Below are 57446 nucleotides of genomic sequence, written 5' to 3' on the forward strand. Positions count from 1 at the left end.
CTAGGCCTCCCGGATGGTGCTCGAGGCAATAGACGAGATCGTGTGCGTCCTTTCGAGCGTTGCGATGATCGAAGGCGAATGCCTTAAGACAGGTGAAGCTGACGATATTTGCGTACCGGACCGTCTCGGTTGCGAGCCCTTCTCCATCGAGCAACTCGGCCGTCAGTTCGGTCTCATCGTGCAGGTCGAACACCATCGAGGCGTGCGGGATATTGAGCGCGGAGACGTTGCCGTCGGTGGGTAGTACCTTGACCTGCCCTCCCCCGAGTTCGGGATGCTCGGCCAGGAATTCGAGGATCATCGTCGCGCCCGTCTCGAGCCGCGCTTCCCAGCGCCATGAGACTTTCACTCCCTTCTCGTTAGTGCCGCGCTCGAACCCCATCGCTTTGAGGTTCTCCTCCAGCGTACTGTAGGCTTCGGTGTCGGTGAGGATCGCCACATCGACGACGACATCCACGTCTCCCGTGCCCGCATGCCGAGGCACTTCCGGCGGGCGTGCCGCGACGAGATAGCGAGGCGTCAGCCCGCCAACGAGAAAGACCGACTCTTTCCATGGTCCGAACCCGCGAAGGAGAGTGACGAGTACGCGCTCGCACGCCTCGGTGACACCGCCGTCATAGGCGGACATGGTCTTTGGTTTGGTCATTATCCTGACAGTCGTTCTGAACGGAAATGATCGGCCATTTCGCTGGCGCGACCCGAACCCTGGAGGAGATCGAGGTATATCTGGACAATAGGCGCGTAGGCGATCCCATTGAGCCGCTCGCCCACAGCAACGTCATGCTTGCCCACCTCAGCGATCACGCCGAAATTCCAACCCTCCGACACGGATCGCGCATCGAGGCGCGAGAGCACATCATGCTGAACCCGCCCCGCCTGGAGGCGGCATTTCAGCTGCGAGATCGACGAAAGATAAGGCGCATAGACCTGCGCCGCAGCCTCAGCCGTAATGGCATATTGCGCGCCCGCGTCGCGACAGGCGTCCTCGAGCCGACGCGCAATCTCGCCCGCGTCGTTCGCAGGAACATAGTATCGCTCTATCTGTGGTGGCTTTTGGGCCGCAATCAGACGCGCCCACTCGTCCAGAACCAGGGCGCGCTCGCGCAGGCGGCGGGTCTTGGCGGGCCCAGCACCATCGACCTCCAGCCAGTCACGACGCTCCATCTCGGTGAGCGTTTCAGACGTCGTAGCCGCCGAGACGCCCGTGGCTTCCGCCAAATCCTTCACGCTCACCCAGTTCGGAGCCGCCTCGATCACCGCTTGGACGACACGTGCGCGCTGTCCTTGGAAGATCGCCCCGAACATGCGCACCGCCTTCTTCGGTGGAGGGCGATCGATCAAGACATAAGCGCTTGTCGAAGGGATGAAGAGTGAGCCACCCGGATCGAAATAGCCGATCTTCTCTTGCTGGAGGATCTCGCGGGCACCCCTCGAGACTGCGCCGGCGACGAGCATCGCCACCTTCTCAGCCGGCCCATCCATGCCGTCGAGATAGTCCCGTAATAGCCAAATCTGCTGACGCACGTCCCTGGGGAAAAGCTCGCGCTTGGCTTCAACGACGATGGCAAGGTCGCTTTGATTGATGTGAACATCGAGCAGACCATCAGGCTCATATCGGCTGCCCGATCGAGGCTGGTTCATGCGCGGATGCGCGGAAGCCCCCGGCAACGCCGCTATGGCGCTACAGAGTTCCTCGACCAGCTCCTGTTCATCGTACCCAAAATCACGCATATTCGGCCACCAGTGAATAAGGCCATTATGCCGAATATTCGACCGATTGGCAATATTCACTGTGCAGCAAATCTAATTTAAGCGATTTGGACGTTTCACTCGCTCGTTGAAGAGCGGAACTCGAGTGAACGGCACCCAAGTGTCAGACATACCTCAACCGGCTGACGCAGAAGTGGCCCGGCTCGTCTGAACAGCCTTTGACGTTTGATAAGTGGATCGTCTGCGGGTTGGTTGTTCAAGCTGCCGCCTGCGGGGCGTCATGGAGGTCGGGCGTAGCCCGGCCGGAGTGACGCCCCGCAAGTCGCGGCCAATTCACGCTGCCACGGCCTGTGGCAGATTGTCAAAGTAGGTTTGATCGGGCGGACGCCCACCGAGGCTCGAGTGAGGTCTCCGGGCGTTATAGAAGCCCAGATATCAGCCGATTGACCGGCCCCCACCGAGTGGTCCGGGTTGTTTGTTAGTGTAAGATTGCCTCCGGCGCCATGGCTGGCCGTAGGTGCAGCGTAGCGGAACCGGAGGGCAGCCATGGCGCCGTTGCCGTCTCCGGGGCCGGCGGTCGATACCCCAGCGAACTATGAGGCCTGACGGTGTTGTAGTGTCTGCGCCAGCCCTCGATCAGGATCCGAGCTTCGGCCAGGGTGTAGAAGATCTCCCCGTTCAAGAGCTCGTCGCGCATCGAGCCGTTGAAGGACTCACAGTAGCCATTTTCCCATGGGCTGCCGGGTGTAATGTAGAGCGTCTTCAAGCCGATCTTCGCCAGCCATTGCTGCACGGCATTGGCGATAAATTCAGGGCCATTGTCTGACCGTATGTGCGCCGGCGGCCCCCGTATGACGAACAACTCGGCGAGAGCCGCCAGCACGTCCTCGCTGCGCAGCCGTCGCGCGATGGGTAGGGCGAGGCACTCGCGGCTGGCCTCGTCGATGATCGACAGGATGCGGAACTTGCGGCCATCATGTGTGCGTCCCTCGACGAAGTCGTAAGACCACACATGGCCCGGATATTCCGGCCGCAGGCGGATACATGATCCGTCGTTCAGCCAGAGCCTTCCACGCTTCGGTTGCTTCTGCGGCACCTTGAGCCCTTCACGGCGCCAGATGCGCTCCACCCGTTTGCGGTTCACATGCCAACCCGCATCACGCAGCAAGGCCGTCACCCGGCGATAGCCATAGCGGCCATACTGCCGGGCAAGCGCGATGATGTCCTCGGTCAGGGCTGCTTCGTCATCCGCCCCACGCGGCGTTTTGCGCTGCGTCGATCGATGTTGCCCGAGCACGCGGCAGACCCGCCGCTCGGACACCGGCGTTATGCCCCGGATATGATCGATACAGCGCCTGCGGCGCGCGGGGCTCAGAAGATTCCCCGCGAGGCCTCCTGCAGGATCAACTTGTCCAGCGTCAGATCTGACACCGCCCGCCGCAACCGAGCGTTTTCCTTCTCAAGCTCTTTCATGCGCCGAGCCTGGTCCATCTTCAGGCCGCCATACTCCTTGCGCCAGCGGTAGTAGCTCTGCTCGGTGACGCCGATCCGGCGACACGCATCCACCACCGTTCCGCCCTGCGCCAGCACGATCTCCGCTTCACGCAGCTTCCCGATGATCTCTTCCGGCTTGTGCTTCCTCGCCATTCCAGTCCTCCTTCGTGGCCAAATCTAAAACAGATTTTGGGCCACTCAGAAGGGGGCAGATCAGTTGGCATGACATTGATGGGCGTCGCCTTGCAGCATGAGAGCAGTTAACGTTGACGGCTGATTTTATGCCTGAGGCGTGACGCGGGCATTGGCAGTTAATCGGAACCGGGTTCTACAGCGGAGGAATTCGGCCCCCGCAACCAACGTGAGTATAACTCACTCAAAATCCCGATTTAAACTGTGATCCAAACAGGGCATTGCCCTGCCGATCTCGGTTGTCCGCGCTCGGAACAGCGCCTCATCGAAAATCGGGAAGCTGGCCATTATGAGTCTCGGCGGAGATCGTGGCGCTGGACATAGCCGATGAGGGCCACCGCAACATTTGTGGCATTGAGATAAGCCCCAACCCGCGATAGGCGCGCGCTATGATGAACATTCCCTGGGATCAGCCCGCGACGCTGATCGATCTGGACGGCAAGACGCCGGTAATCGGATCGATGCTCGAATGCGTGATGCACTTTTCGATCTTCAAGCCATTTGCCAAAGAGCAGGCGCGCATCCTGCTGACGCGCCCCGTGTTCCGCGAAGGCCGCAAGACTCGAACCTGGATTCTCAATCCCGACGAGATCCAGCAGCTCGCCGAGCGGCTCAATGCCGAGAGGGCCGGAGCCCAGTAACCAACCTCGAGCTATCACGCGGCATCACGCACACTTATGGTCGCGAAAAGGGCGAGGATCGTGCGCGCGTGCCGCAAGGCCACGGCTTCGCGGTCCGTGCCGTAACCACCGCCCAGTGTGCTCGCCAAAGGAATGCCGCGCCGCTTCGCCTCCGTCGCCACAAAGCGATCGCGGTCCGCGAGGCCTTTGTCCGTCAAGGACAGGCGCCCAAGCTTGTCGTCCGTATGGGCATCGACGCCGGCCTGCAGCAAGATCAGTTCCGGTCCGAAATAATCGAGGACCATGGGCAGCGATCCCGACAGCGCGTCCAGATAGCCCGCATCGCCCGTTGCATCGGGAAGTCCGATATCGAGTGAAGAGCGCGCCTTGCGTGTGGGGAAGTTTTTCTCGGCATGAATGGAGAGCGTGAAGATGTCGCTGCGCCCTGCGGTGAGGGCCGCAGTGCCATCGCCCTGATGCACATCAAGATCGAGGATCAGGATGCGCGAGACGTCACCTTCCTCGATCAGCCGGTTGGCGGCGAGTACCAAGTCATTGAACACGCAATAGCCCGCGCCGGTATCGACCAGGGCATGGTGACTGCCGCCAGCGGAATTTCCAGCATACCCGTGCTCCAGCGCCAGCTTCGCCGCGAGCCACGTTCCACCGGGGGAGAGCTGCGATCGCCGGGAAATCCGCTCGTCGATCGTAAAGCCAATCCGGCGCTGCTTGGCCGCTGGCACCGCGCAATCGATGACTTCCTCAACATAAGCCGGGTCGTGGACAGCCTCGAGCCATTCCCGCGGCATGACTTCGGGCGCATGGACCGTCATTGCTACTCCGCTTCCCCCCAGCGCCCGCATGACCAGCGCATACTTGTCATGCGGGAAAGTACCCGTGCGCTCGGTTTCGACAGCGTAACCGGGGTGATGGACAACATGCAGCATAGGCCCTGCAGGTAGAACGCCCAGGCGTGCAGGTCGAGCAGCATTACCTATCCGCGGGTGGGCCTGCGGACCTTGCGAAAGGAGGCGAACCTGTGGCTTGATATTCCGATCGATGTGCTGACCAAAGACAGCAATGGCGACGGTGTTTCCGATCTCGTTGCTGCGCACCTTGGCATAGACGTGCACGCCGATGAGGCACCCTTCGTGGTAGGCTCGGATGCGACCACCTGCAACCAGAGTGCTACCGATCCGGTGACAACCGTACGCCGAAAGGTACTACTGATGCTTACCGGCATCGATGAGGCGGCGATCCGCGAGCCTATCGATCGCGCTCCCAACGCCCCGTTGTTTTCCGGAATCTCGCGCGTTTCCAGCGGCGAGAAGTGGCCGCTGTTCGTCAAGGGGCGTCCTGCAGACCTCGCGTGCATGGTGCAATTGCCGATGCCGGTACTGGTCTACGGTGCGAAAGGCGAAGAGGCCCTGCAACGCCGTTCGCCCGATTTCCGTCTCATCGAACTGCCCGCACTGGTCATGAACCGGGAAAAGTCGCGCGGCTACGCGATCTGTTCGAGCGGTTGGGCCGGTGGCACAATCCTGTTCTGGCTGGAAGATGGCGCGTGGCGCTTTGAGACCATTTCAAGCTGGATCACGTGATGATGCACGGATCCTGCTCCGTCAGATATTGTGGGTACAAAAAGGTGCTCTTGCAGGGGGATGGCAACTGTTGATCTCAGAGTACCGCGCCGTGGCTTCGCAGATGCCCTGTGCGGCTCCAGTTATCGCGGCGCTGCACGCCGGTGGGAGGATCGTGCGGCCAGAGCGGCGGAAAGGCACATCATCGTTAGCCCCCCAAGGGCGAGACTGGCTCCGACCGGTCCGGTAGAGGCCCAGCCAAGGCCTGCGGCAATGGCAACGCCGCCCGTCCAAGCCCCGATCGCGTTGGAAAGGTTGAAGGCGGAATGGTTCATCGCGGCGGCGAGCGACTGGGCCTTGGGGGCGACTTCCATCAATCGCGATTGCAGCGCGGGGACGAGTGCGAAGCCGATCCCGATGAGGAACAGCGAAGCCCCGGTCATCAGCGGGCTGGAGACCGCGAACCAGAAAAGCGCGAGAGTGATGGCATTCCAGACCATGATCGCGAAGATGGCCGGGATCAGCGCGCGGTCTGCCATCCAGCCACCCGCGACGTTGCCCAGGCACATGCCAAGACCCCAGAGGGCGAGGAACAGTGGCACACTGCCCTCCGCGATGCCTGTCGCTTCGGTAAGCGTGGGCGAGATATAGCTGTAGACCGCGAACATGCCGCCAAATCCGATGGTGGCCGTCGCCAGCGTCAGCCAGACCTGCACGCTCGTGAAAGCCGAGAGTTCACCTAGCGGGCTGGCGCCATCCTGTGCCGGGATGTGGGGGAGTGCCACGCGGAGGAGACCCACGAGGGCCAGGCCACCGAGCGCAACGAGCGCGAAAGTCGATTGCCAGCCAAAAGCCTGCCCCAGCCAGGTCGTGAGCGGTACGCCGATCAGGTTCGCAGCTGCCAGCCCCAGCATGACCCGTCCGATGGCTTGAGCGCGTTGTTCCCTGGGGACGAGCGCAGCTGCGACGATCGAGGCGGTGCCGTAGTAGGCGCCATGGGGCAGACCCGCGGCGAAGCGCGCGGCGGCCAGCCCCCAGAAGCTGGAGGCACAGGCGCTGAGGGCATTGCCGGCCAGGACGATGAGTCCGAGCAGCATCAAAAGTGACCGCTTCTCCATCCGGGCCGTTACCACGGCCAGCGCGGGCGATCCTATGACGACGCCCAGCGCATAGGCACTGATGAAGTGTCCGGCCTCGGGGATCGAGACCTGTGCGGTGTTGGCCATGCCGGGAAGCAGGCCCATCGCGGCAAATTCGCCGGTGCCGATGAAAAGGCCTCCGAAGCCCAATGCGATCTGGGCGAGGGCAGGGCCATGAGGAGTGGATGGTCTGGAGGATTGGCTCATGGGTTTTCACGACAGGAATTGCGATCGGAGAGCGCCCGGAAGAGCAGCTCTTCCAGGTGCGGGGCGGGGCCGGCGGCTTGGCTTGTCTGAGCCTCTCTAACGGGCTGGCAGGGCCAGGGATGCCCTGAAAGAGTTCAACGCAGCGTTCGATTTTGCTCATATTCAGCGATGACCGGCGCCTGCCGGCTCGTGTCCGGGAGTTTGCATTGATAAACTTGTCGCGATCCGATCTGGGCGATCTCAAGGTATTCATGGAGCTTGCGCGCCATGGTGGCTTCCGCAAGGCCGCGCTTGAGATGGACGTGTCCGCCTCGGCGCTCAGCCACGCTTTGCGTGGCCTGGAAACGCGACTTGGCGTGCGCCTCATCAATCGCAATGCGCGCAGCGTGACGCTGACACAGGCGGGTGAGGAACTTCTTGTTCAGCTGGAAACCGGCTTCGCAGCGATCGGCGCAGGCGTCGAAGCGCTCAATCGCTATCGTGCGAGCCCGGCCGGACGTCTGCGGATCAATGCCTTGAGCGATGCGGCAAGGCTACTGCTCGGGCCGGTCGTCGCACGATACAACGCAGAGCATCCCGATGTGGACCTTCAAATCGTGGTGCAGGACGCCATGGTCGATATCGTCGGCGAAGGATTCGACGCCGGGATCCGGTTTGGCGACCGCGTTCCCGAGGACATGATCGCCATGCCGCTCGGATCCCCGCTGCTATGGATCATGGTCGCCTCACCCGACTATCTCGAAGCGGCCGGGGAACCGGAAAGCCCTGATGACCTGCACAATCACCGCTGCATCGGCATGCGAACCGGAACAGGGGCCATGTACCATTGGGAACTCGGCACCGGAAAGACGGCCCGCACGCTCAACCTCGCCTGGTCCGTGGTCGTCGATGAAAGCGCACTGGCGATAGACGTCGCGCGCAATCACGGCGGCATCGCCTATTGCTTGCGCGAACGGGTGGCCGGACTGGTCGAGGCCGGACAGTTGCGGGAAGTTCTCCCGCACTGGTCATCGCCGGGCGAGGCGTTTCACATCTATTATCCAAGCCGGCGCCAGCAACCTGAGGCCCTGCGCCGGTTCATCGCGATGATACGGGAAGAGGCCCGCGGCAGAGGACTGTCTTGGTTACACCAGCGCTAAGGCGTTTCGCCGTTACTGCCGCCAACTCCAATCTGGCGATTCAGCCCCCCATTCTTCCTTCCAGATTGCGGCCCGTATGGTTTCCTCGTCTCTCCGGCCGGATGATCTGCCGCGCGCGGCGACAGTCCATCCGGCGTTTGAGATCGACGATCAGATCTGCACCTGACCGCCATCGACAAAGAGTTCCACGCCGTTGACGAAGCTGGCGTCTTCCGAGGCGAGGAACAGCACGGCCTTGGCGATCTCCTCGGGCTGGCCGACGCGGCCTGCCGGGATGAGGCTGGCGAGATAGTCCTTTGTCCCCTGCGCCTGCTCGCCGCCGCCGAAAAGATGATCGAGGCCGGCGGTGTCCGTGACGCCGGGGCTGATGGCGTTTACGCGGATGTGCCTATTCTTGAGGTCGAGAATCCAGTTGCGGGCGAAGTTGCGTACCGCCGCCTTGGTCGCGGAATAGACGCTGAAGGCAGGCGTGCCCGATATGCTGGTGGTCGAACTTGTCAGGATGATCGAGGCCCCGTCCTTCAAGAGCGGCAACGCCTTCTGGACCGTGAACAGGACGCCCTTCACATTGGTGTCGAAAGTGCTCTGATAATGCTCCTCGGTGATCGAACCCAGGGCAAGCATCTCGCCGCCACCCGCATTGGCGAACACCACGTCGATCTGCGCATGCTTCTGCTGGACGGCATCATAGAGCCGGTCGATGTCAGCGAGCTTGGCCATGTCGCCCTGCACGCCCGTGACGCGGCCACCGATCGCCGTTACGGCAGCATCGAGCGTCTCCTGCCGCCGCCCGGTAATAAAGACCGAGGCGCCCGCTTCCGCGAAAGCCTTTGCCGTCGCCAGCCCGATGCCGCTCGTGCCGCCGGTTACGACCACCACCTTGTTGTTGAACTTGTCCGTCATCGTCTTTCTCCTTCGGGTTTCGGCGAAGCGCCGTTGCCCTTACGAGATGCCTTCAGAACGATGATGCGTGTAGTCAGCATATATGGCACTTAGTGTTCCGCTGGAGGAACGCTGATGCGGATCGATTTGAATGACTATGCCTATTTTGCCGAGGTGGTGGCCCATGGCGGCTTTGCGGCGGCGGGGCGCGCACTGCGGGAGCCCAAGTCCAAGCTGAGCCGCCGCATCGCTGGGCTGGAGGAACGCCTCGGCCTCCGCCTGATCGAGCGATCGAGCCGGCGTTTCCGCGTGACGGATACGGGCCTCGCTTTCTATGAGCGTTGCCGGGCCATATTGGCTGAGGCGGAGCAGGCCGAGGCACTGGTCTTGCAGGCGCAGGCGGAACCTCATGGCCGGATCCGCTTCAGTTGCCCCACCGGCATGGTCGAGCCGATATCGGGGCTGATATCCTCTTTCCTCGCCCGCTATCCCGGGGTGCGGTTGCAGCTCGTGGCAACGGACCGCGCAGTGGACCTGATCGAAGAGCGGATCGACGTGGCCCTGCGGGTGCGCGCGGCACTGACCAGCGATGCTGCCCTCACCATGCGGTCGCTCGGGCGATCGACCCGTATCCTCGTTGCCTGTCCTCAATTGGCAAGCCAGGTTACGGAAGTGGCCCAAGTGGCGAAACTTCCCACATTGGCGACCGATGATGCAGCAGACGATCTCGAATGGCATCTGGAGACCGAGGAAGGCAGCAAACATGTCATCCGGGTCGAGCCCCGAATGGGCTGCACCGACATGGCCGCGGTGCGCAACGCGGCCATTGACGGACTCGGCATCGCGATCCTGCCCGACCATGTCTGCCGTGAAGCACTACTCGCCGGCAAGCTTGTCCATGTGCTGCCTGCCTGGCGCGGGCTTCAGGGAATAGTGCATCTGGTCTTCACGACCCGGCGGGGATTGCCTCCAGCCGTGCGCGCGCTGATCGATCATCTTGCGGCGGGGTTCCCCCGCGAAGTGGTGGCGCCGATATCCTGAGACTTCGCGCGGACGATCCCGCCGCCGATCCGGTGCGATCCGATCCGCCGAAGGACACGGCACCGCGCTGCTTGCAGGTGCCTGAACCGGCGGTTCTCTGGACGTCTGAAGATGCGCTGCTACGATGCGGCGAGGCTGGACATGCCGGAGAAGGGCCTAACCGCCTACAGGATATATCGTCCTGGCGATCCAAAATCGGCTTTCAGTAAAATACGCTTGGTACATTATGGCATGCAGGCGGGAGGTCTCTCCTGCGATACAAAATATTCAAAGATGCCGAAGCATGTCGGCACGAAGGGCTTGCACGTCACAAAGGCGTGTATGGGAGAGTATGGCATGAACGCATCGCAGCGGGCCGCAGCGGCCGGGTGCGCGATCCGGCGGGCCGTTGTCGTGCCGGCTACGGGTGTGATTTTCCGTTCGATAGCGGCTCAGGCCCTCTCGCCGGAGGAGGGCCGGCGTGTTTCGCCAGCGCTAGCATGCCTGCCACGGCAATATCGCATCCTACGCAAGCAAGTTTGGCTGCGATCTGTCCGTCGCGATGAACCCCGGGGCTGCTTCCGTCGATTTCGAGTTTGCCTGCGTCGACGGTTCCCGGCCTGACCTGAGCAAACTTGAACTTCGACCACCTCTTGGCGGGGCCTGGAGAAAAAGCCTCGGGGGTCAGGATGAACATCTTGCTGGAAGCCATTTCAAAGATCTAGTCTGTCGTTGAATATCAAAAACTTATCGTGTTCGGGAGAGAACAACAGGTCATGCTGCGTAAAATCCTCAAGGTCCTGCTTTGGATATTTCTCGCTATCCTCGCCGTGCTCGCCATCGGAGCGTATCGGAACTGGGATACCGTCCAGCGCGTGTTTCTGGGCGGGGTGAAGGTTTATGAAACGACGCCCCCTGCTCTCCCGGCAGAGATCGCGCATCCGGCCATACTCGTCTTCTCCAAAACCAACGGATTCCGGCATGAGGAAGCCATTCCGGCCGCGAACGCGATGTTCCGGAAGCTCGCCCAGGACAATGGCTGGGGCTATTTCCAGACCGAGAACGGCGCCACCTTTTCGCCAGCAATCCTTTCGCGCTTCGATGCGGTGATCTTCAACAACACGAGCGGGGACGTTTTCACGACCGAACAGCGGGCGGCGTTCAAGTCCTTCATCGAAAATGGAGGCGGCTGGGTCGGCATTCACGCGGCAGGGGACGATTCACACAAGGCCTGGGACTGGTACGTCAACGAGATCATCGGCACCCGCTTCATCGGGCATCCCATGGATCCCCAGTTCCAGAAGGCGACGATGCGGATCGAGGACCGTTCGCACCCCGCGACGCGCCACCTTGGCGAGACGCTGGAGCGCACGGACGAATGGTACTCTTTCGACAAGTCGCCCCGTCGGCCGGGAATTCACGTTCTCGCGACGCTTGATGAGAATACCTACGTCCAGAAGGGAATGTTCGGCCAGAAACTCGCCATGGGCAAGGATCATCCGATCGCGTGGTGGCGCTGCGTCGGCAAGGGCCGGGTTCTCTACACGGCAGGCGGTCACACCGCGGCGGCATTCCGCGAGCCGGAATACACCCGGTTGCTCGCCGGCGCTGTTCGCTGGGCGCTCAGGCTTGAGGGCGAAGGCTGCTCGCCCGATCGGAATGCGGGCCGGTGAAGCGCATGGGTGAGGGCAAGATCGTCGGCGCTGTGGGTTACCGCGGCGCCGGGTGGGTTTTCCCGCGCAAGCGAAAGGCCTTGCCGCGATGAAAGTCGGTATCAATCTTCTGCTCTGGACCGGTCACGTTACCAGCGAGCACACTCCGGTCCTGGAAACAATCGGCGAGATCGGTTTCGACGGTGTTGAAGTGCCTGTCTTCGATGTGTCGGATGCCGGGCATTATCGCGGGGTCGCGCAAACGCTCGACGATCTCGGTCTTGAACGCACGGCCGTGGCGATCATGCCGGATGCTTCGCACAATCCGATTTCGGCCGAACGCTCGCACCGGAAGGCGGCGGAGGACCATCTGCTTCGGGTTATCGATTGTACGCACGCGCTTGGCGGCACCGTATTGGCGGGCCCCTGGTTCCAGCCGCTTGGCCTGTTCACGGGGGAACGCCCGAGCGAGATCGAACTCGAACGCTGCGCCGAGGTCCACCGGCGCGTCTTGCCGGTGATGGCGCAAGCGGGAATTACCCCGGCGCTCGAACCGCTCAACCGCTTCGAGGCGCACCTGCTCAACACCTGCGAGCAGGCGATTGCCTACTGCGAGCGCGTGGGTGAGGGGCGGATGGGCATCCTGTTTGACACGTTTCATGCGAATATCGAGGAAACGGATCCGGTTGCCGCGCTGGTTGCCCTTCATGCCTCGGGCCATCTCACGCACGTCCATATATCGGAGAACGACCGCGGCACCCCCGGACAGGGCCACGCGCCGATCCGCGAGACGATCGCGGCCCTGCGCGGCGCCGGATACGATCAGTGGCTGACGATCGAGGCATTCGGGCGGGGCGTCCCCGAACTCGCAGCGGCCACACGGGTCTGGCGCGATTTCTTCGCATCTCCCGAGCAGCTTTGCCGCGATGGCTATAGCTTCATCCAGAATTGCTGGGAGCAGGCCGCGTGACGCCTTCATCCCGTACCATTCCGTCCCGCTCCTTCAGGAGAACACCATGACAGATCCGATGACGCTCGATCGGCGCAGCCTGATCGAGAAGTTGCTGGCACTTGCCGGCGCCAGTACCGTGACCGGGTTCTCCTGGCCGGCGCTTGCCGAGCAAGCGGAAGCGGGCAAGCCTGCCCTCGATCCGGACAGTTTCATGGTGCTGTCGGCGGTTGCCGACACGATAATCCCGCGCACGGACACGCCCGGCGCGGTCGATGTGAAAGTTCCCGCTCTTTTCGACGGCCTGCTGACCAATTGGGCGGCGCCTGAACGGCGGCAGGACCTGATCCGTGCCCTGAAGGAAGTGGATGAATTGGCGAAGACATCGCACGCCAGGCCATTCTCCGCGCTGACACCTGCGCAGCGCCTCGATCTGCTGAAAGTCCATGAGGCCGAAGCGCTCAGGATCGATCCGACCAGGAAGCTCTCCGGCGTAGCGGCCATGATGGGCGGCCCGGCCTACGTCAATCCGGGGTACGGAAAGCTCAGGGACCTCATCATACTGCTGTACTATCTCTCGGAACCCGCGCTGACGCTGGAACTGTCCTACGTCCATACGCCGGGTGAGTGGAAACCCTCGATCCCCGTTACGCCCGATACCCGCCCCGCCGGCGGCGGCCTGTTCTGAAAAGGTGAGCATCATGTTCGACGCAATCGTTATCGGATCGGGAATGAGCGGCGGCATCGCCGCCAAGGAACTGTGCGAACGCGGCCTCAAGACCCTCGTTCTCGAACGCGGCCGCAAGCTGGAGCACGGCGGGGAATCCTACACGGACTGGATGCAGCCGTGGGACTTGCCCAATGCAGGCATGGTCCCGGAGGAGGAACTGGCCCGTGATTATCCGGTCCAGAGCCAATGCTACGCCATGACTTCGGCAACCCAGCAATATTGGGTCAAGGACAGCGAGCACCCTTACACCACGCCTGAGGACAAGCCGTTCAGCTGGATCCGCGGTTATCATCTGGGCGGACGGTCGATCATGTGGGGCCGTCAGTCCTACCGGCTCTCGCCGATGGATTTCGAGGCGAATGCGCGGGATGGCCACGGTTCGGACTGGCCGATACGATACGATGATCTCGCCCCCTGGTACGATCATATCGAGAAGTTCATCGGCGTGGCGGGATCGCGCGAAGGCCTTGCGCAGCTTCCCGATGGAGAGTTCCTGCCGCCGTTCGATCTCAATGATGCCGAGGTGATGTTCAAGCAGGCGATCGAGGGCAAGTTTCCCGGACGCAAGGTGATCCCCGGGCGGGTGGCGAACCTCTCAAAGGCGCAGCCTCATCACGAGGCGCTGGGCCGGTCGAGCTGCCAGGTCCGCTCGTTCTGTGAACGCGGTTGCAGCTACGGGGCCTATCATTCCAGTCTCAGCTCCTCGCTGCCCGCAGCCGAGCAGACCGGAAACCTGACCATAGTGACCGATGCGATCGTCCACTCGATCGTCTACGACCCGAAGACCGGCAAGGCGACCGGGGTGCGGGTAATCGATGCGCATTCCAAGGCGGGCAGGACTTACGAAGCCAAGGTGATCTTCGGTTGTGCCTCCACGATCGGCACGGCCCAGATCCTGCTCAATTCGAAATCCGAAGCGATGCCCAACGGTCTGGCGAATTCGTCCGACATGGTGGGCCGTAACCTGATGGACCATCTCTACGCGCTCTCCGTTGCGGGAATCCTGCCCAAGGGCCCGGACAGCTATTACTTTGGCAGGCGGCCTACCGGGCTTTACATCCCGCGCTATCGCAATGTCAGCGAAGATGCGCCGTTCCTGCGCGGCTATGGCTATCAGGGCGGCGCCATGAGGACCGGGGGAAGCAGGGCTACGGCGGGCGCGATCGGCGCGGATCTGAAGGCAAAGGCCCGGAAACTGGGGCCATGGATGGTCTTTATTTCAGGCTTCGGAGAAATGCTGCCCAACCCCGAAAACCGGGTCACCCTCAACGCCAACAAGGTCGATCAATGGGGCATCCCGACAGTCCACGTTTCCTGCGCGCTTGGCGAGAACGAGCACAAGATGGCGGAGCAGATCATCACTGATGGCAAGGCGATGATCGAGGCGGCCGGCGGCATGGTGGTGAGCGCGGCTTCCGAACCGGGAGTGCCCGGGCTTGGAATTCACGAGATGGGCACGGCCTGCATGGGCAAGGACCCGCGGCGGTCCGTTCTGAACAAGTACAATCAGGCGCACGATGTCCCGAACCTGTTCATCACTGATGGATCGGCGATGGCTTCAAGCGGCTGTCAGAACCCTTCGCTTACTTACATGGCGCTGTCGGCGCGGGCGGCGCATCATGCTGCCGAGTTCCTCAAGGCGGGAACGATCTGACGCAACCGGAGCGCTTCCGGCGATAGGTGTGCGGAACGCACCCATGCTGCGATATGGCTATCCTGGAACGATAGCCATATCGTAGACGACGACCCTGGCCCAAAGGTGTTCGCAGGATTTCACGAAGTCCCGGTGGATCGGGTGATCCTGGTAGGTCTTCTGATCCTGCACGCTATCGAAGAACATCAGTTCCGACACGTCGTAGCTGGAGTCCACGACGTCGCGGTTTTCCGTTTCGGCGGGAATTCCGATTTCCAGTCCACGGATAACGGGAATGCCCCGCAACGTGCGAAGGCCCGCAATGAGCTGTTCGCGGTCCGCTTGCGATCCGGGGCGTTTCAGCCAGAAGAACACGTGGTGGACCAGGGCGGGCTTCGCAGACGGCGTTTCCGCTTTTGCCGACGAAACGGCAATGCCTGCGCTACCCAATGCGATCATCGCCGCCAATTCCCGTCTGCTTGCTTCCATGGTGCAGCTTCCCCTGCAAGTGGTGAACTGTGAATGTGCGGTGCGATGGAGATCATTGCGCGGGCGAACATGCGATGGATTGGCGCTGCATGATCTCGTGATCGAAAACCTCGTCGCTCACGCCGGTTTCCGCCTTTCCAAGCGCGGCGATCAGGCATTGGGCGGCGCGAAAGGCCATGTCCTCGACCGGCTGGCGCACGACCGTCAGCGGCGGCCAGATCCGCGATGCCAGAATGGTGTCGTCGAAACCGGTGACCGTCAGATCCGCAGGCAATTGCAGCCCGAGATGATGGGCCTGCGCGATCACGCCGGCGGCGAGGTCGTCGCTGCTGCAAATGATCGCGGTCGGGCGGTCCTTGCCGGAGAGAAGCCTCTGCCCCGCCGCTTTGCCCGCTTCATAGTCGAACTCCCCATGCCGCACGATCAGGTCGGCCTCGTCGGGAAGGCCAGCCTGCTGCAGAGCCGCCCGGAATCCGTCGAGGCGGGCCGCCACCACGCTGTAGTGATCGGGACCGGCGACATAGGCAATGCGGCGGTGGCCATGCGCGATGACCTGCTGCGTGATGGAGAACATCGCCGCCCGGTTGTCGATCCTGACGGTGGTGACGTCTTGCATCGCGGTGCCGGTCGCGATGGCGGCGAGGGGGACGCCCAGAGCCGGGAGGATTTCCGATCCGCTCAATTGTTCGGCAAACGGCGGGATGAGCAACAGCGCGTCGGCGCCGGAGCGGACGAGATCCTGTGCCAGGCGTTCGGCCTCGTCGCGGCGAACGCCGTCGCCGTCGCGCAGGATCAACTGGAGGCCATGGGCATTGGTCGCGCGCAAGGCGCCTACCAGCACCGCATCCAGGAAGGGCGTGCGCCGGTTGCTGTAAAGCAGGCCGACCGTGGTGGCCCGCGCCTTGGCCAGTCGCCGGGCGGCCAGATTGGGGACATAACCCAACTCCGCAATCGCCGCCCGAACTGTCTCCACGGTGGCCGCACTGGCCCGGCCGGCGCCGTTGAGGACATTGGATACCGTCATCGCGGATACGCCCGCGCGCTGCGCGACGGCGCGGATCGTTACACCATTCTCGTTTCGTCTTGCCATCAGGTCTTCGTTCCCATCCCTCCTGATAGCGTGTTTCGAGCGCCGTGATAGCGCCGGAAAACGGCAACTGGGCGTGCCTGTCAGATCGTGCCGGCCTTGAGCCCTTTCACGGCATGATCCACCGCCCGTGCGGTCAGGGCCATGAACGTCAGGGATGGGTTGACGCAGGAAATCGACGCCATCTGCGCACCGTCCGTGACGAAGAGGTTCGAGGCGTCATGCGCCTGGCTCCACTTGTTGAGCACCGAGGTTCGCGGGTCGTTGCCCATGCGCGCACCGCCCATCTCGTGAATGGCATCGCCCGGAACGTGTTCCTTGACCTTGCTCTCGACGTTCTTCAGTCCGGCGGCCCGCAGCATCTTTTCGCCCTGCTCGCGCGCGTCGGCCATCATGCGCAGTTCGTTGTCGCGGAATGTCACGTTGAACTGCATCAGCGGAATGCCGAAGCGGTCCACCTTGTTCGGGTTCAAGGTAACCCGATTGTCCTCGTAGGGCAGGCATTCGCCAAAAGCCCCCATCTGGAACTTCCACCCGCTGTAACGGCGCATCCCTTCTTTCATCGACGCGCCGAAGCCGACCGGCTTGGACGGTTCGCGATAGGCGCCGCCCTGATAGCCGTAGCCGCGCCGGAACCCGAGGTCTTCGTCCCGGCCGTTGTTGCGAAAGCGCGGGACATAGATGGCGCCGGGGCGGCGGCCATATTCGATGAACTCCTCCATGCCGGGAATGTCACCCTTCACGCCGACACGGAAGATATGGTCCATCACATAGCGGCCCAACGTGCCGCTGGTGTCGAAATGGCTGCGTTCGCTGCCCTGGGCACGCGAATTCATGAGAATCTGCACCGAACCGAGCGTCGAGGCGTTCAGGAAGACGATCCTGGCGCGCACCACTTCCGCCAGCCCGGTCTTGGCATCTACGAAACGGACGCCGGTGACTTTCCTGCTGGCCGGATCGTATTCCAGGTTGGTGACAACCGCATCCGAGCGCAGCGTCAACCGGCCGGTCGCGCGTGCGGCAGGCAGGGTGACCGCCTGTGTCGAGAAATAGGCGCCGAAGGAGCAGCCGTTGCTGCACTGGTTGCGCAACTGGCATTTGGAGCGGTTCTGCTCGGGCTTGTCCTCGGTCATGTTGGACAGGCGGGCGTTGATCATCTTGCGGCCGGGGAATGCGGTTTCCAGCCGCTGTTTCATCCATTTCTCGGCGATGTTCATCGGCATCGGCGGCTGGAATTCGCTGTCCGGCAGATAGTCGAGATTTTCGCGCGATCCCGATACGCCGATGTACTTTTCGACATAGGTGTACCAGGGCGCGAGATCGTCATAGCCGATGGGCCATTCGCCGCCGATGCCGTCGCGCTTGTTCGCCTCGAAATCGGCTGCGCTCCATCGGAAGCTCCAACGGCCCCATATCAGCGACTTGCCGCCGACTGCCGCCGGACGAATCCAGTAGAACTTGCTGCCCTCCTCGTAATCGTAGGGGTTCAGCCGGTCATTGTTGTAGAAGGCCTGGTTGCTGGGGGCGACATAGCCATGCTGGGCGATGAAATAATCGCTCTCCCTCAGCCCGTCCGGCATGATGTTGCGAGCGGGCACCTCATAGGCAGGCTTGCCGTCGTAAGCGTAGCCTTCGCCGTGCTCGACCATGTGGCCGCGATCGAGCATCAGCACCCGCAGTCCCTTTTCGGTCAGTTCCTTTGCGGCCCAGCCGCCGCTGATGCCCGAGCCGATGACGATTGCATCGAAGCTGTCCGTTGAAGCCATGGTGATCCTTTCCGCCGTCGATGGTCAGAAGCGCAGGGCGCTGAGCGTTCGGAAGCTCTGGGTGATGTCGGGCAGGTAAGGCGCGGGGGACTGATCGTTCTCGACATAGAAATGCCGTGCTCCGGCAAGCCCGTTCAGCTTGAAGATGCTGGCGAAGTCGATCGTTCCGGCGCCGACGGATGTCATGCTCCGGTCCGCGCGCATATCCTTCACATGATAGGCATAGACACGTCCGGCAAGGCTGCGGATCAGCGCCTGCGGATCCTGCCCCGCATAGATGGCCCAGTAGAGATCGAGCTCGATCTTGACGTGCGCGGGATTGCAGGCCTTTACCAGCCGGTCGAACAGGCTGATGCCGTCCGGTTTGACGGTGAATTCGAAGTCGTGGTTGTGATAGGCGAAGCCCAGACCCGCCGCTTTCAGTTTTTCGCCGATGCGGTTGATATTGGCGGTTGCGGCGTCCCAGGCGGGGCCGTTGCGGTGCTTGTCGACCATGTAGGGCAAGACGATCGTGTCGGCGCCCAGCGTTCTGGCCATGGTCAGGCTGGCGTCGAAATTGTCCATCAGCGCGTCATAGCCGACATGGATCGAAGGGCTCTTCAGGCCGAGCCTGTCCATGGTCCTGCGAAGCAGCGCGTGGTCCATGGTATCGTAACCGCCGCCGCCATATTCGACTTCGCGATAGCCGATCTTCGCGACCGTTTCGAGCGTGGCGACCGGATCGGCGGCGAAGAGTTCGCGCACGGTGTAGAGTTGCAGCCCGATGCTGCGCAGCTGCGCGGCGCGAGCGAGGCCGGCGAGGAAGGGCTGGCTTGCGAGCGCGGCGAGGCCGCCGGCACCCAGCATCACGGAACGACGGTTCATGATCATGCGGAATAGACCTTGTTGACCTGTGAATAGGGGAAAGCGCCGTTGTATTCGCCCGGAACAGGCAGATACTCGCGCTCCTGCGTGATACCGATTTCAGAGGTGTAATAGCCTACGACCACCATCTGTCGGAACGGCTTGAAGAACAGGACGCCGTCGGGAAGCTGGTCGTTCATGGCCAGCGTCAGCAGCGCGTCCTGTTGCTCCGGCGTGGCCTGCACCGCGGGCAGCCCGTAATCCTGCCGGCTGCGTGCATCGATTTCCGCCAGGCCGGAAAGGATCGGGTCGCGATCTTCGGCGAAGGCCCAGTCGGCCAGCAGCTTCTCGATATAAAGGGGAACGCCTGCGGCGATGGCGCCGGGGGTGTCGGTCGCCGGGATGATCCGTTCGCTCAGCGCGGTCATCAGCGCACGTTGTTCGGGCGTGAAGACCTGGATGCTGGGAGCGCCCTGATCGATCGCCGGAATGCTGGCTGCCGATGCGATTCCTGCCGCGCGGGCGAGCGGGGCGAACAGCTGGGCTCCGAACATGGCGACCATGCCGGCAAGCGCGTTTCTGCGATCCATTATCGTGCTGCCCCTTTCAGGTCCTGTGCGATGGCCTCTTCCGGCAGGGGGCGTACCCAGATGTTGCGGAAGGAAACGGGGGAATCGTGATCCTGCAACTGGATCGGGGCCTTGTCGCCATGCGCTTCATACTGCGCGACCTTGCGCCATGCCGTGGTGCCCAGCATGGCCTGATGATTCTGCACCAGAACGCCGTTCAGCAGCACCGTGACATAGGCCGGGCGCTGCAGGCCGCCGTTCGCATCGAAGCGCGGGCGCTCGAACACGATGTCGTAGCTTTGCCATTCTCCCGGCGGGCGGGACGGGTTAACCAGCGGCGGCTTCCACGCATAGACCGCGCCCACGGCGCCATCGGCGTATGTCGGGTTTTGAAAGCTGTCGAGAATCTGGACCTCGTAGCGCTGCATGAACCAGATTCCGCTGTTGCCGCGGTTCTGGGAACTCTTCTGCGGCGGGTTGGGGGAGCGGAATTCGAGATGCAATTGCACGTCGCCGAATTCCTGCCGGGTGACGAGATTGTTCTCGCCCCCGCTCTGGGCGCGGGGCGGGACCGTCATCACGCCCTTCTCCACAGTCCAGGGACCGCGTTCGCCGCGCCAGGCATCGAGCGAAGTGCCCGAGAACAGGACGACGGCATCAGACGGCGCGCCGCCCAAAGCGGCAGCGGGCACGACTGCGGGCGGAGCCGGCCGATCGGGATCGTGGACATGCCAGTTGCCTCCCGGCAGGATCGGCGTGTCCCTGAAGCCCGGCTTGTCCTCTGCGTGAACGAGCGTACCGGCCAGGATGGTTCCCGCCATGAGCACGCCGATCGGGATGTACTTCATCCTCTCGCTCCCTGTTTATGGTCTGTCGATGGCCCGATAGGCGGCGATCAGTCGGTCTTCGCCCTCTCGCCCGGCTACGGAGTTGCCATGCTCCATGCCGATCACGCCGGTATAGCTATGGGCGCGCAGCCAGCGCACGATGTTGGCGAAGTTGATTTCGCCGGTTCCGGGTTCCTTGCGGCCGGGATTGTCGCCGAACTGGATATAGCCGATCTCGGCCCAGCAGGCGTCCAGCGTCGGGATCAGGTTCCCGGACTGGATCTGCTCGTGATAGATATCGGCCAGGATCTTGACGCCCGGACTGTCGGCACCGCGCGCGACGGCATAGCCTTGGGCGATGGACTGCATGAAGACGCCGGGATGGTTGGTGCGCGTATTGAGCGGCTCCATCACCAGCGTCAGCCCGTGCGGCGCGACTATGTCTCCGGCGCGGCGCATGCAATCGATGATCCGCCCGGTCTGGATGGCTTCCGGCACCTTGCGGTCCATGAAGCCGGTAACGACCGTCATGTGCCGGGCACCCAGCCGCTTTGCGACCTCTACGGAGGTTCGGATATCGGCCAGGAAGGCGTCCCGGTCGGCATCGTCGTTGCTGCCCAGTACCGGCCGGAAATCGGCCCACTTCGGCATGCTGGCGACGAAGACGCCCATGGTCATCCCGCGCTGCGAAAGCGCGCGGGCCATGGCTTCCTGTTGTTCGACCGGCCGCTTGCGCGCCTCGTTGTCCTCCCAGGCGCGGAAACCCTGGTCGGCTGCGAAGGCGATCTGTTCCAGCAGGCCGCCCCGGCTGGCGAAGCTGCCTTCATGCGGGGCGTAGCCGAGCGAGAAACGGGCGGCGTTCGATCCGCCTGTGCCTGCGGCTGCCGAAATCGCCGGAACTGCCGCCGCGACCAGTCCGGAGGCGATCGCCGTGCGCCTCGTCATCGTCATGCCACGCCCTCCGCGATGCGATCCGTTCGGCGCCCGGCGCGCCGTTCGGCCAGCCAGATGGCGCCGAATACCAGCAGCAGCGCCAGCGGCACGAAAGTCAGCCGGGCGAACGACTGGGACGCTGCGGCATCTTCCACGGCGCGCAGCGCGGCGCCGCTCAACCGTGTGAAGGCTTCCGGCCCGCCCGCAATCTCGACTTTCGCCTGATCGAACATTTCGCCAAGGCGCGGCAGCACGAAGAAGCTGGCCAGCGCGCCGGCCGATCCGACCAGACCCAGCGCCCAGGAGTCGCCGCGCGGATAGCGTTCGGCGACGGACGCCAGCATCGTCGGCCACATGGCGCAAACGCCCAGGCCCCAGACCGTCGAAGCCATGATCGCGGAAACCGGTGACTGGGCCTGCGAAAGCAGGAACAGGCCGATCGCGGCAAGGAGGCTCGACATCCAGAGCAGGCCGGGATTGGACAGGCGGCCCGCGATCCGCCCGGCGAAATGGCGGAACACGAACATCAGCGCGCTGACGTAGACGAGCAGCAGGATGCCCCGCATCCCCACCCGGTTGCTGAGCGCAACGTCGATCCACTGGCCGGGCGCCAGTTCGGAGGAGGCGGTGAGGAACATGGCTCCGAACCAGACGAAGAAGCTGGGACGGCGGACGACTTCCAGCATCATGTCCTTCATCGCCCGGTCGCCGGTTGCCGCAGGAGGATCGGGAAACCGGGTCGTCGCGCCAATCAGGATCACGCCGATGGCAGGCAGATAGACCAGCGCCATGATCGCCTGCCAGGGCATCAGCGGCGCCAGGAACACGCCTGCAAGTCCGCCGACGATCAATCCGCCCGGATACCACGCGTGCAGTACGTTCAGGCGATGGGTCGTGTCTTCGGGATAGAGCCGCGCCGTCAGCGGATTGATCGAGGCTTCGGCAAAGCCCCAGCCGATGCCGCTCAGCAACATGCCCAGCCAGACCAGATGATAGATGGCCATGCCGGTGGCGAACAGGCCCGCGCTTACGATCAGCGAGGTGCCGATCAGGAAGGCCACCCCGCAGCCGATCAGGACGCGGCGGATGCCCACCCTGTCCAGCACGGCGCTGACGACGAACACGGTGATGGAAAAGCCGAGGAAAGCGGAGCCGAGCGCCGCACCGATCATTTCTCCCGCCGCGATCGGCGCGATGGGATCGATCCACTCCCCTTTCAGGCTGCTCGCCACCGCGGCGCGCAGGGATGCGCTCATCGACGCGGTGAAGAGCGCCAGAACGCTCAGCCAGAATAGCCTTTGCCGGTTTATGCCCGTCATGCCCGCTCCTCTTCCCTGTCCCCGTCTGATTTCTGTTATCGGGTTCGTGCTTGCCGCTCCGTCAGGTCAGGCCCAACCAGCGGCGATTGTTGGCGGGGTCTCCGCCTCCTGCGAAATCGTCGAATGCCCGTTCCGGCCTGCGGATCATGTGCGCCTCGATGAAAGGCGCGCCTTCGCGCGCGCCGTCTTCGGGATGCTTGAGGCAGCATTCCCATTCCAGCACGGCCCAGCCTTCGTATCCATACTGGGTCAGGCGCGAGAAAATGCCGGTAAAGTCGACCTGGCCGTCGCCCAGCGAACGGAAGCGGCCGGGGCGATCGACCCAGTCGGCATAGCCCCCGTACACGCCCGCCCGTCCGGTGGGATTGAACTCCGCATCCTTCACATGGAACATCTTGATGCGGTCATGATAGATGTCGATGAACTGGAGGTAGTCCATCGCCTGAAGCACGAAATGGCTCGGGTCGTAGAGAATATTGGCGCGAGGATGATCGCCGACCGCGTCCAGGAACCGCTCGAAGGTCAGGCCGTCGTGCAGGTCTTCGCCGGGATGCAGTTCGTAGCAGAGATCGACACCTTCCGCGTCGAAGGCATCCAGGATCGGCCGCCAGCGTCGGCCCAGTTCCGCGAAGGCTTCCTCCACCAGTCCGGCAGGGCGCTGGGGCCAGGGATAGACGAAGGGCCAGGCCAGCGCCCCGGAAAAGGTCGCATGCGAAGTCAGCCCCAGACGGCGGCTGGCCTTGGCCGCCAGCTTCAGTTGATCCACAGCCCAGGCCTGCCGCTCGGCCGGCCGGCCGCGCAATTCGGCCGGAGCGAAATTGTCGAACGCCGCATCGTAAGCGGGGTGAACGGCCACCAGCTGGCCCTGCAGATGGGTGGACAGTTCCGTGATCTCGACCCCTGCCTCCCGGCAGCGCCCGGTCAGTTCGTCGCAATAATCCTGGCTTTCCGCAGCCAGGACGAGATCCATGCAGCGGGGATCGTTGCTGGGCACCTGAATGCCCTTGTAACCGGCCTCGGCCATCCACCGCGCCGCATTGTCCAAAGTGTCGAAAGGGGCATCGCCCATGAACTGCGCCAGGAAAACCGCCGGACCCCGCATGGGCTTTTGCCTTGCCACTTCAGATTTTCCGATCATTTCAGGGTTTTGAGATAAGCGATGATCGCGGCCCGCTTGGCCGGATCGGGAGTGGCGATCGGCATGCGCGTGCCGGGCACTTTCTTGGTCGGTGCTGTCAGGAAGGCATCGAGGCTTTGATCGTCCCAACGCAGCTTCGAACCCTTGAGTGCGGGCGAGTAGTTGAACCCGGCCACCGATGCCGCAGGTCTGCCCGCAACGCCGTTCAGATTGGGGCCGACGCCGTTCTTGCCGCCTTTGTCCACGCTGTGGCAGGCACGGCATGTGTTGAACGCGGCAGGCACCGACTGCGCCATGCCCGGCGTGGCCGGAATTGCCGCCGCCATGGCGATAGCTGCCAGGCTGAGGTTTGCTGTCATGCGCATCCTCGACTCTCCATCTTATTCTTATTGCCATACGTTTACCGGTAAATCATACCAGATCAAGGCCTGAAATCATGGCCCTGCTACAAGCACGGAAAAGGAGGAGAGGAGATGACGACAAGACCCCTGCGTCTCGCGATGGTCGGAGGCGGCGAAGGTGCTTTCATCGGCGCCATCCACCGGGCCGCCGCCGCACTCGACGGAGACTGGCGGCTTGTGGCCGGTGCGTTCAGCAGCGATGCGGATCGCAACCGCCGCTCCGGCGAAATGCTGGCGATCGCGCCGGACCGTACATATGCCTCGCTCGACGCGTTGCTCCTGGCGGAAGCGGCGCTGCCTGTCGGCGTGCGCGTGGATGCGGTGGCGGTCGTTACGCCCAACCATCTGCACGCCCCCATGGCGATCGCCGCGCTCGATGCGGGCTTCCATGTCTTCTGTGAAAAGCCGATGGCGCTCAATCTGGACGAGGCGCGTCTGATCGCGCAGGCGGCGGCGCGATCGGGTCGCCAGTTTGGCCTCGCCTTCACGTACAGCGGCTATCCCCTGGTCGAAGAGGCGCGTGCCCGCGTGGCGCGCGGCGATTTCGGCAAGATCCGGCTGGTGCAGGTCGAATACTCGCAAGGCTGGCTCAGCCGTCCGGTCGACCGGGAGGGCAACAAGCAGGCGGAATGGCGGACCGATCCCGCACGGGCCGGGCTTGGCGGGTGCCTCGGCGATATCGGCACGCACGCATTCCATCTGGCTGAACATGTTTCGGGGCTGCGGGTGCAGGAACTCTGCGCCGATCTTGCCACCCACGTTCCCGGAAGGCGGCTGGACGACGACGTCAGCGTGCTGTTGCGGCTGGACGGCGGGGCGCGCGGCATACTCAGGGCGACCCAGGTGGCCGCCGGCGACGAGAACGGGCTGAGCCTGCGCATCCATGGGGAACTCGGCGGTCTGGAATGGAACCAGATGGAACCCAATACACTGACCTTGCGCTGGCTGGACCGCCCGGCCGAAACCGTCCGCGCCGCCGGTCCGGGACTGGCGGCTTCAACCCTGCACCGGCTGCGCACCCCCGCAGGACATCCGGAAGGCTATATCGAAGCCTTCGCCAACCTCTATCGCGCCTTCGCCAACCGGATTTCGGACGGGGCCGACGAGCCCGACGGGCCAGACGCGTTCCCTTCGATCGAGGCCGGCTTGCGGACAATGGCCTTCGTAGAGACCGTCATCTCGAACGACGCATCCGATACGAAATGGACGAAACTTGCGACCTAGTTCGGCAGACGGCTGGTCGTGCTCCAGAACGTCACCACGTCGTGCAGGGCCTCGGCATATTTGCGGCCGTTGAAGGGCTTGACCACGTAACAGCTCGCGTGGCGTTCATAGCATTCGCGGATGTCCGTGGGGGATTCCGAAGAAGTGAACATCACCACGGGAATATGGCGCAGCCGATCGTCCGCCTTGACTGCGGCGAGCAGTTCCTTGCCGTCCATCCGGGGCATGTTGATATCCAGCAGGATCAACTGCGGGATCGGCGGGGCCGGCGTGCCCGGCTCGTGACGAAGCAGGTCTAGCGCTTGCAGGCCATCATGGGCGATGGTGAGCGAGCAGGGGGGCTGCGCGGTCGACAGTGCGCGCTGCGTCATTTCCACGTCACCCTCATTGTCTTCCACGATCAGGATCTTAAACGGCTTCATGATTGCGGACCTCCTTGCATGGGAGCGTGAAGTAAAAGGTACTGCCCTGGCCCGGCACCGAGCTGAAATCGATATCGCCGCCGCAAAGCTGGATGAACTTGCGGCACGTGGACAGCCCGATGCCGGTGCCGGGATAATCCTCCTTGCGATGCAGGCGCTGGAAGATGGTGAAGATGCGCGTGCGGAAGTTCTCATCGATGCCGATGCCATTGTCCCTGACCGAGAAACGCCAGAGATTGCCCTGCCTGGCGGCGGCGATGGCGATTTCCGGCGGGTGGCTTCCATTCTGGAACTTGAGGGCATTGCCGATAAGGTTCTGGAGCAGAACCCGGGCGAGCGTGGAACTGGTTTCCACTCTCGGCAGGGATCCATATGTTACGCTGGCGCCGCTCTGCTGGATGGTGTCTTCGAACTCTGACAGGATTTCATCCACGATCGCTTCGAAATCCACGGTCTCCAGAAGAATGTCCTCGCGGCCGACGCGTGAAAACGTCAGGATATCGCTTATCATCTTCTGCATGCGGCGCGCATTGTCGAGAATGAAGTTCAGATACCGCTTGCCGCCTTCATCAAGGGTATGTTCCGAACTGTCGGCCAGCAACCCGGCAAAGGCGTTCATCATGCGCACCGGTTCCTGCATGTCGTGCGAGCAGATGTAGGCGAAGCGTTCCAGTTCCTCGTTAGACTGGGACAGGACCGCGTTCAGATGCATGATCTGTTCGCGTTGCACATAAAGGTCGAGGTAGACCTTGACCTTGCTCTTCAGGATATCGGGATTGATCGGCTTGAAAATATAATCGACCGCGCCGATCTCGGCGGCTTTCGAGGCGTACTTGTCCTCCTTGGAGATCGCCGTCACGAAAATGATCGGCACACCCGCCATGCTTTCGTGCTCCTGCATCAGCATGGCGGTTTCGAACCCGTCCATCTCGGGCATCTGCACGTCGAGCAGGACAATCGCAAAATCATGCCGCAGAACCAGCGAAAGCGCCTCGTTGCCCGATGTCGCCTTGAAGATTTCCGCTTCAAGGGGTTTCAGCACCTTCTCTGTGGCCAGTAGGTTCTCCCAGCGGTCGTCAACCAGCAGGATCTTCGGGCGGGCCTCCGCAATGGCAACCGGCCCGGTCTGCTGCGGTGCGCTCTTGAGGATCGCGGTTGTCATGTCGGGCTCCCGTCGTCTTGGTCTTTATTGTTATGAGGGGCTGTTCGTCCGCTGGCCGACAAGCCTGCCGAGCAGCGCGGCGATGTCGGACAAAGGGGTAATGTCGTCCACAGGCCCCGCATCCAGCGCGGCGCGCGGCATGAAGGGGGAGGCGGCTGTCGCCGGGTCCTGAACGATGGTGTGCCCGCCCTTGGAGCGGATATATTGCAAACCGCGCGCGCCGTCCTTGTTGGCGCCCGTGAGCAATACGCCGATCAGGCCCGCTCCGAAGGCATCGGCCGCCGTTTCGAAAAGGGGATCGATCGCCGGACGGCAGTAATTGACCTTCTCGTCGACGGAGAGGCTCAGGCTGCGATCGGATTCGATCAGCAAATGATAGCCGGCGGGAGCCAGATGCACGGTGCCGCGCCGGAAATCCGATTTGTCTTCCGCCTCGATAATGGCAAGCCTGCAGTCCCTTGCCAGGATATCGGCGAGATAGCCTTTCGAACTGGCGTCGATATGCTGGACCACCGCGATGCGCAGGTCGAACTGCTCCGGCAGTGCCGACAGCAGCAGTTTCAGCGCCTGAAGCCCCCCGGCGGACGCGCCCATGACCACAGCTTCGTAACGTGGTTCAGCCATGCGTGACCAGCCCGCGTTTCTTGTAGATCTTCTGGCGCCCGTCCAGGGCCTCATAGAGAGGTTTGACCTCCGAGAAGTTGAGGCTCTCCTTGGAACCGAGGCACAAGTAGGCTCCGTGGCGCAGCGATTTCGTAAACAGCCGCAGAACCTGTTCCTGAAGCGTCTTGTCGAAATATATCAGTACGTTGCGGCAGGTGATCAGGTTCATCTCGCCGAAGATGCCGTCAGTCACCAGGTTATGGTATGAGAAGGTGATCCGGTCGCGGAGGAAGCCCTTCATTCGCACAAAATCGTAGCTCGAACTGTAGTAGTCCGAGAAATCGGCGCGTCCGCCCGATTGTTGGTAATTGGCGGCATAGCCGGCCATGACACGTTCTGGGTAGATACCTTTTTCCGCGATATCGAGGGAGTTCTTGTTGAAGTCCGTGGCGTAAAGGCGGGTGCGTTCGAGATAGCCTTCCTCGTGCAGCAAGATGGCGAGCGAGTAGACCTCCTCGCCGGTGGCGCAGCCCGCGCACCAGATCTTGATGAAGGGAAAGGTCTTGAACACCGGGATCAGACGCTCGCGCATGGCCCGGTAGCATGGCGGATCCCGAAACATCTCCGTGACCGTGACGGACATGTAGCGCAGCAGCCGGTCGAAGAAGCCATCGTCATGCAGGACGCGGGCGAGAAGCTCGCTGAAGTTCGCAAGCCCGGCGGAACGCCGCGCCTGATCGAGCCGGCGGCGAAGCGAGGCGTGGGAATAATGCGTGAAGTCATAGCTCCAGCGGCGGCGGATGGCTTCGAGCAGCAGGGAAATCTCGATGGATTCGATATCCTCGCGCGGGACGGGCGCAGATGCGTTTGCCGCGCTACCGGGTTCCGGCGCGGCTTCTGCGGGTGATCCGAAGGGGGCGGCGGCCAGCGTCATGCCGCCTTCTCCTGACGGAACAGCCAGACCCGCAAGAGCGTCAGGAGCCGGTCAATGTCCACGGGCTTCATCATGTAGTCGTTGGCGCCGGCTTCCATGCAGCGATCGACTTCTTCGGGCATGGCGCGCGCGGTCAACGCGATGATCGGCAATTGCGCCCACTCGCGATTGCCGCGAATTTCCCGCATGGTCTGATAGCCGTCCATCACGGGCATCATGATGTCCATGATGACGAGTTCGATCTGATCGTTTTCCTTCAGCTTCTCCAGCGCCATTTGCCCATTGTCGGCGATGACCAGGTTGAGGCTGTGCTTCTTCAGCGCTCTCGACAGCGCGAAAGTGTTGCGCATGTCGTCATCGACAAGCAGCACGGTGCGGTTCTTGAGTGACTGGTCGGGATCGTGGTGCATGCGGATCAGGGCCTGCTGGTCGCGCGAGAGGCTTGCCTCGATGCTGTGCAGGAACAGCGTGACCTCATCCAGCAGGCGTTCCGATGAAGAGGCGCCCTTTATCACGATGCTCCCGGTATATCGGGCGAGATTGCGGTTTTCCTCTTCGGTAAGGTCGCGCGCGGTGTGGACGATAACGGGCGGCCGCCCATCTTCGCCAATCACGCCTTCCGCGAGTTTCAGCCATTCGAACCCGGTCATGTCCGGCAGGCTGAGGTCGAGGATCACGCAGTCGAACGCTTGCCGCTTCATCTGTTCGAACGCGCCGGAACCGGTTTCCGCTACGGTGATCTCGATATTCTTCTGGCCCAGCAGACGGCGGATGGCTGTTTGCGTCACGCGGTCGTCCTCGATCAGCAGGACATGCTTGATCTCGGCGCGCAGCATGGCCTCGATCCGGGTGAAGGCGGTGTCGATCTCTTCCTCGGCCACAGGCTTGGCAAGGAAACCCACCGCCCCCTTGCGCATGGGCGTGAACGGCTCGGCGTCGTCTGCGCCGGAAATGATGTGCACCGGGATATGGCGACTGTTCAGCGCGTGCTTCAACTGGTCGAGGACGTTCAGGCCATCGATATCGGGCAGCCGCAGGTCGAGCAGGATGGCTCTGACGGGATAGTCGGCGGCCAGGATGAGCCCGCTCTTGCCGTCTCCGGCGGCAAGCACCTTGTAACCCCGTTTGCGCGCCGTCTTCATCAGGGTCATGGCGAATTCGGGATCGTCCTCGATGATGAGAAGGACCCGATCTCCCGGTTTCAGCGACTGGCGGTCGTCGTCGAGAAACCGTGTCGCGGGGCCGCGTTCCGTGCCTTCGGGCAGGACGGTCTCGGGTTGTGCGGGTTTCGAGTGCCGGTCAGCCGTGGCCATGGATGTGCCTGCCTCGCCGAGCGGAAGGAACAGGGTGAAGGTCGATCCCTGCCCCTTGATGCTCCGCACGTGGATCTCCCCGCCCAGCACCTGTGCGAATTTGCGGGCGATGGTCAGGCCCAGCCCCGTGCCGCCATAGTGGCGATCGGTGGAGCCATCTTCCTGCTGGAAGGCCTCGAAGATATCCTTGAGCTTGCTCTCGCCAATGCCGATTCCGGTATCCGTCACCGAAAGCCCGATGGTCCGGGCCGGATCGAGATCGGCCCGCTGCAGGGCCACGCCTTTGGCGGCACGTTCCAGGGCCAGTGTGACCGAGCCTTGCTGCGTGAACTTGAACGCGTTGGACAGCAGGTTCTTCATGATCTGTTCGACGCGCTGGGCATCGGTATGGAGGCGTGCGGGCAGGGCGGGGTCGCACGCGATGTGGAAGGCCACGCCCTTGTCCCGCGCGACAGGCTCGAAGCTCTGGCTCAGATGGCTGACGATGGCATCGATGGGCGTGTCTTCGGCAATGATATGGATCTTGCCTGCCTCGACCTTGGACAAATCGAGGATATCGTTGATGAGGTTGAGCAGTTCCAGGCCGCCATTGTGGATGACCCGCGCCTCTTCAACCTGTTCGGCGGTCAGGTTGCCGGTTTCGTTGGCGGCGAGCCCGCGTGAGAGGATCAGCAGGGAATTGAGCGGCGTGCGCAGCTCATGGCTCATGTTGGCGAGGAACTCGGACTTGTATTTCGAGGATTGTTCGACCTCGCGTGCCTTTTCCTCGATCAGTCGCTTGGCTTCCTCCAGATCGCGCGCCTGTGCCCGTATACGCTCGTTCTGCTCTTCCAGCGCCCCTGTCTTTTCCTCAAGCTCCTCGTTGGACGCTTCAATTTCCTCGTTCGAGGCCTTGAGCTCCTCCTGCTGCATCTTGAGCTCTTCCTCGCGCTGTTCTAGCTCGCGCGTGTAAAGCCGCTGCTGTGCCAGCGACCGGGCGCGGCTGCGCTGATAGAGCCATACCGCCAGGACAATGGCGACGTAGGAAATCAGCGTGATGATGCCCATCAGCCATTTGTTGTGACCAAGGCTGGTGGCATCGACCTCCTGCCGCTGCCTCAGCAGGTGCTCTTCCTCGGTGGTCATGATGCTGAGCTGTTCGCGTACCCGCTCCATCAGGTACTTGCCGTGCGCCAGCGTGGCTTCGGCCACTTCCGCAGCGCCCGTCTGCTGGCCGTTCCGGAGGGTGCGTGCCCTTATGGTCGAGGCCAGATAGTCGAGCAGGGCCTGGCTTCGCAGGTCCAGCTCGTCGAGATTGGCCTGTTGGGAGGGATTGTCGGCCGTCAGGTGGCGCAGCAGGGCGAGTTCCTGCCGGATGGAGCGGCGTATCGGCGTGCGGGCGTCATCGAGCGGTGCGTTCCTGGCGTCTCGCAGGGCATCATGGTAGGTCTGGAGGAAGTCGGGATTGCCGGTCAGGAGATAGCCGGGCTGCCCGGTCTCGGCGTTTTCGTAAAGATCCCGCAAGAGTGAGATATGGCGGCGAACCGTATAAGTATGGTCCACCCAGTTTCGCGCGCGACTGAGGGTCGCGTCCTGGCTTACGAACATCAGCGCCGCGAACAGGAAGGCGGCGGTGATCACGCCGATCGCAATGGCCGTGGCATGGCGGGCGAACAGGTTTTCCCTTGGCGGCGCAGGCGTCATTCAGGGCTCCCGGATGCTGCGGGCCGCGTTATCGGGAACCGTTGCGGCCGGCTCATATGGAACGGAAAAAATCACAGCCTGCATTCGTGCGGCGTCCGGCTCCTCCCCGGGGCGCCCGCGCTCCGGTAACGAGCCTCCGATGATGGCCCGAAAACACACTTTATTGTCTAACGACGCCTTAGGTTTTGGTACGCAGTCGCCTGAACATGCGCCTCAGTCCGGGTGTCGGGGCTCGGCGAAGTTCAGTTCCAGTGCAACGCCATGCGGGTCCATGAGAAAGATCTGGGCAAGGCCGGGCGTGATGTGATCGGCTTCCGCATACTGGATGCCGGCACCATCAAGCCGGGCCTTCATCGCCGGCCGGTTGCTGCAACGAAGGGCAACGTGATCGATCGCGCCGGTGCTTGCGGTGTCTGCGGCTTTCTCCCGGAAGTGGATCACCGCATTGCCTTCGTCATCGTAGAGCCAGTGGGACCGGTTTCCCATGACGGCCGGCCCGGGCCTGTAGACCAGGCCAAGCGCACGTTCGTAGAATTGAGCCGAACTCTCAGGATCCATGGTCCTGATGTTAACATGGTCGATTCCCGCGATCCCCATCCCCAACTCCTTCCCGCGCGTCATTCCCTGATACGCTTTGGCGGCAAGATTACCGCCGCGAGGCGGGAGCGCCAGACCTCGGGGCGTGCGCGGTATGGATTGTCGTGATCGGTCAAGTCGCGATGGGAAATCGCGGCAATTGTCATCCCGAAGCCTGCCGTTGGACGGCATTCGCCGGCAAGCAGATCGAGCCGGCAATTGGGAGATATGGCGTGAGCGCAAGCGAAACCCCGGTCCGGATGGACATCAGCGACGTAGAGTGGCGCCTGGGGCACAAGGTCGGCGGTGGCGAACTGTAGGAGCCGTGCAACAAGACCGACATTCGCCGCTGGGTCATGGCGATGGACTATGTGAACCCGCTCCACTGGGACCAGCGGTTCGCCGCGCAGACGAAGTTCGGCGATATCATCGCGCCGCAATCGATCTGCGTCGCGCTCGACTATGGCCACGGCAACAACCAGGCCTGCGTCGGCCGGATCGACGGCCAGCACATGATCTTCGGCGGTGAGGAATGGTGGTGGTACGGCACCCATGTCCGCCCCGGAGACCATCTCAGCCATGAGCGCATCTTCACCGGCTACAAGCTGACCGATACCAAGTTTGCCGGGCCCACCCTGTTCCAGCGCGGCGATACGATCCACCGCAACCAGCGCGGCGATCTGATTGCGAAATCCTGCCCCACGGTGATCCGCTATCTGGCGAAGGAAGCCGAAAAGCGCGGCATGTATGCTTCCACCGCCGGTACCCCGCACAAGTGGACGGCAGCCGAACTGGACGAGATCGACAAGATCCGCCGCGACTGGTTCCTCTCGAACCGCGAAGGCAAGTCGCCGCATTTCGAGGAAGTGTCGGTGGGAGACAAGTTGCCCCGCCGCGTGATCGGTCCGCACTCCATCGCCAGCTTCACCACCGAGTATCGCGCCTTCATCTTCAACATCTGGGGCAGTTTCTACTGGCAGGGTGTGGAGGGTGTTCCCGATTGCTGGGTCAATCAGGACATGGGCTGGATAGACGGCTTTTCCTTCGACGAGGAAGGCGCGCTGACCGATCCGCGCCTGCGCGACGGGCTCTACCTCGGCCCATCGCGCGGACATATCGATGATGGCCGCGCCAGCGAGATCGGCATGCACCGCGCTTATGGCTACGGCGCGACGATGGCCGCCTGGAACACCGATTATCTGGCCTTCTGGGCGGGGCATGACGGCATGGTGCGCCACGCCAAGACCGAGTTCCGCGGTCCTGCCTTCGAGGGCGATGTCACGTACATCGAGGGCGAGGTGATCGAGAAGATCGAGAACTCGGAATGGGGCTTCCCGGTGGTTCGCATCGAGGTGCGCATGACCAACCAGGACGGCAAGATCGTGGTCACCGCGGTCAACGAAGTCCAGCTTCCGTACTGAGGGACGGACATTGCCTGTACACGATGCGTCTTCGCACCGCTTTGTCGCTGATCGCTCCGTCTCCATCGCGCGCGGGATTCCGCTGAGCGAGGAGACGGGAATTGGCCCCCTGACGCTTGGCGGCTTCCTTCGGGACGTGACGTCTCGCCATGGAGGCCGCGAAGCGCTGGTCCACCGGCTGGACGACGGTTCGCGGGAGCGGTGGAGCTATTGCGACTTGTGGGATCGTTCCTGCGAGGTGGCCCGATCGCTCATTGCGTCGGGGCTGGGCAAGGGGGAGCGTGTCGGCATCCTCATGACCAACCGCGCGGAGTTCCTCTCGGCGGTGTTCGGTGCGGCACTGGCGGGCGGCGTCGCCACTCCGCTCAGCACATTTTCGACACCCGCCGAACTCGAATACCTGATCGCGCATTCGGCGGTGTCGTGCCTGCTGTTCGAACGGGGCGTGCTGAAGAAGGATTTCCTCGAAATCCTTTGCGATCTCGACCCGCAGATCGGGACGGGCGTTCCGGGAGGCTATGGTTCCAGCCGGTTTCCGTTCCTCAGGGAACTGGTTGTGCTGGGCGGGGAAAGGCGCGGTGCCGTTCGTTCCTGGCGCGAGTTCCTCGAACTGGGGCAGGCGATCGGCGAGGCCAGGCTGGAGGCGCGTTCGCGAAGCGTGGTCCCGGCCGATCCGGGGGCGCTGTTCTTCTCGTCCGGCTCTACCGCGCGGCCGAAGGGCATTCTTTCCGCTCATCAGGGCGTATCGTTGCAGATGTGGCGGATGGGCCGCCAGCAAGGCCTTGGCGACGGGGTGCGCAGCTGGACTGCCAACGGGTTCTTCTGGTCCGGCAACTTTTCGATGATCATCGGCGGAACCCTGTCGATGGGCGGCTCGCTGATCCTTCAGCGCACGTTCCATCCGGTGGAGGCGCTGGACCTTTTCCAGTCGGAGCGGGTGACGTTTCCCTTCGCCTGGCCGCATCAGTGGGAACAGCTTACCGCTGCTCCGAACTGGCAATCGGTGGACCTGTCCTCCGTGACCTTCGTGGACATGGCATGCCCGCTCGCCTCTCATCCGACTGTCACCACCAGCTGGATCGAACCGCGGCACTGCTACGGCAATACCGAGACGTTCACGCTGAGCGCGGCGTTCCCGGCCATGACGACGGCCGATACCGCAGGCGAAAGCCACGGAATTCCGCTGCCGGGGAACCTCCTCAAGATCGTCGATCCGCTGACGGGCCATGCAGTTGCGCTGGGGCAGAACGGGGAGATCGCGGTGAAGGGACCGACGCTGATGCTCGGCTATCTCGGCACGCCGCTGTTCGAGACACTGGACGAGACAGGCTATTTCCGCACGGGGGACGGTGGCAGGCTCGACGAAGAGGGCAGGCTGCACTGGCAGGGCAGGCTCAACGACATCATCAAGACCGGCGGCGCGAACGTCTCTCCGCTGGAGATCGACGAGGCGATCCGCGCGCTTCCGGGCATCAAGATGAGCCAGACGGTCGGGGTGCCGCATGAGACGCTGGGCGAGATCGTAGTCGCCTGCGTGGTTTTCCATGCCGGCGCCGAAGCAGGCGAGGATGTGCTGCGCGAAAAACTGCGCACCGTGCTGGCAAGCTACAAGGTGCCGCGCCGGATCATCGGCCTCGACGAAGCGCAGATGGGCTTGACCGGATCGGCAAAGATCAAGACCTCCGAACTGCGCGCGCTTGCGGCAAACTGGCTGGCGAACGAACCTGGCTGAGGCTGTTCGGCCGGGGCCGTCGCCCGCGCCTGCGAGCCACGGGGAAAGAGGGTTGGCGCGCATCAAGCTGGGTGAAGGCGTGATCGGCTCTGGAACTGACCGGCCGCCCCATTTTTTCCAGACCGGCGACACCTCGAGCCTGAACTGGACAGCTTCGGCGCGGACAATCGCGGGGGCGAAATTCTTGCGGGAAACAGGTGATTGTCGCGATCGGTCAAGTTTGCGAGCGTGCTGCCCGGCACAGGGAACGACTGCGAGCAGTGCCCTGCACCGCAGCCGGGAGAGCTTGGAAAATGACTGGTCGGTTCGGTCCGCAATCTGTGCCTTTGCCCGCAACCGACCTTGGCGAATTCGGCCCGGCCGGAATGACCGAACGCGGCGTTGCATCGAACGCGCAAGGGGCGGATTATCGATGAAAGCGCTGCGTCTACAGGCAGGCCAGGACAGTTTCTCTCTTCTTGATTTGCCATCCCTTTCGGCAGGGCCGGGCGAAATCCGCGTTCGTATCCGTGCCGTATCGCTTAACTTTCGTGACGGGCTGGTGTTCTCGGGCCTGTTTCCCTCGCCGCCCGGCCTGATCCCCCTCTCCGATGGCGCGGGTGAAGTGGTGGAAGTGGGAGAAGGCGTCACCCGGTATGCGGTTGGCGACAGGGTCATCAGCCTGTTCCATCCCAATTGGGGCGATGGCCATATCGACCGCGCCGACCTGGACAATTCGCCGGGAGGCCCGGCCGACGGTTTCGCTTGCGGGGAGGTCGTGCGGCCTGCCTCGCATTTCACGCCGGCACCGCGGAACCTCTCGTTCGTGGAGGCGGCTTGCCTGCCCTGCGCGGGGGTGACGGCCTGGCGCGCGGTGGTGGCCGACGGCGCCGTGAAGCCCGGAGCCCGCGTGCTCGTTCTGGGAACCGGCGGGGTTTCCCTGTTCGCGCTCCAGTTCGCCAAGGCGGCGGGCGCCACCGTCATCGCCGTCAGTTCGTCGCCTGCTAAACTGGCGCATCTGCGCCGTCTTGGCGCGGATCATGTGATCGGCCGCCATGAAACGCCGCAATGGGCCGAGGCCGTGCTTGAGCTTACAGGAGGGCTCGGCGTGGAACATGTCATCGAAGTGGGCGGTCCGAACACGTTGCCGCAAAGCGTGCGCGCGGCAAGAACGGGCGCCCACATCGCCATCATCGGGGCGACCGCCGGTTTCGAGACGGACTCGATGCCCTTCGCGGCCGTGCAGGCCAAGCGCCTGTGCCTGCAAGCCGTGACCGTCGGCAGTCGCCGCGACCAGATCGACATGGTTCGCTGCATCGAGGCGCATGACCTCCATCCGGTGGTGGACCGTGTCTTCCCGCTTGCGGAATTTGCCGAGGCAATGGCGCACATGCGGTCGGGCGACCAGGTCGGCAAGGTCTGCCTGGAGATATGAAGCGCAGGACCATGAAGCGCCGGGAGCCGCGCCCCATCGCATATTCCCCCACACACGCAGCATGCACACGCCATGGCCAGCGGGTGAAACAACCTGGAGAAACACATGACTGATCGCCGCTTCGATGGACGGGTCGTCGTCATCACCGGCGGGGCGCGGGGCCTCGGCCGGGCTTATGCCGAGCTGCTCGGCTCGCTGGGTGCGAGAGTCGTCATCAACGACAACGGCAGCGCCTTGTCGGGCAGCGGTTCGGACGCCGGGCCTGCCGAAGAGGCCGCCCGCGCCTTGCGCGATGCCGGATATGAAGCGGTTGCCTGCTCCGACAGCGTTGCGACACCGGAAGGCGGAAAGGCGATCGTCGAGGCGGCGCTGGATGCCTTCGGCCGGATCGACGTCCTGATCCACAACGCCGGGAACAACCGGTTCGCGATGCTGGAGGAGATCAGCTACGAGGATTTCCGCGCGGTGGTGGATGTCCACCTGCTCGGAGCCTTCCACGTCGTGCGCCCGGCGTTCGAACGCATGGTCGGGGACGGCTATGGGCGCATCGTGCTGACGGGCTCGATCGGCGGCCTCTATTCGATGCCCAGCGTGGTGAATTACGCGGTTTCGAAGTCGGGCATGATCGGTCTCAACAACATCGTCGCCATCGAGGGCGCGGCGCGAGGGGTGAAATCGAACATCATCCTTCCCGGAGCCGTGACGCGCATGGCAGAGGGGCTCGACATCTCGCAATATCCGCCCATGGGACCGGACCTCGTTGCGCCCGTGGTCGGCTGGCTCGCGCACGAGAGCTGCTCGGTCACGGGTGAAATGTACGTCTCGATGGGGGGGCGGGTGGCCCGTGCCTTCATCACCGAGACCGAGGGCCTTTACCGGCCCGACTGGACGATCGACACCGTGGCCGAAAGCATCGGCGAAATCCGCGACACGAACCGTCTGTGGACGTTCCATCCCGCAGAAAACGGCTTTTCCGAGCACATGGCGCGCAGTTTCCAGCTCGTGCGGGGCGGGTGACGGGATGCGGTGATCTCCGCGCCTAAGGGGCTGACTTTCGCGTCAGGAAGCCCTGCATCGCGAGCCACGCGGTGAACTCGTCGATGAGGAGCGTGGTCGTCGTGTTCGGCTTGCCGAGGCCGAAACCATGGCTGCCCTGCTGGTAGCCGTGGATTTCGACCGGGCGCTTCGCGGCTTGCCAGGCCTGCGCGATGGGGAAGCCCATCGAGGGGAACAGGGGATCGTCTAGCGCGATGGCATCGAACATCGGGGAGGCATCGGCCGGAACGTCGATCTTTGCCTGCGGGCCATAGATGTAGCCGAAGAATGCGGGACGCTCTCCGGGTTTTGCGGCGAGTACCGTCTGGAGCGAAGTCATCGCTCCGGCCGAAAACCCGATCATGCCCACCCGCGCGCGATCGATGCCCCACTTCGCGGCATTTTCCCGCACCATGGCAAGCGCGGCCAGACCATCCTCGGTCGCCTGCGGGTTGCCCAGCACCGGCGGCCGGCTTGGATCGGGCATGCCCTCCATCATCTTGGCCCAGACGTATTTTCCGGCTTCCTTTTCGTCCTTCGGAGTGGGCAGCAACCGATACTTGAGGACGAAGGCGGCGATGCCGCGATCGGCAAGGGCCTGGGCGACATCCCAGCCCTCGTGCGACATCGACAGCGCCATGAACGCGCCGCCGGGCGCCACGATCACGGCCGCGCCGGTGGCCTTGGCCGGATCGGGTAGAACCGGGGTCAAGGTCGGCCGGGTGACGTTGCGGACGGCGTAGTCCTTGCCGAAGTACTTCGCCCACACCTCGCTATCCGCGGAGCCCGGCGTGCGGGCGCCGTAGAGCGGGATGGCACCGGCTTCCTGCGGGGCGCTGGCCGGCGATGGTGCAGGGTAATCGGAAGGCTGCGCATTCGCGGCTGCCGATGCCAGGATGCACGCCATGGCCAGTGTGAGATATCCTGTCCTGCCCGTCATGTTCCAACCTCCCCGTTCGTCATGCTTTGGCACGGGAATGACATGTGCGCAGGGCGGTGGTCAAATACGCAGACCTTGGAACGGCATAGGCATTTTCTATGGCTGGCGGCTCATCTCTGCCCGGCGCGGGATAGCATCCTCAAGAATTGGCCGGGTGCTCCCGCAAGGGTTTGCGGAAGCACCCGAGGCGGCAAACGCGGCGCCTTGCCCCTACCGTGAGCGGATATCGGGCTGCCGGCATGTGCTGCCTTGGGGCCGTTGCTGCACGCCGCGTTGGCTACCGCGATGAGATAGCGCGTACGCCGGTCAAGGCCAGGCCGGTTCCAGATTTCCGCAAAGATGAAGTCCCGTAAACTCGCTTCGATTGGACTTGCCGGCTGGCAAATCTCACGCGCGGTCACTGCCCGGCCAATGGCCTTTCCACGCTCGGTTCGCGCGTGGGGAACCAGCAATTCCATCGAATTCCTCGCGGTTTCCCTGTTCAGACCTTGATCGAATCGATCACGTCCTGCGTGATGCCGGGGCGGCCCGGATCGCCTGCGAGGAATTCGCGGTGTTTCTTTTCGACGAAGGCATCCGGATCGGCGGCAACCTCCACCAGCATTTCCCATGCCTCTTCGTGGGTAGGTATGAGAATGCAGCCGGCTTCCATCGCATCGGATAGGACCGTTGCGGTTTCCTGCTGGGTCTTGACCGAAAGATGGCTGCCCGGCGCGCGCATCACGTAATTCTCGCTGAAGTGCTTCATGGCATCGGGAGAAGTCGTCATGACCGGGCCCGGACAGAGGCAGCTTACCCGGATGCCGTACTGCTTGAGGTAGAGCGCGAGATTCTGCGACATCGACACGACCGCCGCCTTGGAAGCGGCATAATGGACACGGCTCGCCGCGAAGGGATAGAGCCCTGCGAAGCTGCCGGTGTTGACGATATGGCCGGACCCGCGCGCGATCATGCGCGGGACGATCACATTGTTGGCTCGCACCATGCCGAAGAGGTTCACGTCGAACATCCGCTGCCATTCCGCCATCGGAATGTCCTGCGGGTTACCGCCTGAAAGGATGCCGGCATTGTTCATGTGAATGTCGAGCGGCCCGAGCGCCTGTTCGGCGGCGTCGATGGTCGCCTCTACCGAGGCATCGTCCAGCACGTTGCAATGCAGCCCGATCGCCTCGCCGCCTGCCCGCCGGAGGATCTCGGCGGTTTCTTCCGCGCCCTCTCGGCTGATGTCGGCCACGGCGACACGGGCCCCGCGCGCCGCCCATTCCTGCGCGATGCGGCGACCGATGTTCTGGCCTGCACCGATGATGAGCGCGGCCTTGCCTGCGAAAGTCTCGGACATTCCAACCTCTCCCTGCCCGCTTTCGGGCCATTTCGTTCAGATGCGTGGGGTTTTCAGATGTTCATGGCATGGAGCAGGTCCGAAGCGGCAGAGATTCCGGCGCGCAATTCGTCCTCGTTCGTATTCGCCGTGTAGTCTGCAGGCACGACCTCGAGGTCGAAGACGCCTTCGTAGCCCGCGTCCAGCACGTCGCCCATCATGCGTTCCAGCGGCAGGTCGCCCTGGCCGATATGGGAACGGCCGCCTGTGCCGGAAATCGCGATGTCGCCGATCTGGACGAGCGCGATATGAGGCATCGCCCGTTTCAGGGTTCCCCGAAGGCCGCGTTCCATCCAGTTGTTGCTGAAGTCGGAAACGATGCCCAGCCCTGTCGCCTCGGCGATCTCCACGGCATCCGACAGCGTCGTGCAGAACGAGGCGCTGGTTCTGAGGCTCGGCTCGAATGCTGCGATGACGCCGCGTTCGCGGGCATGGGCCACGGTCGGCGCGACCGCTTCGGCAAAAAGCGCGAAATCTTCATCCCAGTCGCAACTGACCGTCCGTCCGGTCGTGAAGTAGATCGAGTGTCCGCGGTGAGCCGCCACGAGGTCGATCATCGCGCGGTGTATGGCCCGCGTCGCGCTCCAGGACGAGGGATCGCCGAGCTGGAAGCCGGCGGTGATCAACGTGCTGACGCGGATACCGGCATCGCCGAGAGCCTTGAGGTCGCGGTCGGGATCGTCGGCGATCTTGTTCATCAGCAGCCCGGCATGACGCAGGCCCATGTCCTTCCACAGTGCCAGTTCGCGCGCGAACGGCCACTGGAACGAACACATCGCATCGACCGAAAGGCGAGGGTGCACCATTATTCGCCCCCTGCCAGTGCCGCTTCGAGGCGGCGGATTTCGCTTTCGAGCCAGCGTACTTCGCTGAAATTCTCGCGTCCGGCGGCCTCGAGTATGGCGTGCTGTGCGGCGAGCTGGATTTCCAGTGCCCGGCGATCTTCAGGCGCTGCCGCGGTGACGGCTTCTGCGACATGGAGAGCCTTGAGCGGCTGGTTTCCGCCGAGATAGCGCGCGGCAAGGTCGAGCGCGGCCGCGGGTCCACCGGCAAGTTCGATGAGATCGCCGAGCACGGCCTGCGGCGGCACGGCATAGAGTTCGGTCGAGGAATCGTAGCGGAACCAGCCGAGATGCTCCTCCCAGATCGAACGGACGATCCACGAAACCTTGCCGTGACCCTGCGGGATGGCAAGGTTCTCGGGCAGCCGGATGGTTTCCATCAGTTCCCAGAGAGGCTTGCCGGCGTTCATGCCCTTGAAGGTCGCATCGCGCAGATACCGGGCCGCATCGCGCATCCTGCTGAGGCTCGTGCGCACCTTGTCGGCCCCGCGAACCGGCTCGCCGTGGCCGGTTATCAGCACTTCGGCGCCGAGGTCGATCACGCGCTGGACGCTGTCGATGTACCACTGGACATAGCGGTAGCGGTCGCCGCGCAGGGTATAGAGGTTGGGAACATGGCCGAACATCGGGCCGGTCATGTTGCCGGTGAAGACGATCCTGTCGTCCGGCAGCCAGATCACCAGCGAGTCTACCGTTTCGCCGCCGGGGACCGCGTAGAGTTCGAACCGCCGCCCACCCAGTTCGAAGGCGTGGCTGTCATGGAACGTGGTCGTCAGCGTGGGTTCGGGCCGTTCTGTCAGTTCCCGCTTCTGGTCGCGGCTCCACAAGCGCCGCGAACGGGCAGCCATGGCCGGGCCGAGGTCGCGGAACTGGGTGCGCACGAAAGGCTGGTTGGCCTGTCCGATCGTCTCGATTCCGGGGGCGTTGAAGGTGGGCCATCCGCCAATGTGATCTTCATGGCTCTGGGTGAACACGATCTTGCGGATCGGCTGGTCGCTGGCCGCATCGAAGCGGCGCTTGTTCTCGGCGGCGCTGTAGACGATGCCGGTGTTGACAAGGACACTGCCCTCGGCGGTCGTCACCAGGTAGAGGTTCGAGACGTCCCTCGACATGAAGATGCCGTTGCCGAGATCGACGGCATCCTGTCTGCCCGCGCCGTCATTGATGATCTGGGCATTGAGCGGCTGGTTCGCATCGCGGATGATGGGTTTCATGGCTTGGTTTCCTGCCTGAGTGGGCATCGTCAGCAGCGCGATGTACGCGAGCTCGCTGTGCGAATTCGCATCCCACCGGCTGAGCTTGCGGGTCATTTCACTTCCTGTTTTACCGGGAAGCGGTCCGTGTAGAACGCGAAGCGCTGGCGCAGGCTCGGGATATCGAGGTTGAAGTCTCCCGCCAGGTCGTAGACCACCCGGCCGTCCTTTCCGCGCGGGTGGCTGTCCATGTAGCCGCGCATGTCCCCGACGCTTTCGGCGCTGGAAGGCAGCCCGGCGAATTCCAGCACCTTTTGCGCGGTGCCGATATCGTCCGCGATCACGTCTGCGAACAGGATGTCGAGCCGCCGGCCTTCGGGGACCCGGTCCATGTCGCGCAGGTAGGCGCGCAGCATCTGTTCTATGCGGTCCACCCAGTAGGCGACGTGAGCCTGGATTTGCGGGTGCTTCTGGTGGACGAGCACGGACAGCCCCCGCATCGTCAGCACCGATTGCAGCAAGGCCAGCGGATCGCGGTGGATCTGGACGACATAGGCATCCGGATAATTCGCGACGAGTGCGGGGAGTTGCTCGCTATGCTGGTTACCCTTGAGGATCCAGCGCCGGTCGGACGGGAACTGATGCGCGATCGCCTTCAGCATCCGCTTGCCATAGGCATAGTGCTGCGTCTGGTCGTGGCGCAGCAGGTAGTCGCGCCAGGCGGGGACTTCGGCCATCCATTCCCACTGGTATGTGGTGAAGTCCGGCATCTGCAGCTCGTTCTCGCCGCAGGCATGGTCGGGTGAGTGTTCATGCATGGCGGCCATGATGGCGTTCTGCTTCATCCGGTCCCAGTGCGCGGCCGAACGGGTCCAGCGCGGGTCCAGCCCATCGGGGCCGGCCGTCTCGCCGGGTGCCAGGACCGCTTCGGAGCCGAGATAGACCGGAAGGTGCCGCAGCCGGCGGTCGGCCGCGATCAGGTTCTCGAGGTGAGTCGTTCCCGAACGCGGCAGGCCGACGATGATGATCGGACGATCGATCACCTCGTCCTCGACGCCCGGATGGCTGTCGAGGAAGGCCTTGTTCTTGAGGCGGTTTGCGGCCTGCTTCACGCAGGCGGCGCGGAACTGCGCCTTGGCGAAGCGCCACAGGTTCCCGTTTGCGGAGACTTCGCCAAGAAGCGCGCCGAGGCGCTCGGTGAAGTCTATCGGGCCGAAGTCGGAAAGGCCGGTCTGCGCGGCGGCTTCTGCCAGTACGCCTTCTACCGTCATGTCGAGAGGTTCGGCTTCGGCCGCTTCGAGTTCTGCGCGGCGTTCGGGCGAAATCTGCGGATCGCGGAACTGCTCTACGCGGAAGACACTGGTCCGCACCGTTTCAGTATCCTTTTTGACGTCGGTGCTCATGCCCTGCGCTCCGCCGAAGTGTTGAGCTTGCCGGCATTGGCCATCCAGCCCCCGTCGACGCGGACAAGGTCGCCGGTGTGATAGCGCGATGCGTCGCTCATGAAGTAGACGCCGATGCCTTCGAAATCGGACGGGTTGCCGAAGCGCGGGATCGGGCAGCGTTCGCGCACCTGGCTGCCCAGCGGCGAGTCCGGCCCCTGATCCTTCACTGTCTCGCTTTCGGTATAGCCGGGGCAGACGGTGTTGGCGCGAATGCCGTACTTGCCCATATCGACCGCGATTCCGCGTGCGAGCGCGGCCATGGCACCCTTCGAGGCGTTGTAGTGCTGCATTCCGATCGAGCCGGTCACGGCGGAAAGGCTGGCGCAGAACAGGATCGAACCGCCCGGGTCGCCGGCTTCGGCGCGGGTGCGCATGTGGCGGGCGGCTTCGCGCGCGAGATAGAACGCGCCGTGCTGGTTGACCGAGAGCAGGTCATGCCAGGCCTCGCCTGTCATGTTGGTGAAGCAGCCCTGGTTCTTCATCAGGCCCGCATTGGCGATGGCGCCGTCCACCCGGCCCATCTGCGCAGTGACTTCGGCAAAGGCCTCCACCACGCGGGCTTCGTCGGCAACGTCGACTTCCTGGGTGAAGATGCGCCCGCCGAACTCGGCGAGTTCGCGTGCCGCCTCTTCATTCCTGTTCTGGCGGCGGCCCCAGATGACCAGATCGCCGCCCGCTCGCGCGATGCCGCGTGCGAAGCCCAGACCGATGCCGGCGTTGCCGCCCGATATGACGACGACGCGGCCGCTCATGTCCCAAGGAAGACGTGACATGCCTCTCTCCAAAATGAGTCCTGAATGATTGCCAGATGTCTTTTTGCACCCCGACCCTTATTGCGATGAGTCTTAAATAGGATACTCAAAGGCTGTCAAGCAGCCTATGCTTCCTTGCCATCGCGGCCACGAACAGGCTGGACGCGCTCATGGCTTTCGTGTTGTGAGATGGTGGAATGAACATGCGCAAAAGCAGAACGGCGCTCGACGCTGCCGCCGACAAGCTCAGGGAGATCGTCCTTGCCCGTGAGCCGGGAGCCTATATCGGGCGCGAAGAGGCGCTGATTTCCGAGCTGGGCTTCGCCCGCGCCACCGTGCGGCAGGCCGCACGGCTGGTGGAGCGCGAAGGGTTTCTGGCCGTGCGCCGGGGCAACAACGGCGGCTATTTCGCGTCCCGGCCCGACGCGACGACGATCGAATCCATCGTTTCGATGTACCTGTCGATGATGGATGTGCCGCCGGAGGATGTCACGGCAATCGCCACTGCGTTATGGGTGGAAGCCATGCGCAAGGCGGCCCGCGCTCCTCAAGACAGGATCGCCGCCGGTATCGCGTCGCTGGTCGAACGGACGCACGCGCTTCGCGACGATGCAAGTTTCGACGACGTGCGCGAACTGGAACGCGAAACCCAGGATGTCGTCTTCGAGCTTGCCGACAGCGCTTATATAAAGCTCGTCTTCGACATCAACGTGGCTTTCTCGCGCAGGACTTATCAAGGCCCGGCAGTCGACGATGTTTCGCCCGAGCATCGCCGTTTCGTGCAAAGCTGGCGCAATGCCCGGCTGATGGAGTTCGGGGCCCTGATGCAGGGTGACGCGGAACTCGCAGGCATCGCCAGCCAGTATAGCCGCAAGGTCTGGGCCCGCCGCATTCGCGCGCGCTTTCAGATGAAGGCGGAAGAAGCGGCTGGCGACTGATCGGGCCGCCGTAAGGCCAGGCTTCAGGCGGGCGCTGCCGTCGCCGCGCGCCATTCAGGATAGGGCCGCAGGCTGAAGACCAGCCCCCCGGAGATGAGCGAGATCGCGACACCGGCGAGCAGCAACGGGGTGTAGCTGCCGTAGCGATCGTAGGAGAGGCCCGCAGCGAGCGGCCCGATGGCGGAGGCGAGCGCGATCACGCTGGTCATGAAGCCGAAGATCGTTCCATAGTGCCGCATCCCGGCGTACCGGGCGGTCAGGTAACTGCAGAGCTGGATCTTGGTGCCTGCCGCATAGCCGCTGATCATGATGCCGATGACGATGGTGACAGGCGTTGCGATGCCCTGCATGAGCAAAGGCCATCCCACGGCGGTCGATGCCAGGGTGATGCCGCCCACGGTGCGCGCATGGAACCGGTCGATGAGCGTGCCGGAGACCAGCTTGCCCATCACGCCCGCAACCCCGGAAAGGCTGACGAGCCAGGCTGCCTGCGAGCGGCTCATGCCCGCCTCGACCAGAATGGGGAACTGGTGGACGACGACGGCAATGGTCACGGTCAGGACGAGGAACGTCGCTACGGCGACTTTCCAGAGCGATATGTCGCGCCATGCCTCCCCGATGCCGAGGCCGGGCAGGTCCGGAGCGGCCTCGGGCGGCCCTTTGCCCTGCGACTGCCTGCGCCGCGCCTGATCGCGCACGTCGAAAAGGAACAGGGCCGAGAGGACCAGCGCCAGTCCGCCCCAGCCCAGGCCGAGGGCGATATAGGCGGTGCGCCAGCCGAATGCCTCGATCAGCGCGTTGGAAAGCGGCGGGGCGACGACTTGCGCCAGCGCCGTGCCCGACATCGTTACGCCAAGCGCCAGCCCGCGCCCCACCCTGAACACGCTGGCGATTGCGGCGGACCAGAGGGTGGATTGCACCAGAAGCGCGACAACGCCCCATATCACCCACAGTGCAAGCCATTGGGGGATGGAGCCGTTGACCTGCGAAAACGCCGCGATTGCCAGGCTCGTCAACACAAGGCCGGGCAGCGCAAGGCGGCGCGAGCCGTGCCGGTCTATCAGAATGCCGATGAAGGGAGAGCAGAGGATGGACAGCAGCGAGGCGATCGCCATGCCGGCGGAGAGTTCGGTTCGCCCCCAGTGAAATTCCGCCGCGAGCGGGTCCATGAACACGCCGGCAGCGGCCGTCATGAACGACATGAACGAAAAGCCGATGCAGGCCGCAAGGACCATCGGCCAATGGCGGCGCCACTCCGCGCCTGCCGTTTCAAGCTGTTCCAATCCAGCTCTCCCATTTCATAAGCGCCGCTTGCTGCGACATCTTGTGCAAGGCGTTGTGCGTGATTGCCGCGAATGAGTCTAACGGAAAAAGGGCACTGTTTAATCGCCCTGCCGTTCTCTGCGTAGGGCTAGTAGGTCCCATGATTCTAGCGAGATTTTTGGCGGCGTTCGCCGGAATTGCGCGATAATGCTTAGAAATTCAGCGCGGGCTCGATGAGTCTGGAGGAGTTGGTGTGGGGCGCTGCGGCCGTCTGCATCCGAACGCTGTCTCTGAAGAGTACCCTTATCTGCGAAGGCACAAGGCTTATGATACCTCCTGGTCCGTGCGCGCGCGGGTCTGGCCTGGCGGCCGGGCCGTTTCCCCCAGGGTGGCAGCGGACCACCTTCGGTGCCGCGCGGCGTCAGGCTGCCTGGACGAGGCTGCTGGCGGCTTTGCGCAAATCGGCGACGTAGCGGGAGAATTCGGCATCGGCGTCGGCCTCGGGAGGAAGGCGCAGCAGATAGCTGGGGTGGACGGTGATCCAGCAAGGCGTACCGTCCGCCAGCAGCACAGCCCGGCCGCGCTCCTGCCCGATCGTCATCGCCTTGCCGGTGAGCGACCGGGCCGCCGTGGCCCCCATCGCGATCACCAGTCTGGGGCGCACGATGGCGCGTTCCTGATCGATCCACCAGCGGCAGGCGTCGACTTCGCCCGCATGGGGGCGGGCGTGAAGGCGGCGCTTGCCGCGCGGCTCGAACTTGAAGTGCTTTACCGCATTGGTGACGTAGGCGCGGGCACGGTCGATCCCCGCCGCCGCCATGGCCCGGTCGAAGACTTCGCCGGCCGGGCCCATGAACGGGCGGCCCACGATATCTTCCCGGTCGCCGGGCTGTTCGCCCACGATCATGATCTCGGCATCGTGCGGTCCTTCGCCGAATACGGTCTGGGTCGCCGGTTGCCAGAGCGGGCAGCGGCGACAGGCGGTCGCCTCCTGCCGCAGCAGCTCGAGCGCATCATCTCCGCCTGCCCCCCTTGATCGTATGGTCGGAGTATCGAGCTGGCGCGGCGGCCCGGCCCGATCCTGCTCGATCATCGCCAGTTCGCGCTTGCGGGCACCGGCGATCAGTTGCGGGACCAGCGCGGTCTCGGGCATGTTTCGCCAGTACTTGCGCGGCATTTCCTTGAGCATGGCGCGCGGCATGACCCGCGCCGGATTGAAGATGGCGCTGTAATAGGCCTTCCAGACCCCTTCCACCGGATCGTCGCCAGGTGCGTCGCCGCGCTGTGCAGGAGGCCCCTCGGTCAGCAGGGCGCCATCCCAGTGGAGCGCACCCCGCGGGGTCAGGATCGACCAGCGCATGTTGGTGAAGCGCTCCACGAAAAAGGCGGCATTGCGACGCAATATGTGGTGCTCGGGCTCGTACCAGGCGACGAACCGCGTGCCGTCTCCATCCGGCAGTTCGCGGAAGCGGAGGAAGGCATGCATCTTGTGGATGTCGCGCCGCACGTTCTGCGCGAGACCTTCCAGGCGGCGCAGGGGCCGGTCGGCCCGGTCCTGCAGCAGGTGCGGCTGGTCCAGCAGGCGCAACAGCAAGGCATAGAGCAGTGCGAAACGCTCGGGCTCGCTGTGAAGCACCGCATCACGCGCAAGATCGAGGAACGCCCTGGAAACCCGCATCGGCGGCGCCTGCGCGGCGTCCACGGCAACCGGCTCTCCCCCGAACAGGTCCACCGGCCGGTCGCCGATCTGCCAGAGTACCTCGTTGGCGGCTATGCGCTCTGCCGCGAGCATGCGGGCGGCGGCGCGCCAGCCATCGAAGTCATCTTCGGCATCAAGGCGTACCATCCGCATGGTCAGGCCGCGAACAGTTCCAGCTGCGTGGCGGGCGGAGCGACGAGCGCGCGAAGGTCGGCCCTGTCGATCAGCCCGGTGGGCCGCCAGTCTGCCGTGACGATGAACGGCCGCAGCTTCTTCACCGAAACGGTCATGCGCGCCACGTCGTCCAGTCGCAGGGTCCGCCAGCGGCGCGCCGAGACGATGGCATCCACCGCCTTCACCCCGAGGCCGGGGATGCGCAGCAGCAGTTCGCGCGGGGCGCGGTTGACGTCCACCGGGAAACGATCGCGAAAGCGTAGCGCCCAGGCCAGCTTGGGATCGATGTCCAGCGGGAGCATCCCCGTGGCCGGATCGACCGCCGCGCCGACTTCCTGCGGCGTGTACTGGTAGAACCGCATGAGCCAGTCCGACTGGTAGAGCCGGTGTTCGCGCATCAGCGGCGGGCGCTGGAGCGGCAGGACGACGCTGGCGTCCGGGATCGGGCTGAAGGCGGAGTAATAGACGCGCCTGAGATCGAAACGGTCGTAGAGCGCGGCGGCGCGGGACACGATGTCGCGGTCGGTCGCGGCGTCGGCGCCGACGATCATCTGGGTCGATTGTCCGGCGGGCGCAAAGGTGGGGGCGGAGCGGAACCGCCGACTGGCGTCGGCTCCCTCCTCGATCGCCGAGCGCATGGTCCCCATCGCACCTTCGATCCGCGCCTGCGACTTTTCGGGTGCGAGGCGCTGGAGGCCGCCGGCGGTCGGCAGTTCCACGTTGATCGATACCCGATCGGCATGGAGCCCGGCCCGCGCCACGAGTTCGGGGTCGGCGTCGGGAATGGTCTTGAGGTGGATGTAGCCGCGAAAATCGTGGTCTTCCCGCAGGGAGCGGGCCACTTCGACGATCTGCTCCATCGTATAGTCGGGCGTGTGGATGATGCCCGAGGACAGGAACAGCCCCTCGATATAGTTGCGGCGGTAGAAGTCGAGCGTGAGGTCCACCACTTCCTTCGCGGTGAAGCGGGCGCGGCGCACGTTGGAGGACTTGCGGTTGATGCAGTAGTGGCAATTGAAGATGCAGCTGTTGGTCAGCAGTATCTTGAGCAGGCTGATGCAGCGCCCGTCCGGCGCATAGGCATGGCAGATGCCGCCGCCTTCCAGCGTGGAGCCGATCCCCTTGCCGCCACGCGAATCCCGCTTCCTGACGCCCGAAGAGGAGCACGACGCATCGTATTTCGCCGCATCCGCGAGGATCGTCAGCTTTTCGGCGATATCGAGCGGGGGCATTGAACCAGACCTTTTCCTCATGCGTTCAGCTAAGCGTAAGCGCAGCTCTTGCAGCCGGAGCCTGTCCCATGCCGAAGGGCTTTTCAAACGAAATGTTCCCTTTATGTTCGTTTTTGCGACGAGGCGATGGGCCTTCGCGTGCTTGGCGGGAGGGCGCTGTTGTGGGAAAGGCGGGGAAGGGCGACGTAATTTGATGCCGGATAACAGGAACATGCCATTGCCCATTGCCGGGAAGAACCGCGCACGCCCTTTGCGTCTCACTTCATGGACTCTCAATGCGGGGGTTCTGGCCCTGCCGATGGCCGCGATGCTGGCCTCGTCCACGGCGGTCGCCGCCGATCCCGCGCCGTTCGAACTGAACGGCCCCGGCCTGCGCATCCAGGTAACGCGCGGCAAGGAAACGCTGCCCATCGCGCAAGTGCCCAGCCTTGCCGAGGGGGACATGCTGTCGATCCATGCGGACCTGCCGGAGGATCAGGGGGCGAAATTCCTGATGGTGTCCGCGTTCCTGCGCGGCGCGACCAACCCTCCGCCCAAGGACTGGATCAAGATCGCCGAGACCTGGAGGGACAAGGAAAAGAACAAGGCGCTGGCGCTGACGGTGCCGAAGAATGCGCGCCAGATGGTCATGTTCCTGGTCCCCGATACAGGCGGCGCGGAAGGGACGCTGGTGGATGCCGTGCGCGGCAAGCCGGGCGAATTCGTCCGCGCCACGCAGGACCTCAACCAGGCCTCGCTCGACCATTCCCGCCTGGATGCCTTCATGGCGGCGATCCGGGCGCAGGACAATTATCACCCCGAGTTCCTGCGCAGCGTGGCACCGACGCTGGCGCGCAGCCTGTCGATGAAGCTGAACGAGGAATGCCTCTCGAAAGTGATCGAGCTTCAGGCGTCATGCCTGCTCGAAAACCGGGAAACGCTGGTGTTGGCGGACGTCCACACCAGTTCGGTGGCGGAAACGCTGACCGGCGCACCGACGGACCTTGCCCTGCAGTTGAGCGCCACGCGCGAAGCGGGCTATGGCTATTACAGCGCCTATATCGGGGTGGCGCGGGATATCGCGAAGATCTTCGGCGCCTTTTCCAATCCGCAGTTCAGCTACCTGCCGACGCTGAGCGTGCGCAAGGGCGACCGCACAGGCCTGCTGCTGAACACCGCGCCTTCGTTTGAAAAGCCCAAATCGGTCATGGTGATCGCCATGCCGGCCATCGAATCCGGTAGCCCGCCCCGCCTGCGCACGAGCGCCAACGATCCGGTCTGCGCGGTTCAGGCCGGCGGCGCGCAGGGCACGCTGCTGCCGGTGGAAGGGGCGCCGCTGATCTATTCGACCGCTTATGCGCGGGAGATGAAAGTTACCCTTACCGCGCCTTCGGGGCAGACGGTGGACGTCCCCCTCGAAGCACGGGCGGACCGAGGTGGCTATGTCCTTGCGGGCGGGGAACTGCCTGCCGCCTTCACGGGAACCTTGCGCGCCCACGTCTACGGCTATTGGGGCTTCGACCGCTTCGAAGGGCCGGACTTCCTCCTCCAGAAGCCCGATGGCGGCGGCTGGCAGGTGTCGGGCGGCGACAAGAATGCCGAGATGCCCACGCTGGTCGTCGGACGGGATAATCCGCTGGTGCTGACGGGCGCCGCGCCGTCCTGCGTGGAATCGGTGACTTTGCGGCAAGGTGGCAGTGCGCAGTCGGTCGAGTGGAAAGTGCAGGGCAAGGACGGTCTGGCGCTCACCCTGCCGCTGGCGGGCCGCAAGCCGGGCGAGATGAGCGTGGAAGTGAAGGTGCGGGGCGCTGCCCAGCCTTCGACGATCGCGCTGCGGGCCGATGTCCAGGCGAGCCGGGTCGACGGTCTGGTGATCCATGCCGGGGATGACTGGGGCGTGCTGACCGGCCAGCGGCTCGACCAGGTGGACAGCGCCGAACTTGCCGGTCTCACGCTCAAGCCTGACGGCCTGACCCGCGACGGGACGGTAGACCGCCTCAGGCTGGCGAGGTCCGACGGGCAGAAGTTGCCGGAGGGCGCCTCCCAAACCGTGCCCGAGATACCCGGGGATGCGGCCGCGCGCATCAGGCTGCGCGGCGGGCGCACCGTTTCGGTCCCGATTACGCTGGCCGAGGCGCGGCCGCGCGTGAACCTGCTCAGCAAGACCATCGAACCCGGGCCGGTAGCGGCGGGGGGCAGGGTGCTGGGCCTTCCCGGAGAAGACCTGCTGCCGGACAACGGCCGCATGGTGTTCTCGGTTCGCAGCGATGCAGCGCCGCTGACCCCTGCCGACGTGATCGAGGTGGCGCCCGCGAGCGGCGGCGAGCCGGTGCGGCTTTCGGCAGGCAAGGGATTGAAAGTTGCAGGGCCGCAAGTCCTGGTTGCCTCGTTCGACCCCGAAACGCTGCCGCCTTCCACGTTCGGTCCGCTTCGCTTCCGGCTGGTGCGCGGCGGCGATGCCGGCGACTGGCAGCCGCTGGTCACGCTGGCGCGGCTTCCGCATATCGACGGTGTATCGTGCGGCGGGGCGGAGCGGGACGCGAACTGCACCATCAGGGGCAGCGACCTGTTCCTGATCGATGCGGTAGGGCTTTCGCCTGCCCTCGATCCGGCGGTGAACGTGGCGCAGGGCTTCACGGGCTCTGCGCTTCAGGTCCCCGCGGCGCGCGACGGCAAGTTCTACCTGCGTCTTCGCGACGCGCCGGGCGCGCCGGTGGTGCTGCCGGTTTCCTGACGGCGCTTCCTTGCCCCCGCCTCTTCCGGGAGGCGGGGGTATCGCGCCTGCGCGTTCTGGTGCGATGTCCTTATCGGTCAAGAAAAGTGCCGGCTGCTGCGGCTAGACCCGGCCTTCGAACCGCGCGCACGACGCGGCAGAGGAAGGTGAGGGGACAAGCGGGTGAAGGTCGAGGACATCATTGCGGCGGCAAGCGCGGAGACGGGCCTTAACGACTTTGGCGACGAGGCGGTCCTGTCGGGCCTCGCGATCCTGCTGGAGGATTACCAGAACGAGGCTGCGCTTACCGAAGCGGGCCGGCAGCGCTCCATCGGCTCGCTGGTCTCGGCGCTGGCGGGCCGGATGAAAGTGGAAGACTGGCTGGCGCGTCATCCCGAACTGCTGGAGCGTCCGGTCGAAAAGCCGATGTTCGTCTTCGGCCTGCCCCGCACCGGCACGACACTGACCATCAACCTGCTGGCCGCCGACCCGGACCGCCGCTGTTTCCTGCGCTGGGAAGCGTTCGACCCGGTGCCGCCGCCGCGCAGCGACGAACTGTCCGCCGGCCCGCGTTTCGAGCGGATGCAGGCGCAGATGGCGCGCGCGATCGGCGCCGCCCCCCATATCGCCGCGATCCACCATGAAGATTCCGACAGCCCGACCGAGTGTCAGTTCGCCATGGCGCCTTCGTTCTGCGCGCAAGTCTATGAGGCGCAGGCCCATGTTCCCGGCTATCGGCAGTGGTTCCTGCACGAGGCCGACTATCGCCCGGCCTTCCGTTATCACAAGCGCCTGCTGCAATGCCTTCAGGCCGAGGCGCCCGGGCGCTGGACGTTGAAGAATCCATGGCATCCGCTGTTTCTGGACGAGCTGACCGAAGTCTATCCCGATGCGCAGCTTGTCATGACTCATCGCGATCCGGTGGAAGTGGTGGGCTCGGCATGCAGCCTCATCCACGCGGTGCGGCGAATGTACAGCGACGCGGTAGACGCCCATGCCATCGGCGCGCAGATGGTGGAGATATTCCACCTCATGATCGCCCGGCAGGATGCATATCGCGCTAAACACGGCGCGGACGCGATCTTCGATATCCAGTACGATGCGCAGATGCGCGATCCGGTGGGCCAGATGAAGCGGCTTTACGATCATTTCGGCGAACCGCTGACGGCGCGGGCGGAAGCGGCGATGACCGCGTTCCTCGCCGACAATCCCAAGGGCAAGCACGGCCGGCATGAATATCGGCTGGAGGACTACGGCCTCGATGCCGCCGGGGTGAGGCGGGAATTCGCCGATTACGTGGAGCGGTTCCGCATTCCCACGCGCTCGTGATACGGCGGGGCTGACGCTATCGCCAAGGCGTTGCCCTCCGCGTTGACCCTGCCTTGCAGGCAGGAGCATCTCTTGCAGCCATAAGCGGCGGGGTGCGGCCCTGCGCTGAGTCGGTCGGGAGCGGCGAAGAAGATGCGGGAGCCTTTCGTCGATGGCACGCCGGATGCGGGAACGCAGGTGATCCAGGCGCGGCTGCTGCGCCATTTTCCGCAGGTCGTGCGCGATCTTGGCGGCGATCCGCAGTCCCTCTTGTGCGCGGTCGGGCTGGACGAGGAAGCCTGCGACCGGGCCGGGGCGATAACGTGCGGGCAGTGGCTGAAAGTCGTGGGCCGGGCGGCGGACGTGCTGGACCGGCCGGATTTCGGCCTGCGTCTTGCGCAGCGGCAGGGCGGCGTGGATGTGTTCGGGCCGCTCGGTGCAGCCATGCGCAGCGTCCTGCGGTTCGGTGACGCGCTGTCCTATGCCGCCACGCACAATGCCGCGCACAGTCTCGCCGCGCGGGTTTGGATGGGGCGATCCGCCGGTGGGCAGCATGTCTTCATGGGCCACGAACTGCTGGCCGAGGATTTGCCGGCGCGCAGCCAGGCGATCGAGCAGGTGCTATTGGCCGGACACCTGGGCGCCCGCGCGATCACCGGGCAGCGCGTTGGCGCGCGCCGCGTCCACTTTCGCCACCAGGCTTTGTCCCCCGCGAAAGTCTACCGCGAGCATTTCGGCTGCGAAGTGCGTTTCTGCCAGAACGAGGACGGCGTGGTCTTCACGGTGGGCGATCTTGAAAGTCCGGTCGCCGATGCCGACCGGCAGGGCCTGCGCGACGTGACCGAGCATGTTTCCCGCCGGTTCCGGCAACAGCGCCCGCCGGTCCATGCGCAAGTACGCGGCGTGGTGAGGCAACTGCTCTGGACCGGTCGCTGCGGGAACGACGATGTCGCCCGCCATCTCAACCTTCATCCGCGCACCCTGCACCGGCGTCTTCACGAAGAAAGCATCAGCTTCCAATCGATCAAGGACGAGGTCCGCCGGGACTTCATGCTCTATTACCTCCAGCAGACCGACCTGCCGCTCAGCCGCATATCGGAGAAGCTGGGCTTCGCCGAGCAGTCGGTCATGTCGCGCTTTGCGCGGAGCAGCCTCGCCGCCTCGCCGCGCGAGATTCGCCAGGCGGCGCGGGAAGCGTTGCCCTGAGCACCGATATCCCGGCGCCCGGTTGTTCAAGCCGGCCGAGGCCTGCGGATCGAGGCCAGCGTCAGCAGGCTCCGGGCAATCTCGCGCTCTCCCATGACGACGTGATCCGCGCCGACCTGCTTGAGATGCTCGACTTCCTCATCCGAATGGGCGCGGGCGAGAATCTCGATCTCGGGATTGATCTGGCGTGCGCGCTGCGCGATCACGCCGCCTTCGAAGCCTTCGGGAATGGCGATGATCAGCTTGCTGGCGTCCCTTATCCCGGCCTGGTCGAGTATGTCTGCGGTTGCCGCGTTGCCGGTGATCAGATCGAGCCCCGTTTCCCGCGCCGCCTTCGCCAGATCGTCCTGCTCCTCGACGATCACCAGTGACCGGTTGCCGGAGCCCATGCCGTCGGCAACCAGTTTGCCGACCCGTCCGTAGCCCACGAGGATAACATGGCCGCTGCGCGGTTGGTCGCCGTTGCCGGTGGGGGAAGCGGCGGTGGGCACGGCGGCTTTCACGATGGCGTGACGGCTTGCCAGCAGGCGGAAGATCAGCGGATTGGCCAGGATGGACAGGATGGCCCCGGCGAGGATCAGGTCGCGGCCTTCCTCGGGCAGGAGATCGAGGCGGACGCCGAGGGCTGCCAGCATGAAGGAGAATTCGCCGATCTGCGCCAGGCCCGCAGCCACTGCGAACCCGGTCTGGAGCGGGTGGCCGAATGCGCGCACGATCGCGAGCGCCACGGCCGATTTGCCGATGACGATGATAAGGACGGTCGCGGCCAGGGCTCCGGTGCGTTCGATCAGCACCGCCGGGTCGAACAGCATCCCCACCGAGACGAAGAACAGCACGGCGAAGGCGTCCCGCAGGGGCAGGGTTTCTTCCGCCGCGCGGCGGCTCAACTGCCGCTCGCCCATGACCATGCCGGCGAAGAAGGCGCCCAGCGCGAAGGAGACGTCGAAGACATAGGCCGCGCCGAACGCCACGCCGAGCGCGATGGCGAGAACGGCCAGACGGAAAAGTTCGCGCGATCCGGTATGGGCCGCCCAGTGCAATGCGGCCGGGATCGCCCGCTTGCCGACGATCAGCATCAGGGCAATGAAGCCGCCCACCTTGGCGATGGTGATGCCGACGATCTTCGCGAGATTGGCGGTATCCGCCGCCGCCCCGTTCAGGATGCCGGCGAGCACCGGCAGCAGGACGAGCACCAGCACCATGGCGAGGTCTTCGACGATCAGCCAGCCGATGGCGATCCGCCCCCTTTCCGTATCGACCAGATTTCCGGCCTGCAATGCGCGCAGCAGGACGACCGTGCTCGCCACCGACAATGCCAGTCCGAACACCAGGCCCGCGGCAAGGCTCCACCCGAGATGGACCGCAAGGCCCGCGCCAAGCGCGGTCGCCACGGCGATCTGGAGCACCGCGCCGGGAACGGCGATGGCCTTCACGGACATCAGGTCGCGCAAGGAAAAATGCAGGCCGACGCCGAACATCAGCAGGATGACGCCGATTTCGGCCAGTTCGTTGGCGAGGGCGGAATTGGCGACGAAGCCCGGGGTGAACGGGCCGACGAGGACTCCGGCGAACAGGTATCCTGCTACCGGGGATATCCGCAGCCGTTGTGCCAGCGCCCCCATTGCGAAAGCCGCCACCAGCCCGGCGACGATGGTTCCGATCAAGGGCGTATGATGCGGCAAGCGCTGCTCCTCGCTCCGGCGTGGCGGGGTATGGCCGGCTCGCCGCCCACCTACTGGAAGGATGACACGAGAGTTGCCGCAAGTCCCGCTGCCACCATCGAACCGGCGAGCAGCAGGGGCATGAGCCATCTGGGGGCGATGTTGCGCTTGCGAGGCATCCTCTGCTCCTTCCGGTTGATCTCGGGGGCGTTCGGCCGTGGGCAGAGGGTATCAAGATATGGCGCGATTTGCAGCACCTTGGATCGCTGCCGCCGTATCTTTGTTGCAGACGTGCCTTTCCGCGGCCCCGCGAAGCGCGGGATTTCGCGGCTGCCGGGGGATCGACGCGCTGCCCTGCCGCCGCCGGACACGCGCGAGGCAGCAGTGGCAGGGCGTTCCCGATAGATCGTCAGAACGGGGCGTTGAGCCGGGTCAGCGCGCCTTCCAGCAGCGCCTTGTGTTCTTCGGGCGGCCCGTGCTCCAGTTGCAGCCTGCCGATGGCGATGCTGCTTTCGATCACGTCGCGGCACCTGTCGAAGCGGCGCTCCTCATAGGCGGCGAGACCTGCTTCCACCGTGCCGGCATTCGCCAGTTCCTCGGCCAGGACGATGCCGCTTTCCACCGCCATCCCGGCGCCCGAGGCGAGGTGCGGCGTGGTGGCATGAACGGCATCGCCCACCAGCACGATCCGGCCCCGGCTCCACGGGCGCGGTTGCAGGGCCGCGGCGAGGGGGCGGTAATTGATCCAGTCCTCGCGGGTCATGTTGTCGCGAATCCATCCGGCATTGCCGCCGAAGTCTGCAAGCAGGGCCTTGAGCGCGGCGTGGAGTTCCTCCTCGTCCATGAAGCTCTCGCGCGGTTCGTGCCGGGTCAGCATCCACATGT

Annotated in this window: 49 protein-coding genes and 1 pseudogene (2 of these 50 cut by a window edge); 17 read left to right on the forward strand and 33 right to left on the reverse strand. The window is 64.0% G+C overall.

Going from position 1 to position 57446, the window contains the following annotated elements:
• The 3 genes from ACXJ16_RS24620 to ACXJ16_RS24630 form a co-directional block, all read right to left on the reverse strand.
• Positions 1 to 646 carry the 5' portion of an antitoxin gene (locus ACXJ16_RS24620; RefSeq protein WP_463922431.1) on the reverse strand. Its footprint begins 263 nt before the window's first position, so the window shows 646 of its 909 coding nt (coding positions 1–646); it begins with the start codon at positions 644 to 646; the stop codon falls past the left edge of the window.
• On the reverse strand, positions 646 to 1791 hold the full coding sequence (locus ACXJ16_RS24625; RefSeq protein ID WP_231635912.1) for a MarR family transcriptional regulator: 1146 nt from the start codon (positions 1789 to 1791) through the stop codon (positions 646 to 648). The genes ACXJ16_RS24620 and ACXJ16_RS24625 overlap by 1 nt, the downstream gene beginning before the upstream one ends.
• A gap of 397 nt (positions 1792 to 2188) precedes the next feature.
• Positions 2189 to 3357 (reverse strand): IS3 family transposase gene (locus tag ACXJ16_RS24630; RefSeq protein ID WP_243692745.1). Its coding sequence is split into 2 segments (ribosomal slippage): positions 2189 to 3090 and positions 3090 to 3357, totalling 1170 coding nucleotides; the frame shifts between segments, so codons are not numbered across the junction.
• A gap of 428 nt (positions 3358 to 3785) precedes the next feature.
• On the opposite strand from ACXJ16_RS24630, the gene ACXJ16_RS24635 reads away from it, so the two are divergent.
• Positions 3786 to 4037 (forward strand): hypothetical protein, encoded by a 252-nt coding sequence (locus tag ACXJ16_RS24635; RefSeq protein ID WP_054438117.1) that lies wholly within the window; start codon positions 3786 to 3788, stop codon positions 4035 to 4037.
• 14 nt (positions 4038 to 4051) lie between these two features.
• Here the strand turns inward: ACXJ16_RS24635 and ACXJ16_RS24640 are convergent, their stop codons facing one another.
• On the reverse strand, positions 4052 to 4963 hold the full coding sequence (locus ACXJ16_RS24640; protein WP_054438114.1) for a histone deacetylase family protein: 912 nt from the start codon (positions 4961 to 4963) through the stop codon (positions 4052 to 4054).
• 57 nt (positions 4964 to 5020) lie between these two features.
• Between ACXJ16_RS24640 and ACXJ16_RS24645 the strand changes: the two genes are divergently transcribed.
• Positions 5021 to 5617, forward strand: coding sequence for a hypothetical protein (locus ACXJ16_RS24645; protein WP_054438112.1), 597 nt, complete (start codon positions 5021 to 5023; stop codon positions 5615 to 5617).
• 122 nt (positions 5618 to 5739) lie between these two features.
• Here ACXJ16_RS24645 and ACXJ16_RS24650 read toward each other — a convergent pair whose 3' ends face one another.
• Entirely contained in the window at positions 5740 to 6942 is a 1203-nt protein-coding gene (locus tag ACXJ16_RS24650) for an MFS transporter (RefSeq protein WP_132469748.1), read from the reverse strand.
• A 215-nt stretch (positions 6943 to 7157) separates the two neighbouring features.
• On the opposite strand from ACXJ16_RS24650, the gene ACXJ16_RS24655 reads away from it, so the two are divergent.
• Complete coding sequence (locus ACXJ16_RS24655; protein WP_197283037.1) at positions 7158 to 8081, forward strand: LysR family transcriptional regulator; 924 nt, start codon at positions 7158 to 7160, stop codon at positions 8079 to 8081.
• Between the two features lie 150 nt (positions 8082 to 8231).
• On the opposite strand, the gene ACXJ16_RS24660 is transcribed toward ACXJ16_RS24655, so the two are convergent.
• Positions 8232 to 8984: an SDR family NAD(P)-dependent oxidoreductase gene (locus tag ACXJ16_RS24660; protein WP_054438109.1), complete on the reverse strand. Its 753-nt coding sequence runs from the start codon at positions 8982 to 8984 to the stop codon at positions 8232 to 8234.
• Positions 8985 to 9098: 114 nt separating this feature from the next.
• On the opposite strand from ACXJ16_RS24660, the gene ACXJ16_RS24665 reads away from it, so the two are divergent.
• The 5 genes from ACXJ16_RS24665 (at position 9099) to ACXJ16_RS24685 (ending at position 14968) form a co-directional block, all read left to right on the forward strand.
• Positions 9099 to 10004: a LysR family transcriptional regulator gene (locus ACXJ16_RS24665; protein WP_463922435.1), complete on the forward strand. Its 906-nt coding sequence runs from the start codon at positions 9099 to 9101 to the stop codon at positions 10002 to 10004.
• A gap of 755 nt (positions 10005 to 10759) precedes the next feature.
• Positions 10760 to 11656: a ThuA domain-containing protein gene (locus tag ACXJ16_RS24670; protein ID WP_054438106.1), complete on the forward strand. Its 897-nt coding sequence runs from the start codon at positions 10760 to 10762 to the stop codon at positions 11654 to 11656.
• A gap of 88 nt (positions 11657 to 11744) precedes the next feature.
• Positions 11745 to 12605 carry a sugar phosphate isomerase/epimerase family protein gene (locus ACXJ16_RS24675; RefSeq protein ID WP_054438153.1) on the forward strand — a complete coding sequence of 287 codons (861 nt, stop codon included), beginning with the start codon at positions 11745 to 11747 and terminating at the stop codon, positions 12603 to 12605.
• Positions 12606 to 12651: 46 nt separating this feature from the next.
• On the forward strand, positions 12652 to 13272 hold the full coding sequence (locus ACXJ16_RS24680) for a gluconate 2-dehydrogenase subunit 3 family protein (RefSeq protein ID WP_165913313.1): 621 nt from the start codon (positions 12652 to 12654) through the stop codon (positions 13270 to 13272).
• A 13-nt stretch (positions 13273 to 13285) separates the two neighbouring features.
• Positions 13286 to 14968: a GMC oxidoreductase gene (locus ACXJ16_RS24685; RefSeq protein ID WP_185999231.1), complete on the forward strand. Its 1683-nt coding sequence runs from the start codon at positions 13286 to 13288 to the stop codon at positions 14966 to 14968.
• Between the two features lie 57 nt (positions 14969 to 15025).
• On the opposite strand, the gene ACXJ16_RS24690 is transcribed toward ACXJ16_RS24685, so the two are convergent.
• From ACXJ16_RS24690 to ACXJ16_RS24735, 10 genes are all read right to left on the reverse strand, one after another.
• Positions 15026 to 15406 (reverse strand): Dabb family protein, encoded by a 381-nt coding sequence (locus ACXJ16_RS24690; RefSeq protein WP_186000066.1) that lies wholly within the window; start codon positions 15404 to 15406, stop codon positions 15026 to 15028.
• A gap of 82 nt (positions 15407 to 15488) precedes the next feature.
• Entirely contained in the window at positions 15489 to 16526 is a 1038-nt protein-coding gene (locus ACXJ16_RS24695; RefSeq protein ID WP_185999232.1) for a LacI family DNA-binding transcriptional regulator, read from the reverse strand.
• An 80-nt stretch (positions 16527 to 16606) separates the two neighbouring features.
• Positions 16607 to 18289, reverse strand: a complete 1683-nt coding sequence (locus tag ACXJ16_RS24700; RefSeq protein WP_185999233.1) for a GMC family oxidoreductase — start codon at positions 18287 to 18289, stop codon at positions 16607 to 16609.
• Positions 18290 to 18313: 24 nt separating this feature from the next.
• Entirely contained in the window at positions 18314 to 19159 is an 846-nt protein-coding gene (locus ACXJ16_RS24705) for a sugar phosphate isomerase/epimerase family protein (protein WP_054438095.1), read from the reverse strand.
• Positions 19156 to 19725 (reverse strand): gluconate 2-dehydrogenase subunit 3 family protein, encoded by a 570-nt coding sequence (locus ACXJ16_RS24710; protein ID WP_054438093.1) that lies wholly within the window; start codon positions 19723 to 19725, stop codon positions 19156 to 19158. The genes ACXJ16_RS24705 and ACXJ16_RS24710 overlap by 4 nt, the downstream gene beginning before the upstream one ends.
• The gene (locus ACXJ16_RS24715) at positions 19722 to 20549 is read right to left on the reverse strand and encodes a 3-keto-disaccharide hydrolase (RefSeq protein ID WP_054438090.1); all 828 of its coding nucleotides are present in this window, start codon (positions 20547 to 20549) and stop codon (positions 19722 to 19724) included. Before ACXJ16_RS24715 ends, ACXJ16_RS24710 begins: the two co-directional genes overlap by 4 nt.
• Before the next feature lie 15 nt (positions 20550 to 20564).
• Entirely contained in the window at positions 20565 to 21479 is a 915-nt protein-coding gene (locus ACXJ16_RS24720) for a hydroxypyruvate isomerase family protein (protein ID WP_185999234.1), read from the reverse strand.
• Positions 21476 to 22780, reverse strand: coding sequence for an MFS transporter (locus ACXJ16_RS24725; RefSeq protein WP_054438086.1), 1305 nt, complete (start codon positions 22778 to 22780; stop codon positions 21476 to 21478). Before ACXJ16_RS24725 ends, ACXJ16_RS24720 begins: the two co-directional genes overlap by 4 nt.
• Positions 22781 to 22841: 61 nt before the next feature.
• On the reverse strand, positions 22842 to 23882 hold the full coding sequence (locus ACXJ16_RS24730) for a sugar phosphate isomerase/epimerase family protein (protein ID WP_185999235.1): 1041 nt from the start codon (positions 23880 to 23882) through the stop codon (positions 22842 to 22844).
• 32 nt (positions 23883 to 23914) lie between these two features.
• Positions 23915 to 24277, reverse strand: a complete 363-nt coding sequence (locus ACXJ16_RS24735) for a c-type cytochrome (protein WP_186000067.1) — start codon at positions 24275 to 24277, stop codon at positions 23915 to 23917.
• A gap of 114 nt (positions 24278 to 24391) precedes the next feature.
• Between ACXJ16_RS24735 and ACXJ16_RS24740 the strand changes: the two genes are divergently transcribed.
• On the forward strand, positions 24392 to 25543 hold the full coding sequence (locus ACXJ16_RS24740) for a Gfo/Idh/MocA family protein (protein WP_463922440.1): 1152 nt from the start codon (positions 24392 to 24394) through the stop codon (positions 25541 to 25543).
• Here the strand turns inward: ACXJ16_RS24740 and ACXJ16_RS24745 are convergent.
• The 6 genes from ACXJ16_RS24745 to ACXJ16_RS24770 form a co-directional block, all read right to left on the reverse strand.
• Positions 25540 to 25965 carry a response regulator gene (locus ACXJ16_RS24745; RefSeq protein WP_132469751.1) on the reverse strand — a complete coding sequence of 142 codons (426 nt, stop codon included), beginning with the start codon at positions 25963 to 25965 and terminating at the stop codon, positions 25540 to 25542. The two genes, ACXJ16_RS24740 and ACXJ16_RS24745, sit on opposite strands and share 4 nt — an antisense overlap.
• Positions 25952 to 27127 (reverse strand): sensor histidine kinase, encoded by a 1176-nt coding sequence (locus ACXJ16_RS24750; RefSeq protein WP_185999237.1) that lies wholly within the window; start codon positions 27125 to 27127, stop codon positions 25952 to 25954. Before ACXJ16_RS24750 ends, ACXJ16_RS24745 begins: the two co-directional genes overlap by 14 nt.
• Before the next feature lie 30 nt (positions 27128 to 27157).
• A complete protein-coding gene (locus ACXJ16_RS24755) occupies positions 27158 to 27751 on the reverse strand; it encodes a chemotaxis protein CheB (RefSeq protein WP_185999238.1) in 594 nt (197 codons plus the stop codon).
• A complete protein-coding gene (locus ACXJ16_RS24760; protein WP_463922443.1) occupies positions 27744 to 28664 on the reverse strand; it encodes a CheR family methyltransferase in 921 nt (306 codons plus the stop codon). The genes ACXJ16_RS24755 and ACXJ16_RS24760 overlap by 8 nt, the downstream gene beginning before the upstream one ends.
• Complete coding sequence (locus ACXJ16_RS24765; RefSeq protein ID WP_463922445.1) at positions 28661 to 31660, reverse strand: response regulator; 3000 nt, start codon at positions 31658 to 31660, stop codon at positions 28661 to 28663. Before ACXJ16_RS24765 ends, ACXJ16_RS24760 begins: the two co-directional genes overlap by 4 nt.
• 213 nt (positions 31661 to 31873) lie before the next feature.
• Positions 31874 to 32257, reverse strand: coding sequence for a VOC family protein (locus ACXJ16_RS24770; protein WP_185999241.1), 384 nt, complete (start codon positions 32255 to 32257; stop codon positions 31874 to 31876).
• A gap of 239 nt (positions 32258 to 32496) precedes the next feature.
• Here ACXJ16_RS24770 and ACXJ16_RS24775 point away from each other — a divergent pair.
• From ACXJ16_RS24775 to ACXJ16_RS24790, 4 genes and pseudogenes are all read left to right on the forward strand, one after another.
• Positions 32497 to 33657 (forward strand): annotated as a pseudogene (locus ACXJ16_RS24775) (MaoC family dehydratase).
• 10 nt (positions 33658 to 33667) lie between these two features.
• Positions 33668 to 35389, forward strand: a complete 1722-nt coding sequence (locus tag ACXJ16_RS24780) for a class I adenylate-forming enzyme family protein (protein WP_185999242.1) — start codon at positions 33668 to 33670, stop codon at positions 35387 to 35389.
• Positions 35390 to 35801: 412 nt separating this feature from the next.
• On the forward strand, positions 35802 to 36803 hold the full coding sequence (locus ACXJ16_RS24785; protein ID WP_463922447.1) for a zinc-dependent alcohol dehydrogenase family protein: 1002 nt from the start codon (positions 35802 to 35804) through the stop codon (positions 36801 to 36803).
• A gap of 105 nt (positions 36804 to 36908) precedes the next feature.
• Positions 36909 to 37820, forward strand: coding sequence for an SDR family NAD(P)-dependent oxidoreductase (locus tag ACXJ16_RS24790; RefSeq protein ID WP_185999243.1), 912 nt, complete (start codon positions 36909 to 36911; stop codon positions 37818 to 37820).
• A gap of 22 nt (positions 37821 to 37842) precedes the next feature.
• Here the strand turns inward: ACXJ16_RS24790 and ACXJ16_RS24795 are convergent, their stop codons facing one another.
• The 6 genes from ACXJ16_RS24795 to ACXJ16_RS24820 all read right to left on the reverse strand — a co-directional run bounded on the left by ACXJ16_RS24795 (position 37843) and on the right by ACXJ16_RS24820 (position 44409).
• The gene (locus ACXJ16_RS24795) at positions 37843 to 38778 is read right to left on the reverse strand and encodes an alpha/beta hydrolase fold domain-containing protein (protein WP_231635904.1); all 936 of its coding nucleotides are present in this window, start codon (positions 38776 to 38778) and stop codon (positions 37843 to 37845) included.
• A gap of 481 nt (positions 38779 to 39259) precedes the next feature.
• A complete protein-coding gene (locus ACXJ16_RS24800) occupies positions 39260 to 40117 on the reverse strand; it encodes an SDR family NAD(P)-dependent oxidoreductase (RefSeq protein ID WP_054438062.1) in 858 nt (285 codons plus the stop codon).
• A 53-nt stretch (positions 40118 to 40170) separates the two neighbouring features.
• Positions 40171 to 40962 carry a sugar phosphate isomerase/epimerase family protein gene (locus ACXJ16_RS24805; RefSeq protein ID WP_443478532.1) on the reverse strand — a complete coding sequence of 264 codons (792 nt, stop codon included), beginning with the start codon at positions 40960 to 40962 and terminating at the stop codon, positions 40171 to 40173.
• Entirely contained in the window at positions 40962 to 42212 is a 1251-nt protein-coding gene (locus tag ACXJ16_RS24810; RefSeq protein WP_463922448.1) for an MBL fold metallo-hydrolase, read from the reverse strand. Before ACXJ16_RS24810 ends, ACXJ16_RS24805 begins: the two co-directional genes overlap by 1 nt.
• Positions 42213 to 42304: 92 nt before the next feature.
• Positions 42305 to 43594 carry a sulfotransferase family protein gene (locus tag ACXJ16_RS24815; protein ID WP_463922449.1) on the reverse strand — a complete coding sequence of 430 codons (1290 nt, stop codon included), beginning with the start codon at positions 43592 to 43594 and terminating at the stop codon, positions 42305 to 42307.
• Positions 43591 to 44409 carry an SDR family NAD(P)-dependent oxidoreductase gene (locus ACXJ16_RS24820; RefSeq protein WP_463922450.1) on the reverse strand — a complete coding sequence of 273 codons (819 nt, stop codon included), beginning with the start codon at positions 44407 to 44409 and terminating at the stop codon, positions 43591 to 43593. The genes ACXJ16_RS24815 and ACXJ16_RS24820 overlap by 4 nt, the downstream gene beginning before the upstream one ends.
• A 182-nt stretch (positions 44410 to 44591) precedes the next feature.
• Between ACXJ16_RS24820 and ACXJ16_RS24825 the strand changes: the two genes are divergently transcribed.
• A complete protein-coding gene (locus ACXJ16_RS24825) occupies positions 44592 to 45326 on the forward strand; it encodes a FadR/GntR family transcriptional regulator (protein WP_463922451.1) in 735 nt (244 codons plus the stop codon).
• Between the two features lie 23 nt (positions 45327 to 45349).
• Here ACXJ16_RS24825 and ACXJ16_RS24830 read toward each other — a convergent pair whose 3' ends face one another.
• The 3 genes from ACXJ16_RS24830 to ACXJ16_RS24840 all read right to left on the reverse strand — a co-directional run bounded on the left by ACXJ16_RS24830 (position 45350) and on the right by ACXJ16_RS24840 (position 49694).
• Positions 45350 to 46609, reverse strand: coding sequence for an MFS transporter (locus ACXJ16_RS24830; RefSeq protein ID WP_463922452.1), 1260 nt, complete (start codon positions 46607 to 46609; stop codon positions 45350 to 45352).
• A gap of 401 nt (positions 46610 to 47010) precedes the next feature.
• Positions 47011 to 48441, reverse strand: coding sequence for a UdgX family uracil-DNA binding protein (locus ACXJ16_RS24835; RefSeq protein ID WP_454798636.1), 1431 nt, complete (start codon positions 48439 to 48441; stop codon positions 47011 to 47013).
• 2 nt (positions 48442 to 48443) lie between these two features.
• Complete coding sequence (locus ACXJ16_RS24840; RefSeq protein WP_454798635.1) at positions 48444 to 49694, reverse strand: putative DNA modification/repair radical SAM protein; 1251 nt, start codon at positions 49692 to 49694, stop codon at positions 48444 to 48446.
• Positions 49695 to 49905: 211 nt separating this feature from the next.
• Here ACXJ16_RS24840 and ACXJ16_RS24845 point away from each other — a divergent pair, with 211 nt between their 5' ends.
• The 3 genes from ACXJ16_RS24845 to ACXJ16_RS24855 all read left to right on the forward strand — a co-directional run bounded on the left by ACXJ16_RS24845 (position 49906) and on the right by ACXJ16_RS24855 (position 54900).
• Positions 49906 to 52407 (forward strand): hypothetical protein, encoded by a 2502-nt coding sequence (locus ACXJ16_RS24845; protein ID WP_454798634.1) that lies wholly within the window; start codon positions 49906 to 49908, stop codon positions 52405 to 52407.
• Positions 52408 to 52569: 162 nt separating this feature from the next.
• A complete protein-coding gene (locus ACXJ16_RS24850) occupies positions 52570 to 53715 on the forward strand; it encodes a sulfotransferase family protein (RefSeq protein WP_454798633.1) in 1146 nt (381 codons plus the stop codon).
• A gap of 132 nt (positions 53716 to 53847) precedes the next feature.
• A complete protein-coding gene (locus tag ACXJ16_RS24855) occupies positions 53848 to 54900 on the forward strand; it encodes an AraC family transcriptional regulator ligand-binding domain-containing protein (protein WP_463922453.1) in 1053 nt (350 codons plus the stop codon).
• A 26-nt stretch (positions 54901 to 54926) separates the two neighbouring features.
• Here the strand turns inward: ACXJ16_RS24855 and ACXJ16_RS24860 are convergent, their stop codons facing one another.
• Together ACXJ16_RS24860 and ACXJ16_RS24865 are read right to left on the reverse strand one after the other, a co-directional pair.
• The gene (locus ACXJ16_RS24860) at positions 54927 to 56582 is read right to left on the reverse strand and encodes a cation:proton antiporter domain-containing protein (RefSeq protein ID WP_185999247.1); all 1656 of its coding nucleotides are present in this window, start codon (positions 56580 to 56582) and stop codon (positions 54927 to 54929) included.
• Positions 56583 to 56970: 388 nt separating this feature from the next.
• Positions 56971 to 57446, reverse strand: the final stretch of a protein-coding gene (locus tag ACXJ16_RS24865) for an FAD-dependent monooxygenase (RefSeq protein ID WP_185999248.1). 664 nt of this gene lie beyond the right edge of the window; 476 of the gene's 1140 nt are visible here — the last part of the coding sequence; the start codon falls outside the window, past its right edge — the gene reads right to left on this strand; its stop codon occupies positions 56971 to 56973.

This window comes from Novosphingobium sp. TK71 (assembly GCF_055361505.1).

Excerpts from the sequence above, each read along its gene's own strand:
- ACXJ16_RS24660 (WP_054438109.1), bottom strand. The coding sequence starts at position 8,984 with ATGACGGACAAGTTCAACAACAAGGTGGTGGTCGTAACCGGCGGCACG.
- ACXJ16_RS24725 (WP_054438086.1), bottom strand. The coding sequence starts at position 22,780 with ATGACGGGCATAAACCGGCAAAGGCTATTCTGGCTGAGCGTTCTGGCG.
- ACXJ16_RS24705 (WP_054438095.1), bottom strand. The coding sequence starts at position 19,159 with ATGATCATGAACCGTCGTTCCGTGATGCTGGGTGCCGGCGGCCTCGCC.
- ACXJ16_RS24805 (WP_443478532.1), bottom strand. The coding sequence starts at position 40,962 with ATGGTGCACCCTCGCCTTTCGGTCGATGCGATGTGTTCGTTCCAGTGG.
- ACXJ16_RS24745 (WP_132469751.1), bottom strand. The coding sequence starts at position 25,965 with ATGAAGCCGTTTAAGATCCTGATCGTGGAAGACAATGAGGGTGACGTG.
- ACXJ16_RS24720 (WP_185999234.1), bottom strand. The coding sequence starts at position 21,479 with ATGACGATGACGAGGCGCACGGCGATCGCCTCCGGACTGGTCGCGGCG.
- ACXJ16_RS24700 (WP_185999233.1), bottom strand. The coding sequence starts at position 18,289 with ATGGCTTCAACGGACAGCTTCGATGCAATCGTCATCGGCTCGGGCATC.
- ACXJ16_RS24765 (WP_463922445.1), bottom strand. The coding sequence starts at position 31,660 with ATGACGCCTGCGCCGCCAAGGGAAAACCTGTTCGCCCGCCATGCCACG.
- ACXJ16_RS24790 (WP_185999243.1), top strand. The coding sequence starts at position 36,909 with ATGACTGATCGCCGCTTCGATGGACGGGTCGTCGTCATCACCGGCGGG.
- ACXJ16_RS24695 (WP_185999232.1), bottom strand. The coding sequence starts at position 16,526 with ATGGCAAGACGAAACGAGAATGGTGTAACGATCCGCGCCGTCGCGCAG.
- ACXJ16_RS24755 (WP_185999238.1), bottom strand. The coding sequence starts at position 27,751 with ATGGCTGAACCACGTTACGAAGCTGTGGTCATGGGCGCGTCCGCCGGG.
- ACXJ16_RS24735 (WP_186000067.1), bottom strand. The coding sequence starts at position 24,277 with ATGACAGCAAACCTCAGCCTGGCAGCTATCGCCATGGCGGCGGCAATT.
- ACXJ16_RS24770 (WP_185999241.1), bottom strand. The coding sequence starts at position 32,257 with ATGGGGATCGCGGGAATCGACCATGTTAACATCAGGACCATGGATCCT.
- ACXJ16_RS24820 (WP_463922450.1), bottom strand. The coding sequence starts at position 44,409 with ATGTCACGTCTTCCTTGGGACATGAGCGGCCGCGTCGTCGTCATATCG.
- ACXJ16_RS24690 (WP_186000066.1), bottom strand. The coding sequence starts at position 15,406 with ATGATCGCATTGGGTAGCGCAGGCATTGCCGTTTCGTCGGCAAAAGCG.
- ACXJ16_RS24740 (WP_463922440.1), top strand. The coding sequence starts at position 24,392 with ATGACGACAAGACCCCTGCGTCTCGCGATGGTCGGAGGCGGCGAAGGT.
- ACXJ16_RS24800 (WP_054438062.1), bottom strand. The coding sequence starts at position 40,117 with ATGTCCGAGACTTTCGCAGGCAAGGCCGCGCTCATCATCGGTGCAGGC.
- ACXJ16_RS24675 (WP_054438153.1), top strand. The coding sequence starts at position 11,745 with ATGAAAGTCGGTATCAATCTTCTGCTCTGGACCGGTCACGTTACCAGC.
- ACXJ16_RS24760 (WP_463922443.1), bottom strand. The coding sequence starts at position 28,664 with ATGACGCTGGCCGCCGCCCCCTTCGGATCACCCGCAGAAGCCGCGCCG.
- ACXJ16_RS24685 (WP_185999231.1), top strand. The coding sequence starts at position 13,286 with ATGTTCGACGCAATCGTTATCGGATCGGGAATGAGCGGCGGCATCGCC.
- ACXJ16_RS24815 (WP_463922449.1), bottom strand. The coding sequence starts at position 43,594 with ATGAGCACCGACGTCAAAAAGGATACTGAAACGGTGCGGACCAGTGTC.
- ACXJ16_RS24750 (WP_185999237.1), bottom strand. The coding sequence starts at position 27,127 with ATGACAACCGCGATCCTCAAGAGCGCACCGCAGCAGACCGGGCCGGTT.
- ACXJ16_RS24680 (WP_165913313.1), top strand. The coding sequence starts at position 12,652 with ATGACAGATCCGATGACGCTCGATCGGCGCAGCCTGATCGAGAAGTTG.
- ACXJ16_RS24845 (WP_454798634.1), top strand. The coding sequence starts at position 49,906 with ATGCCATTGCCCATTGCCGGGAAGAACCGCGCACGCCCTTTGCGTCTC.
- ACXJ16_RS24835 (WP_454798636.1), bottom strand. The coding sequence starts at position 48,441 with ATGCGGATGGTACGCCTTGATGCCGAAGATGACTTCGATGGCTGGCGC.
- ACXJ16_RS24665 (WP_463922435.1), top strand. The coding sequence starts at position 9,099 with ATGCGGATCGATTTGAATGACTATGCCTATTTTGCCGAGGTGGTGGCC.
- ACXJ16_RS24650 (WP_132469748.1), bottom strand. The coding sequence starts at position 6,942 with ATGAGCCAATCCTCCAGACCATCCACTCCTCATGGCCCTGCCCTCGCC.
- ACXJ16_RS24730 (WP_185999235.1), bottom strand. The coding sequence starts at position 23,882 with ATGCGGGGTCCGGCGGTTTTCCTGGCGCAGTTCATGGGCGATGCCCCT.
- ACXJ16_RS24785 (WP_463922447.1), top strand. The coding sequence starts at position 35,802 with ATGAAAGCGCTGCGTCTACAGGCAGGCCAGGACAGTTTCTCTCTTCTT.
- ACXJ16_RS24635 (WP_054438117.1), top strand. The coding sequence starts at position 3,786 with ATGATGAACATTCCCTGGGATCAGCCCGCGACGCTGATCGATCTGGAC.
- ACXJ16_RS24715 (WP_054438090.1), bottom strand. The coding sequence starts at position 20,549 with ATGAAGTACATCCCGATCGGCGTGCTCATGGCGGGAACCATCCTGGCC.
- ACXJ16_RS24825 (WP_463922451.1), top strand. The coding sequence starts at position 44,592 with ATGCGCAAAAGCAGAACGGCGCTCGACGCTGCCGCCGACAAGCTCAGG.
- ACXJ16_RS24855 (WP_463922453.1), top strand. The coding sequence starts at position 53,848 with ATGCGGGAGCCTTTCGTCGATGGCACGCCGGATGCGGGAACGCAGGTG.
- ACXJ16_RS24670 (WP_054438106.1), top strand. The coding sequence starts at position 10,760 with ATGCTGCGTAAAATCCTCAAGGTCCTGCTTTGGATATTTCTCGCTATC.
- ACXJ16_RS24810 (WP_463922448.1), bottom strand. The coding sequence starts at position 42,212 with ATGAAACCCATCATCCGCGATGCGAACCAGCCGCTCAATGCCCAGATC.
- ACXJ16_RS24840 (WP_454798635.1), bottom strand. The coding sequence starts at position 49,694 with ATGCCCCCGCTCGATATCGCCGAAAAGCTGACGATCCTCGCGGATGCG.
- ACXJ16_RS24795 (WP_231635904.1), bottom strand. The coding sequence starts at position 38,778 with ATGACGGGCAGGACAGGATATCTCACACTGGCCATGGCGTGCATCCTG.
- ACXJ16_RS24640 (WP_054438114.1), bottom strand. The coding sequence starts at position 4,963 with ATGCTGCATGTTGTCCATCACCCCGGTTACGCTGTCGAAACCGAGCGC.